Origin of the sequence: Exiguobacterium sp. s192 (genome assembly GCF_018618795.1) — a bacterium.
Taxonomy (GTDB): domain Bacteria; phylum Bacillota; class Bacilli; order Exiguobacteriales; family Exiguobacteriaceae; genus Exiguobacterium_A; species Exiguobacterium_A undae.
Genome location: NZ_JACSMS010000011.1, coordinates 1 through 57,671 on the forward strand (window position 1 = coordinate 1; position 57,671 = coordinate 57,671).

Annotated in this window: 59 protein-coding genes, 1 tRNA gene, 1 other RNA gene and 2 pseudogenes (1 of these 63 running past the window's edge); 6 read left to right on the forward strand and 57 right to left on the reverse strand. The window is 49.7% G+C overall.

Going from position 1 to position 57,671, the window contains the following annotated elements:
- Positions 1-302: 302 nt before the first annotated feature.
- From KNP87_RS14205 to KNP87_RS14260, 12 genes and pseudogenes are all read right to left on the reverse strand, one after another.
- Complete coding sequence (locus KNP87_RS14205) at positions 303-1,220, reverse strand: proline dehydrogenase family protein (protein WP_026832202.1); 918 nt, start codon at positions 1,218-1,220, stop codon at positions 303-305.
- Positions 1,221-1,304: 84 nt separating this feature from the next.
- Complete coding sequence (locus KNP87_RS14210; RefSeq protein WP_214722092.1) at positions 1,305-1,979, reverse strand: TVP38/TMEM64 family protein; 675 nt, start codon at positions 1,977-1,979, stop codon at positions 1,305-1,307.
- Positions 1,976-2,641 carry a PAQR family membrane homeostasis protein TrhA gene (gene trhA / locus KNP87_RS14215; RefSeq protein ID WP_214722128.1) on the reverse strand — a complete coding sequence of 222 codons (666 nt, stop codon included), beginning with the start codon at positions 2,639-2,641 and terminating at the stop codon, positions 1,976-1,978. Before trhA ends, KNP87_RS14210 begins: the two co-directional genes overlap by 4 nt.
- 223 nt (positions 2,642-2,864) lie before the next feature.
- Positions 2,865-3,480: pseudogene (hisIE, locus tag KNP87_RS17470) on the reverse strand (bifunctional phosphoribosyl-AMP cyclohydrolase/phosphoribosyl-ATP diphosphatase HisIE).
- Positions 3,477-4,226, reverse strand: a complete 750-nt coding sequence (hisF, locus tag KNP87_RS14225) for an imidazole glycerol phosphate synthase subunit HisF (RefSeq protein WP_026827613.1) — start codon at positions 4,224-4,226, stop codon at positions 3,477-3,479. Before hisF ends, hisIE begins: the two are co-directional and overlap by 4 nt.
- A complete protein-coding gene (gene hisA / locus KNP87_RS14230; protein ID WP_214722093.1) occupies positions 4,220-4,924 on the reverse strand; it encodes a 1-(5-phosphoribosyl)-5-[(5-phosphoribosylamino)methylideneamino]imidazole-4-carboxamide isomerase in 705 nt (234 codons plus the stop codon). The genes hisF and hisA overlap by 7 nt, the downstream gene beginning before the upstream one ends.
- On the reverse strand, positions 4,897-5,484 hold the full coding sequence (hisH, locus tag KNP87_RS14235; protein WP_028105794.1) for an imidazole glycerol phosphate synthase subunit HisH: 588 nt from the start codon (positions 5,482-5,484) through the stop codon (positions 4,897-4,899). Before hisH ends, hisA begins: the two co-directional genes overlap by 28 nt.
- On the reverse strand, positions 5,481-6,062 hold the full coding sequence (gene hisB, locus KNP87_RS14240; protein WP_012371230.1) for an imidazoleglycerol-phosphate dehydratase HisB: 582 nt from the start codon (positions 6,060-6,062) through the stop codon (positions 5,481-5,483). The genes hisH and hisB overlap by 4 nt, the downstream gene beginning before the upstream one ends.
- Positions 6,035-7,006, reverse strand: a complete 972-nt coding sequence (locus KNP87_RS14245; RefSeq protein ID WP_214722094.1) for a pyridoxal phosphate-dependent aminotransferase — start codon at positions 7,004-7,006, stop codon at positions 6,035-6,037. Before KNP87_RS14245 ends, hisB begins: the two co-directional genes overlap by 28 nt.
- Complete coding sequence (hisD, locus tag KNP87_RS14250) at positions 7,006-8,223, reverse strand: histidinol dehydrogenase (RefSeq protein WP_028105792.1); 1,218 nt, start codon at positions 8,221-8,223, stop codon at positions 7,006-7,008. Before hisD ends, KNP87_RS14245 begins: the two co-directional genes overlap by 1 nt.
- Positions 8,223-8,831: an ATP phosphoribosyltransferase gene (gene hisG / locus KNP87_RS14255; protein ID WP_012371233.1), complete on the reverse strand. Its 609-nt coding sequence runs from the start codon at positions 8,829-8,831 to the stop codon at positions 8,223-8,225. Before hisG ends, hisD begins: the two co-directional genes overlap by 1 nt.
- Positions 8,832-9,653, reverse strand: coding sequence for an ATP phosphoribosyltransferase regulatory subunit (locus tag KNP87_RS14260; protein WP_026827608.1), 822 nt, complete (start codon positions 9,651-9,653; stop codon positions 8,832-8,834).
- A 131-nt stretch (positions 9,654-9,784) separates the two neighbouring features.
- Here KNP87_RS14260 and hisJ point away from each other — a divergent pair, with 131 nt between their 5' ends.
- Positions 9,785-10,579 carry a histidinol-phosphatase HisJ gene (hisJ, locus tag KNP87_RS14265; RefSeq protein WP_147510505.1) on the forward strand — a complete coding sequence of 265 codons (795 nt, stop codon included), beginning with the start codon at positions 9,785-9,787 and terminating at the stop codon, positions 10,577-10,579.
- A 74-nt stretch (positions 10,580-10,653) separates the two neighbouring features.
- Here the strand turns inward: hisJ and KNP87_RS14270 are convergent, their stop codons facing one another.
- The 3 genes from KNP87_RS14270 to hxlA form a co-directional block, all read right to left on the reverse strand.
- On the reverse strand, positions 10,654-11,421 hold the full coding sequence (locus KNP87_RS14270; protein ID WP_214722095.1) for a hypothetical protein: 768 nt from the start codon (positions 11,419-11,421) through the stop codon (positions 10,654-10,656).
- 158 nt (positions 11,422-11,579) lie between these two features.
- Positions 11,580-12,128 carry a 6-phospho-3-hexuloisomerase gene (hxlB, locus tag KNP87_RS14275; RefSeq protein WP_188004651.1) on the reverse strand — a complete coding sequence of 183 codons (549 nt, stop codon included), beginning with the start codon at positions 12,126-12,128 and terminating at the stop codon, positions 11,580-11,582.
- Complete coding sequence (gene hxlA / locus KNP87_RS14280; protein WP_026827605.1) at positions 12,129-12,764, reverse strand: 3-hexulose-6-phosphate synthase; 636 nt, start codon at positions 12,762-12,764, stop codon at positions 12,129-12,131.
- A 205-nt stretch (positions 12,765-12,969) separates the two neighbouring features.
- On the opposite strand from hxlA, the gene KNP87_RS14285 reads away from it, so the two are divergent.
- Entirely contained in the window at positions 12,970-13,335 is a 366-nt protein-coding gene (locus KNP87_RS14285) for a winged helix-turn-helix transcriptional regulator (protein WP_012371239.1), read from the forward strand.
- Between the two features lie 55 nt (positions 13,336-13,390).
- On the opposite strand, the gene KNP87_RS14290 is transcribed toward KNP87_RS14285, so the two are convergent.
- The 15 genes from KNP87_RS14290 to KNP87_RS14360 form a co-directional block, all read right to left on the reverse strand.
- Positions 13,391-13,900, reverse strand: coding sequence for a GNAT family N-acetyltransferase (locus KNP87_RS14290; protein WP_119923372.1), 510 nt, complete (start codon positions 13,898-13,900; stop codon positions 13,391-13,393).
- 174 nt (positions 13,901-14,074) lie between these two features.
- A complete protein-coding gene (locus KNP87_RS14295; RefSeq protein WP_251135637.1) occupies positions 14,075-14,593 on the reverse strand; it encodes an AAA family ATPase in 519 nt (172 codons plus the stop codon).
- Positions 14,594-14,604: 11 nt separating this feature from the next.
- On the reverse strand, positions 14,605-14,961 hold the full coding sequence (locus KNP87_RS14300; RefSeq protein ID WP_251135635.1) for a short-chain dehydrogenase: 357 nt from the start codon (positions 14,959-14,961) through the stop codon (positions 14,605-14,607).
- Between the two features lie 157 nt (positions 14,962-15,118).
- Positions 15,119-15,477: a transfer-messenger RNA gene (gene ssrA / locus KNP87_RS14305) on the reverse strand.
- A 58-nt stretch (positions 15,478-15,535) separates the two neighbouring features.
- Positions 15,536-16,006, reverse strand: coding sequence for an SsrA-binding protein SmpB (gene smpB / locus KNP87_RS14310; protein WP_014971147.1), 471 nt, complete (start codon positions 16,004-16,006; stop codon positions 15,536-15,538).
- A gap of 32 nt (positions 16,007-16,038) precedes the next feature.
- Entirely contained in the window at positions 16,039-18,396 is a 2,358-nt protein-coding gene (gene rnr / locus KNP87_RS14315; protein ID WP_214722096.1) for a ribonuclease R, read from the reverse strand.
- Positions 18,397-18,410: 14 nt separating this feature from the next.
- Positions 18,411-19,151, reverse strand: coding sequence for an alpha/beta hydrolase (locus tag KNP87_RS14320; RefSeq protein ID WP_214722097.1), 741 nt, complete (start codon positions 19,149-19,151; stop codon positions 18,411-18,413).
- 101 nt (positions 19,152-19,252) lie between these two features.
- Positions 19,253-19,486: a preprotein translocase subunit SecG gene (gene secG / locus KNP87_RS14325; protein ID WP_012371248.1), complete on the reverse strand. Its 234-nt coding sequence runs from the start codon at positions 19,484-19,486 to the stop codon at positions 19,253-19,255.
- A 141-nt stretch (positions 19,487-19,627) separates the two neighbouring features.
- Positions 19,628-20,542 (reverse strand): ribose ABC transporter substrate-binding protein RbsB, encoded by a 915-nt coding sequence (rbsB, locus tag KNP87_RS14330; RefSeq protein WP_014971150.1) that lies wholly within the window; start codon positions 20,540-20,542, stop codon positions 19,628-19,630.
- A gap of 27 nt (positions 20,543-20,569) precedes the next feature.
- Positions 20,570-21,538: a ribose ABC transporter permease gene (gene rbsC, locus KNP87_RS14335; RefSeq protein ID WP_051523880.1), complete on the reverse strand. Its 969-nt coding sequence runs from the start codon at positions 21,536-21,538 to the stop codon at positions 20,570-20,572.
- A 1-nt stretch (position 21,539) separates the two neighbouring features.
- Entirely contained in the window at positions 21,540-23,018 is a 1,479-nt protein-coding gene (locus tag KNP87_RS14340) for a sugar ABC transporter ATP-binding protein (RefSeq protein ID WP_214722098.1), read from the reverse strand.
- A gap of 12 nt (positions 23,019-23,030) precedes the next feature.
- Complete coding sequence (gene rbsD, locus KNP87_RS14345) at positions 23,031-23,420, reverse strand: D-ribose pyranase (RefSeq protein WP_214722099.1); 390 nt, start codon at positions 23,418-23,420, stop codon at positions 23,031-23,033.
- Positions 23,417-24,295, reverse strand: coding sequence for a ribokinase (rbsK, locus tag KNP87_RS14350; protein WP_214722100.1), 879 nt, complete (start codon positions 24,293-24,295; stop codon positions 23,417-23,419). Before rbsK ends, rbsD begins: the two co-directional genes overlap by 4 nt.
- On the reverse strand, positions 24,292-25,272 hold the full coding sequence (locus tag KNP87_RS14355; RefSeq protein ID WP_026832180.1) for a LacI family DNA-binding transcriptional regulator: 981 nt from the start codon (positions 25,270-25,272) through the stop codon (positions 24,292-24,294). The genes rbsK and KNP87_RS14355 overlap by 4 nt, the downstream gene beginning before the upstream one ends.
- Positions 25,273-25,430: 158 nt before the next feature.
- On the reverse strand, positions 25,431-25,763 hold the full coding sequence (locus KNP87_RS14360; RefSeq protein WP_026832179.1) for a hypothetical protein: 333 nt from the start codon (positions 25,761-25,763) through the stop codon (positions 25,431-25,433).
- Positions 25,764-25,903: 140 nt separating this feature from the next.
- On the opposite strand from KNP87_RS14360, the gene KNP87_RS14365 reads away from it, so the two are divergent.
- Positions 25,904-26,224, forward strand: a complete 321-nt coding sequence (locus KNP87_RS14365; RefSeq protein WP_026832178.1) for a hypothetical protein — start codon at positions 25,904-25,906, stop codon at positions 26,222-26,224.
- Positions 26,225-26,694: 470 nt separating this feature from the next.
- Here KNP87_RS14365 and KNP87_RS14370 read toward each other — a convergent pair whose 3' ends face one another.
- The 10 genes from KNP87_RS14370 to KNP87_RS14415 all read right to left on the reverse strand — a co-directional run bounded on the left by KNP87_RS14370 (position 26,695) and on the right by KNP87_RS14415 (position 36,805).
- Positions 26,695-26,946, reverse strand: coding sequence for a hypothetical protein (locus KNP87_RS14370; protein ID WP_147510494.1), 252 nt, complete (start codon positions 26,944-26,946; stop codon positions 26,695-26,697).
- A gap of 18 nt (positions 26,947-26,964) precedes the next feature.
- Entirely contained in the window at positions 26,965-27,867 is a 903-nt protein-coding gene (locus tag KNP87_RS14375; RefSeq protein ID WP_026832176.1) for an acyl-ACP desaturase, read from the reverse strand.
- Positions 27,868-28,189: 322 nt separating this feature from the next.
- Complete coding sequence (gene eno / locus KNP87_RS14380; protein ID WP_214722101.1) at positions 28,190-29,482, reverse strand: phosphopyruvate hydratase; 1,293 nt, start codon at positions 29,480-29,482, stop codon at positions 28,190-28,192.
- 73 nt (positions 29,483-29,555) lie between these two features.
- Positions 29,556-31,103 carry a 2,3-bisphosphoglycerate-independent phosphoglycerate mutase gene (gpmI, locus tag KNP87_RS14385; RefSeq protein ID WP_214722102.1) on the reverse strand — a complete coding sequence of 516 codons (1,548 nt, stop codon included), beginning with the start codon at positions 31,101-31,103 and terminating at the stop codon, positions 29,556-29,558.
- Complete coding sequence (tpiA, locus tag KNP87_RS14390) at positions 31,104-31,856, reverse strand: triose-phosphate isomerase (protein ID WP_012371261.1); 753 nt, start codon at positions 31,854-31,856, stop codon at positions 31,104-31,106.
- A 27-nt stretch (positions 31,857-31,883) separates the two neighbouring features.
- Complete coding sequence (locus KNP87_RS14395) at positions 31,884-33,068, reverse strand: phosphoglycerate kinase (protein WP_214722103.1); 1,185 nt, start codon at positions 33,066-33,068, stop codon at positions 31,884-31,886.
- A 123-nt stretch (positions 33,069-33,191) separates the two neighbouring features.
- A complete protein-coding gene (gene gap, locus KNP87_RS14400) occupies positions 33,192-34,199 on the reverse strand; it encodes a type I glyceraldehyde-3-phosphate dehydrogenase (protein ID WP_214722104.1) in 1,008 nt (335 codons plus the stop codon).
- 53 nt (positions 34,200-34,252) lie between these two features.
- Positions 34,253-35,281: a sugar-binding transcriptional regulator gene (locus KNP87_RS14405; RefSeq protein WP_081775999.1), complete on the reverse strand. Its 1,029-nt coding sequence runs from the start codon at positions 35,279-35,281 to the stop codon at positions 34,253-34,255.
- 115 nt (positions 35,282-35,396) lie between these two features.
- Positions 35,397-35,657 (reverse strand): glutaredoxin family protein, encoded by a 261-nt coding sequence (locus KNP87_RS14410; protein ID WP_214722105.1) that lies wholly within the window; start codon positions 35,655-35,657, stop codon positions 35,397-35,399.
- Entirely contained in the window at positions 35,657-36,805 is a 1,149-nt protein-coding gene (locus KNP87_RS14415; RefSeq protein WP_214722106.1) for an RNA polymerase factor sigma-54, read from the reverse strand. Before KNP87_RS14415 ends, KNP87_RS14410 begins: the two co-directional genes overlap by 1 nt.
- Before the next feature lie 168 nt (positions 36,806-36,973).
- On the opposite strand from KNP87_RS14415, the gene KNP87_RS14420 reads away from it, so the two are divergent.
- Positions 36,974-37,049 (forward strand) — tRNA-Arg (locus KNP87_RS14420).
- 180 nt (positions 37,050-37,229) lie between these two features.
- A pseudogene (gene clpP / locus KNP87_RS14425) lies at positions 37,230-37,814 on the forward strand (ATP-dependent Clp endopeptidase proteolytic subunit ClpP); the annotation flags it as partial.
- Between the two features lie 130 nt (positions 37,815-37,944).
- Here clpP and KNP87_RS14430 read toward each other — a convergent pair.
- From KNP87_RS14430 to hprK, 11 genes are all read right to left on the reverse strand, one after another.
- Positions 37,945-38,181, reverse strand: a complete 237-nt coding sequence (locus tag KNP87_RS14430; RefSeq protein WP_026832169.1) for a hypothetical protein — start codon at positions 38,179-38,181, stop codon at positions 37,945-37,947.
- 81 nt (positions 38,182-38,262) lie between these two features.
- Positions 38,263-39,219: a DNA-binding protein WhiA gene (gene whiA / locus KNP87_RS14435; RefSeq protein WP_026832168.1), complete on the reverse strand. Its 957-nt coding sequence runs from the start codon at positions 39,217-39,219 to the stop codon at positions 38,263-38,265.
- Positions 39,216-40,214 carry a gluconeogenesis factor YvcK family protein gene (locus KNP87_RS14440; RefSeq protein ID WP_028105775.1) on the reverse strand — a complete coding sequence of 333 codons (999 nt, stop codon included), beginning with the start codon at positions 40,212-40,214 and terminating at the stop codon, positions 39,216-39,218. Before KNP87_RS14440 ends, whiA begins: the two co-directional genes overlap by 4 nt.
- Positions 40,214-41,083 (reverse strand): RNase adapter RapZ, encoded by an 870-nt coding sequence (gene rapZ, locus KNP87_RS14445; RefSeq protein WP_012371271.1) that lies wholly within the window; start codon positions 41,081-41,083, stop codon positions 40,214-40,216. The genes KNP87_RS14440 and rapZ overlap by 1 nt, the downstream gene beginning before the upstream one ends.
- A gap of 111 nt (positions 41,084-41,194) precedes the next feature.
- Entirely contained in the window at positions 41,195-42,157 is a 963-nt protein-coding gene (gene trxB / locus KNP87_RS14450) for a thioredoxin-disulfide reductase (protein ID WP_026832166.1), read from the reverse strand.
- Between the two features lie 60 nt (positions 42,158-42,217).
- Entirely contained in the window at positions 42,218-43,702 is a 1,485-nt protein-coding gene (locus KNP87_RS14455) for a tetratricopeptide repeat protein (RefSeq protein WP_028105774.1), read from the reverse strand.
- A gap of 96 nt (positions 43,703-43,798) precedes the next feature.
- Positions 43,799-44,179, reverse strand: coding sequence for a sporulation phosphorelay system protein KapB (gene kapB / locus KNP87_RS14460; RefSeq protein WP_214722107.1), 381 nt, complete (start codon positions 44,177-44,179; stop codon positions 43,799-43,801).
- Between the two features lie 28 nt (positions 44,180-44,207).
- A complete protein-coding gene (locus KNP87_RS14465) occupies positions 44,208-44,690 on the reverse strand; it encodes an acyltransferase (protein ID WP_026832163.1) in 483 nt (160 codons plus the stop codon).
- Positions 44,674-45,330 (reverse strand): pyrophosphatase PpaX, encoded by a 657-nt coding sequence (gene ppaX / locus KNP87_RS14470; protein WP_026832162.1) that lies wholly within the window; start codon positions 45,328-45,330, stop codon positions 44,674-44,676. The genes KNP87_RS14465 and ppaX overlap by 17 nt, the downstream gene beginning before the upstream one ends.
- A gap of 4 nt (positions 45,331-45,334) precedes the next feature.
- Positions 45,335-46,168: a prolipoprotein diacylglyceryl transferase gene (gene lgt / locus KNP87_RS14475; protein WP_214722108.1), complete on the reverse strand. Its 834-nt coding sequence runs from the start codon at positions 46,166-46,168 to the stop codon at positions 45,335-45,337.
- Positions 46,168-47,103 carry an HPr(Ser) kinase/phosphatase gene (gene hprK / locus KNP87_RS14480; RefSeq protein ID WP_026832160.1) on the reverse strand — a complete coding sequence of 312 codons (936 nt, stop codon included), beginning with the start codon at positions 47,101-47,103 and terminating at the stop codon, positions 46,168-46,170. Before hprK ends, lgt begins: the two co-directional genes overlap by 1 nt.
- Positions 47,104-47,222: 119 nt before the next feature.
- On the opposite strand from hprK, the gene KNP87_RS14485 reads away from it, so the two are divergent.
- Positions 47,223-47,615, forward strand: coding sequence for a hypothetical protein (locus KNP87_RS14485; protein ID WP_214722109.1), 393 nt, complete (start codon positions 47,223-47,225; stop codon positions 47,613-47,615).
- 102 nt (positions 47,616-47,717) lie between these two features.
- Here KNP87_RS14485 and KNP87_RS14490 read toward each other — a convergent pair whose 3' ends face one another.
- The 6 genes from KNP87_RS14490 to KNP87_RS14515 all read right to left on the reverse strand — a co-directional run.
- Positions 47,718-48,821, reverse strand: a complete 1,104-nt coding sequence (locus tag KNP87_RS14490) for a DUF4097 family beta strand repeat-containing protein (RefSeq protein ID WP_026832158.1) — start codon at positions 48,819-48,821, stop codon at positions 47,718-47,720.
- Between the two features lie 108 nt (positions 48,822-48,929).
- Positions 48,930-51,785: an excinuclease ABC subunit UvrA gene (uvrA, locus tag KNP87_RS14495; protein WP_214722110.1), complete on the reverse strand. Its 2,856-nt coding sequence runs from the start codon at positions 51,783-51,785 to the stop codon at positions 48,930-48,932.
- Position 51,786: 1 nt separating this feature from the next.
- The gene (gene uvrB, locus KNP87_RS14500; protein ID WP_369877603.1) at positions 51,787-53,754 is read right to left on the reverse strand and encodes an excinuclease ABC subunit UvrB; all 1,968 of its coding nucleotides are present in this window, start codon (positions 53,752-53,754) and stop codon (positions 51,787-51,789) included.
- 177 nt (positions 53,755-53,931) lie between these two features.
- Entirely contained in the window at positions 53,932-55,095 is a 1,164-nt protein-coding gene (locus KNP87_RS14505) for a PDZ domain-containing protein (protein ID WP_214722111.1), read from the reverse strand.
- A 19-nt stretch (positions 55,096-55,114) separates the two neighbouring features.
- Positions 55,115-56,533, reverse strand: coding sequence for a S41 family peptidase (locus tag KNP87_RS14510; RefSeq protein WP_028105768.1), 1,419 nt, complete (start codon positions 56,531-56,533; stop codon positions 55,115-55,117).
- A gap of 96 nt (positions 56,534-56,629) precedes the next feature.
- Positions 56,630-57,671 carry the 3' portion of a M23 family metallopeptidase gene (locus KNP87_RS14515; RefSeq protein WP_214722112.1) on the reverse strand. The gene runs 353 nt beyond the window's last position, so only the last 1,042 of its 1,395 coding nucleotides appear in the window; its start codon lies beyond the right edge, outside the window — the gene reads right to left on this strand; the stop codon is at positions 56,630-56,632.

Genomic DNA, 57,671 nt, shown 5'->3' on the forward strand with positions numbered 1-57,671 from the left:
TAGTTTTTCACTAGCGGAACGCTTGAATTTGGACATAGAAAAAAGCTCCTTTCAAAAATAAACAGTTTTTCTTATTTCAACTGTCTACTTTTTGGGGAGCATATCAGTCAGAGACAAACAAGACCCGACTTGCGATTAGCAAAGTCTGGCTTGTGTCTCGCCTGAGGAAAGTGCATGAATAACGAGTGATTCCTTTTAAGTCTCCCAACTTTCTTATTTACAAACAGTACGGGAAGAGAAAAATCTTTCAAACGATAAAACAAAAAGATGAAGCCATGACAGCTCCATCTCACATTTCCCTATTAACCTTTAACCATGCCTTTAAGGACAAATGCCACGTTCGCCGGACGTTCTGCCAAACGGCGCATGAAGTAACCGTACCAGTCACGACCGTACGGGACGTAGACGCGGACTTTATAGCCGAGCTTCACGAGTTCAAGCTGACGCTCGACACGGATGCCGTACAGCATTTGGAATTCGAACTTGTCGTTGCCGATGCCGTTGTCTTTCGCATAGCGGATGATTTGTTCGATCATCGCATCGTCATGCGTCGCGACTGCGGCATAATTACCGAGTGAGAGTTGCAGTTTGACGAGCTTGATGTAGTTATGGTCAACATCTTCTTTTTCCGGGAAGGCGACCGTTGCCGGCTCTTTATACGCGCCTTTGACAATCCGTAAGTTCGTCTCGAATCGTCCGACACGTTTGATGTCGTCTTCCGACCGGTACAAGTACGACTGAATGACCGTCCCGATGTTATCAAACGACTGACGTAATTCTTCAAACAGCTGAATCGTCTTTTCACAACGCGGCTCGTCTTCCATGTCGATTGTGACGAAAACGCCGACTTCCTTCGCCCGTGTCAAAATCCGTTCCATGTTCGAGCGAATCAATTCATCCGAGATATCGAGACCGAGCGACGTCAATTTCAGGGAAAGTTGCGAGTCTAATTTCTCTTCCGCAATCATTTCCACCGCACGAATACATTCCTGCGTCATCATTTCCGCTTCAGCGACCGTCGAGATGAACTCACCGAGGTGATCCATCGTGACGCACAATCCTTTTGAGTTCAAATCCTGGATCGCACGTTTTGAGGCTTCCAGTGAATCCCCCGCGACGAAGCGACCCGCACCGAATTTCAGACCATACCGTTTTGCCAGACCATTCAATGTCTTGTTTTGCGATAAAAAGATAAAACCATCCCGTAATACTCGTTCCATCACTCATTACTCCCCCTAAATAAATGCTAGGCTGTTTTACCATGTCGGTTCACATCTCTGCATTCATATTATGACATAAAGCGCTTACATGTGCTCATTGTTTTGTTTTTTCCGTAACATCCGTTGTGCAAAAAAACCGACGGTAAAAAATAAGAGATATAAGAAGATCGCAAAGAAAAACTGCCAGGAAAACGGATCCCGGAGACTCGCACCGATGTTGTTGTAGACAAACGCACCGGGAATGATGCCGAGATAACTGGCGAGTGCAAACTGCCGGAATTTAATTTTCGACAACCCCGACGCGTAACTGATCGCGTCAAACGGAAACAGCGGAATCAGCCGAACGATCAAGACGACGACAAATCCATTCGTCGCAATTCGTTCGTCGAGCGCTGTTAATTTGCCGGTGCCGATGATTTTTTCAATCCCGCGCCGACCAAGCAGGCGGGCAATCCAAAAGCTGAGCAGGCTGCCGGTTCCGGCACCGATGACATCAAGAATCGTCCCGACCCACGGACCATAGGTATAACCGCCAAAGACCGTCAGCAAGCTCGCCGGGAAAAAGACGAGCGGACGGATCGTATAAGCCAATATGTACAGCAACATGCCGAAAGCGCCCTGCTGGCGAATCCAGTCCGATAGTGCCTGGATATCAAACTGCTCCATCATTCCCGAAAAACGGAAATAGAGGAGCAGTCCAAGTCCAATCAGCATGTAGAGGGTAAACGGGAGCCAGTCCCGTAACTTTAAGTTTTTCAAGACAGCGGTGCCGATGCCGGTGCGACGTAATAGAAGATCGATAAGAAAATCAAGACGCTGCCGGCAAGGACGAACAGATGCCAAATCGCGTGATTGTAAGGCAAGCGTGCCCAGACATAAAAGATGACACCAAGGGAATAAGCGAGTCCGCCGCCCAGCAGGAGAAGGAACCCTTGTAAGCCAAGCGCTTCATAAATCGGTTTGATGGCAAACAGACAACACCAGCCGAGAATCAAATACGAGGCGTTCGAAATCCAGACATGTTTTCCGGTCGAATACAATTTCCAGATGATCCCGAGTATCCCGACACCCCAGACGATACCGAGCAATGTCCAACCGAGTGGTCCGCGCAACGTGATCAAGGCGAACGGTGTATAGCTCCCGGCAATCAATAAGTAGATTCCCGCATGATCAAGGATCTGTAAGACTTTATTGGCACGCGTATGCATGAGTGAGTGCATCAACGTCGAGAACAGGTAGAGTAAAATCATCGTCGCGCCAAAGATACTGACGGCGGTGATGTTCCAGGCACTGCCCGACTTCGAGGCTTGCAGGACTAGCAATACTAAAGCGACGATGCTGAAGATAACACCCAGTCCGTGCGTAATCGCACTGGCAATCTCTTCTTTTAACGAGTCGCCTTTCGCAAGCAACTCTTCGATCGTTTCTTTTGATTGTTCTTTGATCGTTTTCGTAATTTCTTTTTTCGTGATCAAGATGACACCTACTTTCTGGACAAACAGACTATGCTCTTGATTATACGCCCGCTTTCTACTAAATGCCTATCAAAATGTTCTGACGATTTGATGACACTTCTTTTGTTGTTTTCCCATTTTTTTCAGCAAAAAAACTCTGCATCCTGTTTGAGGAATGCAGAGTCATGGATTACCACTGTTCGATATCCGGTCGATCCTTGAACGTCGACTTCGTTCCGTGGCGTTCGTTCAAGACGGCTTCGACGTCCGTAAACGAAACACCCCGATCAGCAAGCAACACCGTCAGATGATACAGCAAATCCGCTGTCTCTTCTGCGAGGGTGTCGTCGCCCGCGAGGACGACTTCAAAGGCCTCTTCGCCAAACTTCTTGGCGATTTTTTCCCGCCCGGCTTTGACCAGGTAATTCGTATAAGACGCCTCATCTTGCGACGCGATTTTTTCTTTTACCGTGCGTTCGAGTTCATGTAGCATGCGGCACCTCCACTTCTGTATAGAAACATGTCCGATTGCCGGTATGGCACGTCGGTCCGTTGGCTTTGACAGTGATCAACAGACTGTCCTGATCGCAGTCGATCCACATACGGCGTAGTTCAAGCGTATGCCCGCTCGTCTCACCCTTCGTCCAAAGCCGATTTTTCGTCCGCGAGAAAAACGTGACGAGTCCGGTCGCAAGCGTTTTGTCGTAAGCCGCCTGATCCATGAAGCCGACCATCAGGACATCGTTTGTCGTCTCATCTAAAATTACGGCTGCGACGAGTCCCTTCGAAAAATTCAATTCGATCATCGGACGTCGACTCCTCTCGCCTTCAAGTAGTCTTTTGTCTCCGGCATCGTATAGGTCGCTTCGTGGAAAATCGATGCCGCCAGTGCCGCATCGGCTCCGGCTTCAAGACCTTCTGCCAAGTGTTCGAGTGTCCCGACCCCACCGGAGGCGATCAACGGCACATTGACGACTTCGCGTAAGCGTTGAATCAATTCCAAATCGTAACCGTCTTTTGTTCCGTCTGCATCCATCGACGTGACGAGCAATTCACCGGCTCCAAGCGAGACCGCTTCCTTCGCCCATTCGATCGCATCCCGTCCGACGGCTTGTGTGCCGCCGTGCGAGAAGACGCCCCACGAATCACCTGTCCGCTTGGCGTCGATCGCGACGACCGTCGCCTGAACACCAAACAAGCGGCTGATGTCTTGAATCAGTTGCGGGTTCTGTAACGCCGACGAGTTGAGGGAGACTTTATCGGCACCGGCACGGATCAATCGTTTCGCGTCTTCCAGCGTCTTGATGCCGCCGCCGACCGTAAACGGCATGTAGATGACTTCCGCCACCCGCTCGACGATGTCGAGCATCGTGTCGCGTCCTTCCTGCGTTGCCGAGATATCAAGTAACACCAGCTCATCGGCACCTTGTTCGTAATAGTATTTCGCGACGGCGACGGGATCTCCGAGGTCACGCAGATTTTGAAACTTCACGCCTTTGACGACGCGCCCCTCCTTGACATCAAGGCAAGGAATGATCCGTTTCATCAACATACGCGAAGCACCTCTTTCAACGACAACGAACCGTCGAGCAAGGCACGGCCGATGACGGCACCGTCCATCCCGATCTCTTTTAAGCGGGCGACGTCTTCGACCGTCGTCACGCCACCGGACGCAATCAGTTCAACGCCGTCCCGTTTTAAGCGGTCGAGTCCGTCAACATCCGGTCCCTGCATCATCCCATCGCGGGAGATATCTGTGTATAAAAAGGTCTTAATGCCTTTTTGAATCAAGTGTTCGATTGCCCGTTCGAGCGTCCAGTCACTCGCTTCGAGCCAGCCGCGTGTCTGGACGATGCCGTCTTTGGCATCAAGTGCCACAGCCAACTTATCGCCGGCCCGCTCAATCATCTGTTCGAGCAACGCTTCGTCTTCGAGCGCAACCGTGCCGATCAAAATCCGGTCAATCCCGGCGCCAACGTAGGCTTCGACCGTTTCAATGTTGCGGACGCCGCCGCCGGCTTCGACGAACAAACCGGTTTCTTTTTTGATGTCCGCAATCAGGCTCAAGTGAAGGGGTTCACCGGCTTTTGCGCCATCGAGATCAATCAGGTGAATCGCTGTCGCACCGTCTTCTTTAAAACGTCTCGCAATCGTCAACGCATCCCCGAAAAAGGTCTGCTGCTGAAAATCACCTTGTTTGAGCCGGACGGCCTGTCCGCTCATTAAATCGATTGCTGGGTAGAGTTGCATGTCGTCTCTCTCCATTCCTTAAGTAATTTCAATCCGACTTCGCCACTCTTCTCCGGGTGGAACTGCATTCCTGTCACCAAGTCCTTTTGGACGATGGCCGGGACGAGTCGTCCGTATTCGACCGAGTCGACGATCCAGTCCGGTTCACAGACGGCACCGTACGAGTGGACGAAATAAACGGCTTCGCCATGGTTCGTCAACTGGTGCCACCCCATATGCGGCAAGCGGACGTCACTCGGTAACTTTTCGACTGTTCCCGGTAAAATGCCGAGCCCTTGTGTCTGCCCGTCTTCATCACTTGATTCAAACAACAGTTGCATCCCGAGACAAATCCCGAGGAATGGTTTTTTCGTCGCTTGTTCCTGTAAGAACTCAATCAATCCCGTCTCTTCTAACCGGGCCATTGCCGGGGCATAGGCACCGACACCCGGTAAGACGAGCGCTTCCGCCTGTCCGAGCAATTCCAGATCACTCGTAACGATGACGGCTTCTCCGAGCTCTTTTAACGCCCGTTCGATGTTGGCGATGTTGCCGACACCATAATCTACGATCGCGATCATTGGTCAATCAGTCCTTTCGTCGACGGGACGCCGTCACCGGTTACGGCAACCGCTTGACGGACAGCCCGACCCAGTGCCTTGAACAGTCCTTCGATCATGTGGTGCGTATTCGAACCGTAGAGGACTTGGGCATGAATCGTCATACGGGCACTGCGGGACAAGCCTTGAAAAAACTCTTCCGCCAGTTCCGTATCAAAATCACCGAGCTTCGGATTTTTGAATTCGGCGAGGAAGACCGTATACGGACGACCGCTGAAATCGAGGACGACCGAGGCAAGCGTTTCGTCCATCGGCACACGTGATTCGCCGTACCGTTCGATGCCGGCTTTGTCGCCTAACGCTTCCGTCAAGGCAGCTCCGAGAACGATTGCCGTATCTTCAACCGTATGGTGGGCATCGATCCAGAGATCCCCCTTCGCTTCGATCACCAGACCAATCCGGGCCTGGAAGGCAAACAACGTCAACATGTGGTCAAAGAAGCCGACGCCTGTCTTGATTTCAACTGGTCCGCCACTCAGGTCGACCGCGACCTTGATTTCTGATTCTGAGCTTACTCGTTCACTTGTCCCACGACGCATTGCAGTTCCTCCTCTACACATTTCTCTAAGATTTCCATCGCTTCCGCCGAACCGCAACTGACACGGAAAGCTCCGTCAAACAAACGGATTCGCAGTCCGGCATTGGCACAACGTTCGGTGAAGCGTTCAGCTTCCTCGTATTCAACGTACACAAAATTCGCAGCACTCGGATACGTTCTGCCAAGCGGTTCGACCAGACGGGCAATCGTGTCCCGGCTCGCGAACGTCTCTTCTAAGACGAGATCCAGTTCCGGCTCGGCCATGATGGCGATTCCGACCGCAGCCGAGAGTCCGGAGACGTTATACGGCGACTTGATTGATTCGACTTCCGCAACGACCTGTTCACTGGCAATCAGGAAACCGAGTCGCAAGGACGCGAGACCAAACGCTTTCGACAACGTCCGGAGAATGATCGCGTTCGGATACTCGTCGAGCAGGCCGATCATTGATTGTTCGAGCGCAAAGTCGATGTAAGCTTCATCAATCACGACATATTTTCCGCTGTCGAGCAATCGACGGACATCCGCCTCTTTCCGCAAGATCCCCGACGGATTGTGCGGATGACTGAGGAAGATGATGTTGCCCGGTGCAGCGAGCAGTCCATCGACATCGAGTACCATCCCGTCGAGCAACGGGACTTTACTGAAGTCAGCGCGTGCGCGGTCGGCATAAAACTGATACATGACGAAATCCGGTTGCGAGGCGATGACCGGTGACTCTGGACCGGCGTAGCGGGCACAGAGATAACCAATCAGTTCGTCGGAGCCGTTCCCGGCCACGAGTTGCGTCGGACGGACACCGGCATAGGCGCTGTACGATGCTTTCGCTTGGTCGATGACTTCGACCGGATATTCATTGATCGGAAACGTCTCAACGAGTTGTTTGATTGTCTCAATGCCAATCGGGCTGTGTGCCGTAAATCGTTCGTTTTGGTGTAATCGCATCAGTTCTCCCTCACTTCTATCGCTTGTGCGTGTGCTTCGAGTCCTTCGACCCGGGCAACGGTTTTTGCGGCATTTGCCAGTCGGGCGACCCCTTCCCGTGTCGCTTCGAGCATCGTCTGGTGACGTAAAAACGTTCGTGCCGATAAGCCGGACGCAAAACGTGCCGTCCCGGATGTCGGTAAGACGTGGTTCGTCCCGGCGACATAATCCCCGAGTGTTTCCGGTGTTTCGTGTCCGAGGAAAATCATCCCCGCGTGACGGATCAACTTGACGACCTCTTGCGGGTTCGCGACAGCGAGCTCCAAGTGTTCGGCAGCCAAACGGTTTGCTTCTTCAATCGCTTCATCAAGTGAGGCAACGAAGACTCCGCCGTTTTCCATCGCCCGGCGTGCAATCTCCTGGCGCGGTAACTGTTGCAGCCGGCGTTCGATGTTCGCATCGACGTCCGCTTTCATTGCTTCTGTCGGGACAAAAGCAATCGCGACGGCGTCACGGTCGTGTTCTGCTTGGGCGAGTAAATCGGCAGCAATCCGGTCCGGATGCGCCGTCTCATCAGCGATGACAACGACTTCTGACGGTCCGGCGACCGAGTCAATGCCGACAATGCCATAGACTTGGCGTTTCGCTTCGGCAACAAACCGGTTACCCGGTCCGACGATCAAATCAACTGCTTGAATCGATTCCGTACCGAACGTCAAGGCAGCGACGGCTTGGGCGCCACCGATCGTATAGATTTCTGTCACACCGGCGATTTTCGCCGCGACCAACACTTCTGTGCTGAGTCCAGTGACCGGTGTTACCATGACGACCCGCTCGACGCCGGCGACTTTAGCCGGAATCGCATTCATCAGGACGGTCGACGGATAACTTGCTGCTCCGCCCGGGACATAAATCCCGACCGAGTCAACCGGAACAAACCGTTGGCGACGGGTGACGTCCGCTTCGACGAGCTCGATGTCGGACGGCAATTCTTGTTCGTGCCACTCGACGAGTCGAGTCGCCATCAGTTTTAACGAGTCGACCAGATTCGGATCGGCTTGATCAAAAGCTTCTTGGATCTTCGTTTCATCCAAACGGAAGTCTGTCAGATCCACACGGTCAAATTCACTTGTGTAGCGACGGACGGCTGCATCGCCGTCGTTTGCCACTTGTTCCAGAATCGACCGGACGGCTTGCTCCGTCTCACGGTCGACACTGAAGTTTTTTGTCGTTGCCATTACCGAGTCACTCCTTCTGTCAGCTGTTCGAGTAATTGAATCACTTCGACACGTTTGCGTTTCAACGTCCACTCGCTTGTAAAGAATCGGGCGTTGATATCGATGATTTTTTCATATTCATTAAGGCCGTTTGCCCGGAGTGTTTCACCCGTTTCGACGATATCGACGATCGCATCGGCAAGTCCGAGCAATGGTGCCAGTTCAACCGAACCGTTCAGCGGCACGATATCGACATCGACACCAAGTTCACTGAAGTAACGTTTCGCGATGACCGGATATTTGGTCGCAATCCGGACCCGGCGTCCGCCTTCGAACTGTAACGGTTCTTTCGCACAAACCGACATCCGGCAAATCCCGAATGGCAGTTCTGCCAGTTCCGACAATTCCTGATCCGATTCGAGCAGGATGTCGCTGCCGGTGATCGCGACGTCGAGGACACCTTGGGCGACATACGGAATCAAATCCGACCCTTTCATGAAGACGAATTCGTGTTCGCCGCGTTTGACGATCAATTCACGTTCGATCGCCCCCCACGTTTCGACGCCCGCTTCTTTTAAATACCGTTCCGTCGTTTTTGACAGCCGGCCTTTCGTAATCCCAATCCGCATTTAAAGCACCTCCGCGAGTCGTTCGACGGAAAATCCGATCCCGAACGCTTGTTGTTCCTGACCAAATTGTTCGTACAGCCGGTCGTATCGTCCTCCGACCAACACCGGCTCGGTCACACCTTCGATGAAACCGTGAATCGTCACGCCATCATAGTATGTCTGCAGCCCCATCTGTCCGAAGTCGAGATCGGCATTGACGGCGTCTGCTAAATCGATGACGGCATTTAAGCGGGTTTCGTCAACATACGGCAAGATCTGTTCCGCGCCTTCCCGACCAAACAAGAGCGGGAGTTTGGCGAGCAAGGCATCATCGAGTTCCCGGGCAATCCGTTTCAGTTCGATGACATTCCGTAACCGCAGCATCTGTGTCACTTGATCCCGCAGGTGGTGATCACCGACCCGTGTTTCAATCAAGTGTTCAATCAATCCGGCGTCGCCGATCGACAACGTCACTTCTTTACCGGTCAATTCCTCGATCAACCGGACACCGAGTTGGATCGCTTCGACCTCGGCAATGACGCCCCGCTCTTCAAAACCGACTTGGAACTTTTCTTCCGGCTGGAAGACCGAACCACTGTAAAAGACGCGTTTATATTGTTCGCGGCCCCGCTCACTGAGCGCCCGCGCGACACTTGTCGTAAAATCCATCCGAATTTGTTCCCGGCCACCGACTTCTTCAATTAAAGGGGTGATTAATCGGGTATAGTTAGATTGTTCGAGCCCATCTTCGAGTTGGCGGATGACACGTTGCAGGCGTTCAGCTGATTGCCCGACGTAGTCCGTCGCCCCGTCTTTGAGTCGAATCGTAGAAAATGATTGCATGTCGCCACTCCTTTATCTTGTTATCACTGTACCACGCTAAATTATTTAACGATAAGATACCTTTTTTGTGGTTCGATTGTCAATCCTTTTGCCTGTTTTCGTACTGAAAAAAACATATTGGAGGTTTTGTCATGCAATTGATCAAATGGGACGGTCACGTCCACAGCCCGTATTGTCCGCACGGAACAAAGGATCCACTCGAAGCGTATATCGAACGCGCCCTGGTACAAGGTCTCGAACGGATCAGCTTCACCGAGCACGCCCCGCTGCCGGAAGGACTCGTCGATCCGGCACCCGATAACGATTCCGGGATGTCGTTTGCGACAGCCGAACGCTACATTGAAGAACTGAAGACGTTACGCGACACATACAAAAACGATATCGACATCCGGATCGGGATGGAGTTTGATTACTGGGAGCATGACGTCGACGGCACGCGGGACATCATCGCCCGTTATGGTCCCGAGCTGACGGACGGCATCCTGTCGCTGCATTACCTCTGGATCGAGGACCGGTATTATATGGTCGACTTCAGCAAGGAAAGTTTTGGTGAGATCGTCACGGCGACAGGCAGTGTCACAGCCGCCCACGAGCGCTATTACGAAGGCATCCAGGCACTTGTCATGACGAACCTCGGTCCGCATCAGCCAAAACGCCTCGGTCACCTGACGTTGCCGACGAAGTTCATTCAAGCCTATCCGCTCGAACAGACGCCGGCGAACTTGGATGAGACGGTCCGTAAAATCCGTCAGGCGGACTTTACGCTTGATCTCAATACGGCAGGACTGCGGAAACCGTTATGCGGTCTTTCCTATCCTTACCCGGAACTCCTGCAACTCACGCAGTCTTTAGGGATTCCGCTCGTTTACGGATCAGATGCGCATTTGGCGAAAGACGTCGGGGCTGATTTTGACATGAAGTGGTAAGACATTAAATATGTAAAAAAAGAATCGCTCGTTTTCATCAACTCTGTCAGGAGTTGCGGGAAACGGCGATTTTTTTATTCTGCTTCAGGATACGGAAACAATCCTGAGTTCACGGAAGGCAATGATTCCGCAAGTATTTTAAGACTGGCAAGCGGGACGTTACCACCTAAGAGAACCGTCTGTTCGCCATCCTGATAAGACAAGCTGGCTTCCCGCCTCGTCTCGTGGGTGTATGCTGTGATGCCATTTGATAATGTCACACTTGCTGACCGCTTATCGTCCATCGTCTGCTGTGACAGCTTCGAGACTGTGATAATAGACTGTTTCCCGGTAAACGTCCACGTGGTCGAAGCGTCTTTTTCGTCATTCCAGACCATTTCATTTTTCTTAAACGTTTGAAACGGAAGCTTCAAGCCACGTGATTTCGAACGTTCGGACTTACTTGGACCTGCCACTGGAAGAATCCCGGTTAATGTCCAGCGATTAGACCGTTCGTAAAATAAGATGATGTAATTATTCTGTGCTTTCGGTGCATGCAGACTGACAACCGCTTTTTGACCGAGAATTGCTTCCGACAAGACATCGTCTTCGGTCGGGACAGCCGTTTGTCCATTTTTAAATGTCAGTTGAATCTGTTCGACGGCCGCTTTTCCCGGTGTATCCGCATCTTTCGATGGCTCTTTGATTAAAAATTCCTCCACCTCATTTTTTTCTTTAACTGGTTTTACTGATTTAACGTCAGCAGGCGGTTTCACGACAGGTTCTTCCGTCTCAGACATGCATCCCGACAGGAGACAACTGCTGATCAATACGATGATTGTCATCGGCTTTACAAAACGCATTCCCCGTCCTCCTTTTTACCCCTTCGTTTCTCTCATTATCACAAGTCGATTCTTTCTGTCATCCGAATAAACTCACACAAATGGGAATACCTTTTTGAAAATTATACCAAAAAGACCGGCAAACGTGTCACACACGTCTACCGGTCTTATGATTTCTTCTATTCCAAATTAGCATGTTTGCCGTACATCGTTTTTGAATCAAGTTGTTTCGCCGCCATGATGTGAAGAATCAATGCGTCGTAAAACAGCAACATCGTTTGTTCAAACAATGATCCCATCGGCTGAACCGTTTCATCCGCCGTGGCTGTCCGCTCTTTCGGCACTCCCGGCAGCTTGACGGTTAAGTCTGCTAACTTCGCCAGTGTCGACGTCGGCTCAATCGTGACGACCGCGACGGTTCCACCGATCTGTTTCGCTTTCTCGACGATTGGAACGAGTGTTTTCGTCTCACCGGATCCTGATCCGATGATCAACAAATCTCCTTCACGCAAGTTCGCTGTGACCGTCTCACCGACGACATACGCATCGAAGTTCATGTGCATCAGACGCATGACAAACGCTTTGCCCATCAAGCCGGAGCGACCGGCTCCAGCGAGAAAGATCCGGTCTGCCTTCAGAACGGCTTCCGCGAGTTTCGTCGTCTCGGCTTGATCAATCGCTTCGACCGTCGACGTCAGCTCTTGTAAAATCGTTTGAATATGTGTCATTTACGCCTCTTGCAGCATCCGACGCATCGTTGACGCTGTTCCTTGTTTGTCGTCTTGTCCGGTAATTCCGCCACCGACGATGATGAGGTCTGGACGTGCTGCGATGACTTCTGGTAATGTCTCCATCTTGATGCCACCCGCAACTGCTGTTTTGGCATTTTTAACAACTGACTTGATTGTCGCGAGATCTTCGAACGAGTTTTGACCGACGGCTTGAAGATCGTAACCTGTGTGGACACAGATGTAGTCAACACCAAGTTCATCAAGTTCTTTCGCACGTGTCGCGATATCTTTGACAGCAATCATATCCACCAAAATCTTCTTGCCTGATTTTTTCGCTTCTTCCACGGCACCTTGGATCGACATATCTTCGGCTGCTCCAAGAATCGTCACGATGTCGGCACCGTGTGCGACAGCTTGGCTGACTTCATAACCGGCAGCATCCATGATTTTTAAGTCGGCGAGAACTGTTAAGTTCGGGAATGCCGCTTTCATTTCTTTAACGGCACGAAGCCCTTCGTTGATGACGACCGGTGTCCCGATCTCAACGATATCCAAGTTTTCTTCACCAATTTCTTTGACTAAAGCGATGGCACCTGCTGTATCTACTAAATCGATTGCTAATTGTAATTTCATGATCGATCTCTCCCATTCTTCTCTCTATTTTGTGAATCCTGGCACTTCCTTCTGACGTTCGTGAAGGAACATGACTAAATATAATCCTCATAGACGAACTTGGGAAGTACGCACTTTTAATTTACATAGTGCGGTTTTTCATACATAGTGCGGAAAAGTATACTGTCGATGACAAGAGGGCTATACTAAAAAAGGAGGTGGGAGGATGCCACATTTTGAAGACCGGCAGTTCAACTGTGAAAAGGAATTGACCCTATCGATCATCGGGGGGAAATGGAAGATGCTGATTCTTTGGCACCTCGGTAAAGAGGGCACCAAACGTTTCGGAGAGCTGAAAAGTCTGATGCCCGGCATTACGCAACGGATGCTCGTCAATCAGTTGCGGGAGCTGGAAGATCACCATATCATTCACCGGGAAGTCTATCCGGTTGTTCCCCCGAAGGTCGAATATTCGTTGACACCACACGGCTACAGTCTGATGCCGATTTTAGACGCAATGTATGACTGGGGTAAGGATTATGCCAAAAATGTCCTCGAAGTCGAGTTCGAACAACAAAAATTATCCCAATAAAAAAGATGCTCGGTTGCCTTCTCTCAGATTGAGATGGGACAGACGAGCATCTTTTTTAGATTTCTTCTGTTGTAAAAATCTTCGACATCGCCAGTTCATCGACGTACTCGCCGTCAATAAACAGCGAGGCAATTCGTGTCCCTTCGATGTTGAAGCCGAACTTATGATAAAGCTCGATTGCCCGCAGGTTATCTTTCCGGACTGTCAGTTCCAGCCGGACGAGTCCCGCTTCAACGGCAAAGGCATCGACTGCTTCGAGTAATCCGGCACCAAGCCCGCGCCCCGTATAGGCATCGAGCAAGCCGATGACAAGGTTCGCCCGGTGACGGATTCGACTTGGTTTTCCACCGACGACCAGCACATAGCCGACAAGTTGTTCATCGACATCGACGACGAAGATATCTGAGTTTGCTGCCTGACCAAATCGTTCAATGAACGCTTCCGCCTGTTCCGTCGACATGCTGCGTTCTTCCGGTTCATACAACATATATTTCGTTTCCCGATCAATCCGTCGCATCAAGTCCGATAAGGCTTTTCCGTCCATCAAGGTGGCACGTCGTATCATAGATGTCAGCTCCATTTCCATAAAACATAATATGAAAAAATTAGTTCTTTTAGTGTACTTGATTAAAACGTAACACGTAACCCTTTTTGAAATCTTGGATTGCTCTGCGCTACATTTCTAATCAACAAAGATGTCGTTTAGGTAGTATACGCGTAATCCGGTACATTCCCCTCTTTATGAACAGGGTGATTCATTGATTTGATGAAGAATTAAGTCTATGATGTCTTGTTGACTCATATCGCTGGTGAGCATCATTTCTCCGTTTATTCCTAACTGATCATGCGGAATCCACCAGGTATTTAAACGTGCTTCCCCAAACTCTTTTGCAGAAGAACGTAATTTATGTCGCTCGATCGTTTCTGTAAAGGGTAAATCAAAGTAATAGGCATAGACGTGATAATCAAAGTAGTCAACGAGATCAAGTAGTAGTTCTTCATAAACTTGTTTTTTCAATATCCCCTCTAAAATAACCACTTTGCATGTACCTTTACCAAACTCTGTAATTCTTTTGATTAACTCGATTGACATATTCCCTTGCAAGTCTGGTACCATCAACATCTCGCGACGCACAATATCCTGTGAAACCAGCAGTGTTTCTTCCCCTAAACTTTTTTGAAGTAATTTTGCAATTGTTGTTTTCCCGCTTCCAGAATTACCACGTAAAATAATCAATTTCGTTTCGATTTTGATCAGACCTTTCAAAATTAAATTCCGAAATGAATCATATGCTTTTCTTCTTCTATCGCTCTTCTGATAAGCAAAACCAGTTCTTGAAGATCAGCAGATTTTTTTAAACAACTTGAAGAAATGACGATATCACAAAATAACGACAGTGACTCATGCGGAATAATTGTAGTGCCATGGTACGCCAAACCACAAGCTGGTCGATTAAATGTCTGGAAATATGTTTTCATGATTAACAGTTGCTCCATTAAATCGCTAACAACATTGTCACCAACACTAATGCAATTAAATTTCTTTGGTTCATAATCAATATATCTCGAAAGATTTTTGTGTTTATCAATAATCCCAAATTCGTGGGTAAGTGGTATAGTTTTCACCTTCTCATAATCAATGTATTGGACTTAACTCCATTATTCCAAGTATATCTTTTTAGTATTAATACAACTTTTTATTTTAAGGTTCAATAAAAACCTATAAAAAAAACCCTTGATTTACAAGGGTTTTGACAATCTTTGAAATCTTAACGATTTCAGGGTATGGAGACGGTGGGAGTCGAACCCACGTCCGAAGGCATCGTATACTTAAGCTTCTACGTGTGTAGTCAATTTATTGGGATCTCGTCGTCAGGCTGCCAATTGACAGGCGTCCGTCCGACCAGTCTGATTCCATCTCTTCTCTTTCCCTCCAGACGGAAGGGTCCAAGCGTAGCCTGTTTAAAGTGAGACCCTAGAAATCAGCCGACCAGGCGACGGCTGCTAGGATCCGTAGTAGCTATTAAGCTGCTGCGAGTTGTGTGTTAGTTTTGCCAGTTATGGCTGATGCGTTTTAACGAGGCCGACCCCTCGACACGCCACAGAAGACCGAACTACCCCCGTCGAATCCGTAACGTCCCCAAGATATAAAATTGGGGCTTTCCGAATACTATTATAATAGCAGAAAAGTGTTACGGGTTCAATACTTTTGCTTGTCGCGTAATGCGCGGTCAATATCGCGTTTCGCGTCCTTCTTCTTCAGATCATCACGCTTGTCGAATTTCTTCTTCCCGCGGCCAAGTCCGATCAGACATTTCGCGTAACCGTTCTTGATGTAGACCTTCAGCGGCACGATCGTGTAGCCGTCGCGCGAGACGAGTCCCATTAAGTTGGCGATCTGTTTTTTGTGCAGCAACAGTTTCCGCGGACGGAGCTGTTCGTGGTTGTACCGGTTCCCTTGTTCGAAGTGGGCGATGTTCGAGTTCCAGAGAATCGCTTCCCCGCCGTCGAACCGGACGAACGCGTCGCCGATACTGATTTTTCCTTTACGGACCGATTTGATTTCGGTTCCCGTCAAGACGAGACCCGCTTCGATCGTATCTTCAATCGCATAATCAAACGACGCCCGTTTGTTGTTGGCTAATACTTTTGAACTTGTACCTTTTGGCATCTCTCTTCCACCACATTTCTAAACAGAAGCGCTTATTTGCGCTTCCGTTTTTTATTCGAGACCGCTTTATGGAACGGCGGTTTATCCTTCTTGTCCTTCAGCGCGAAGCCTTTGCCTTTCGACTGGTCCTTCGGCTTACTCGGACGCTTCGACTTCCCGCGACGGTCATCTTTCTTGTCGTCGCGTTTTTGTCCCGGACGACCGCCGCTTGAACGGATCGTCTTCGACTCAAAGCGTTTTTTCGGTTGGCGTTCCGGCATCCCGACGACTGCGAAGTCGATCGTCTTCTCATCGATGTTGACACCGGTGACTTTGATCTCGACGACATCGCCGATCCGGAACTGTTGTTTCGTCCGTTCACCCATCAATTGATAGTTCGCTTCGTCGTAGCGGTAGAAGTCATCCGTCATTGCCTGGATGTGAACGAGTCCTTCGATCGTGTTCGGTAACTCAACGAACATACCGAAGTTCGTCACGCCACTGACGACCCCTTCAAACGTCTCGCCGATGTGTTGTTCCATATACTCGGCTTTCTTCAGTGCATTCGTTTCGCGTTCCGCATCGACGGCACGGCGTTCCCGTTTTGAAGCGTGATCGGCGATTTCCGGCAGGATGGCAGAGTAACGGTCCTGTGTCTTTTGCGATTTATCATTAAAGATGATGTACTCGCGCAGGAGACGGTGGACCATCAAGTCCGGATACCGGCGGATCGGTGACGTGAAGTGCGTATAGAAATCGGTCGACAGACCAAAGTGACCAATCGGTTCGACGTCATATTTCGCTTGTTGGAGCGACCGTAACATGACCGTACTGACGACGGCTTCTTCCGGTTCACCTTCCACGGCGTTCAGGATCGATTGCAACGTCTTCGGTGCGACCGACTCGCCTTTGCGTTCAACATTGATCCCGAAGTTGGCGATGAACTTGAAGAACGTATCGAGACGTTCTGCTTTCGGCTCATCGTGAATCCGGTACATGAACGGCAGTTTTTGGTGCTGGACGTGCTCCGCCACCGTTTCGTTCGCTGCAAGCATAAACTCTTCAATCAGTTTTTCAGCAACTGACCGTTCGCGCAGGATGATTTCGCTTGTCTTGCCTTCTTCGTTGACGAGGACTTTTGCTTCCGGGAAGTCGAAGTTAATCGCACCACGGCGCGAGCGGCGTTCGCGGAGGATCGCAGCCAGTTCCGCCATCTGATCGAAGTTAGCGACGAGATCGTGATATTTTGCGACCACTTCTTCGTCTTCACGTTCGATGATTTTCCGGACATCAGTATACGTCATCCGTTCCGTCGTCTTGATGACACTTTGTAAAATTTCTTGGTTAACGACAGCACCGTTTTGATCGATTTCCATGATGCAGCTCAGCGTCAACCGATCAACGTGCGGGTTGAGTGAACAGATCCCGTTTGACAGGCGGTGCGGAATCATCGGAATTACCCGGTCCACGAGATAGACACTTGTCCCGCGTTCGCGTGCTTCTTCGTCGAGCGGTGAATCTTCCTTGACGTAATACGAGACGTCGGCGATGTGAACACCGAGCTCGTAGTTACCGTTCGCAAGTTTCTTGACATGGACCGCGTCATCGAGGTCTTTCGCATCAGCGCCGTCAATCGTGACCGTCACTTCCTTGCGTAAGTCTACGCGACCGACGAGATCTTTCTCATCGATTTGATCCGGAATGTCATTCGCTTCCGCGATTGCTGCGTCTGAGAAGTCGACATTGATGCCGTGCTTGTGGACGATCGACAGGATATCGACACCCGGGTCATTTTTATGCCCGATGATTTGTAGGACTTTTGCGGTTCCGGCGTAACGGCCGTCCGGATACTTCGTGATTCGCGCGAGGACTTTATGTCCGTCGACGGCACCGAGCGTATCTTCGTTCGCGACGACCGGTAAGAACGTCAGCTTCGAATCATCCGGTTCGATGTAGGCGATCGATTCAATCCGTCCTTTTGGACTGACAAACGTCCCGACGAAATCAGCCGGTCCGCGTGAGAGAATCTTGAGCAACTTGCCTTCACGGCGATCCCCGCCGTTCGATTCCGCAAAGACTTTGACGAGGACACGGTCCCCGTTGTAGACGTTGCCGAGCTCCGGTGCCGGCAGGAAGATATCGCCTGCAGAACCGTCTTCCGGTGAAACAAATCCGAATCCACGTTGGTGGACGGAGATTTTTCCGGCAACTTGTCCGATTTGGGCGAGTGTCCCATATTTGTTCGAACGGGTCCGCGCAACAAGCGCTTCTTCTTCGAGTTCATTTAACGTCCGGATCAGTTCCTTGAACTGTGCCGTATCCGTTAATTCCAATTTTTTCGTTAATTGATCAATCGACAACGGACGTTCGTCCGCGGCGATGACCTCTAATATGCGTTCACGTAATTCCAACGTGACACCTCCAGTTAATGGCTCCAATTCAAGCCGTCCAAAAATTCATGGATGTCTTGGTGGAGCGTTTCTTTTTCTTTGTCGAGCGTAATGACATGACCTGAGTTCTCATACCAGATCAGATCTTTTTGTAAGGCACTGACACCATCATGGATGATGTTGGCTGAATCCGTGTTGATCATATGATCGTTGCGGGCTTGGATGACGAGTGTCGGTGCATAGACATCTTCGAGTGAATCGCGTGTATCTTTCAGCAAGGCTTGCAGATCCTTTAAGGTCGGCATCGGTTCGAACACAGCCATCTCCTGCTCGATTTCCTCGACCGATTTTCCTTCTCGCTTCTTAAATTCTCTGGCATACTCCGTGACTCCTGCATACATGACGTCTTCACTTTTGATGTAAGCCGGCGCACACATCGGAATGACGGCTTTGACCGGACGGTGCATCGAAAGTCGAAGCGACATGACACCGCCGAGCGACAGTCCGCAGACCGCAATCTCGTCGTATCCTTTCGCTTTTAACTCTTCGTAACCGTCGAGGACATCCTGCCACCAGTCGGCTGGCCCGGTCTTCGTCAGCTCTTCGGGTGGGGCAGCGTGTCCTTTATATTGTGGTGCCAGTGATGTATAACCATATTTTTGCAAGTAACGTCCGAGCATCCGGACATCGGCGCTTGAGCCGGTGAAGCCGTGTAACAACAGGACTGCCCGGTTGCCGCCTTCAAAAAAGAATGGTTTTGGTAATGTGATTTTCATAAAATGATTCCCCCTCTAACTCTATACCCCAAAATGAAAATTTAGAAATCGAGAAAATAAGAAAAAACGACAGCGCGATCGGACGGCTGTCGTTTCAGTACTCACTTATAAAAAGCGACGAGTAACGCCAAGATAAAGAATAATGCCCCTAAAATAGACGCCACACGATTTAGGACCGCATCCAAGCCACGGGCTTTTTGGCGACCAAATAATTGTTCTGCCCCACCAGTCAACGCTCCGAGTCCAGCCGTACGGCCTGACATCAAGAGAACGACGATGATGAGAAGAACGGAAACGACGATGAGGCCGACAAGAGCCACGTTATGAATGATCATCGATGATCCTCCTTCAGTAATATACGCTTCTTTCATTATAGAGAAAAACAACTACGGGAACAAGGTATAGATTCACGAAGTTCATCTTCCCTCCAAAAAACACCAGCCGGCTGACAAAATCAGCCCGGCTGGTGAGGAAAATTATTGTTTGATGAGATCGAGTTCGACTGGAATGTTCTTCTCGACTGTTTCGCCTTTGAGGTGTTTGATTGCTGTGTCGATTCCTGTTTTACCGATCTCTGCCGGTTTTTGAGCGACTGTTCCGGCCATCTTCCCGTCTTCGACGGCTTTGACGGCATCGTCTGTTGCGTCAAACCCGATGACTTTTACATCTTCCATGCCCGCTGCTTTCAACGCTTCGACGGCACCAAGGGCCATTTCATCGTTGTGTGCGAAGACGGCTTTGATGTCTTTGTTGTTTTGCAGGATGTTTTCCATGACCGACAGACCTTTTGCCCGGTCAAAGTTTGCGGATTGTTTCGCAACGACGTCAAGCTTGCTGTCGACTGCCGCGTGGAAGCCTTCGCCACGGTCGCGTGTTGCAGATGCGCCCGGGATTCCTTCGAGTTCAACGACTTTCGCTTTGTCGCCCACGAGTTCGATCATGTACTCACCCGCTTGTTTCCCACCTGCGACGTTATCCGACGCGATGTGCGCGATGACGTCACCGGCTTCTGCATTCCGGTCCACTGTGATCACCGGGATGTCCGCATCGTTTGCTGTTTGAACAGCTGCACCGACTGCTGCTGAATCCGTTGGGTTGATCAAGATGAGATCGACGTTCTTTTGAATCATGTCTTCGATATCACTTGCTTGTTTTGCGGCATCATCTTGTGCATCCGCGACTTGCAGTGTTGCGCCTTGTGCTTTTGCTTCTTTTTCTGCGCCTTCTTTCAGCGAAACGAAGAACGGGTTGTTGAGCGTCGAAATCGACAGACCGATCTTGAAGTCTTTTGTTTTCTTCTCTTTTTCCGTGTCACTGCCCGGTTGTTCCGTCGAACAAGCCGCTGCGAAGACCATTAACGCCATCATGACAAGTGCGAGTAGTTTTTTCATATCAATATCCTCCTTTTGGATGGTAAATCACGTAGTTTGTTTCCGGTCCGCGAGTACCGCGAACAGGATGACGAGCCCTTTGACGACAAGCTGGAAGAAGGACGAGACACCAAGTAAGTTCAGTCCGTTGTTGAGTGTTCCGATGATCAAGGCACCGATCAACGTCCCGACGATCCAACCGCGTCCACCGGCTAAGCTCGTCCCACCAAGGACAACCGCTGCGATCGCATCAAGCTCGTACGATGTTCCGGCTGTCGGTTGCGCCGAGTTCAGACGCGACGTCAAGATGATCCCGGCAAGTGCTGCCATCAAACCAGACAGCGAGTAGATCAAAATCTTCACTTTGTTGACTTGAATCCCCATCAGTTTGGCTGCTTCTTCGTTACCGCCGATTGCATACGTGTAACGACCGAACGTCGTTTTCTTCAAGATGAAGTACAGAACGCCAAAGGCAATCAACATCGTCACGACCGGTACCGGGAAGATCCAGAAGTAGCCGCGACCGAATAATTCGAACCAGCCGCCTTGGCTGAGTCCGGTAATCGGCTTCCCATCCGTATAGACGAGTGTCAGACCACGGAAGATCGTCATCGTCGCAAGTGTCGCGATGAACGGTGCGACTTTCCCGAGTGAGATGACCATTCCGTTTAACGCACCCATGATTGCGCCGACGATCAAGCCGGCAAGCACAGCAAGAATCGCTGACGTTCCGTCGGTCATCAGACCGGCGACGAACGCGGATGACAACGCAAGAATCGAACCGACCGATAAGTCGATCCCGCCTGTTAAGATGACGAACGTCATCCCGAAGGCAATCAAGGCATTGATCGAAACTTGGCGTAAGATGTTGAATAAGTTATTAAGTGTTAAAAAGTCCGGTTCCATGATCGAGACGACGAGAATGATGGCGAACAGTCCGGCGAGCGGACCGAGCTTTTGACCAATCCCGAGTCGTCTCGGTTTCTTTTCTGTCAGTTTCCCTTGCATCAATTCCATGTCATTGTCCTCCTGTCGCAAGCGTCATGATACTTTCTTGCGTGGCCTCTTGTTGATTGAGCATGCCGCTCATCTGTCCTTCCCGCATCACATAGACGCGGTCACTCATCCCGAGAATTTCCGGGAGGTCGGAACTGATCATGATGATCGCGACACCCGATGCGGCGAGTTCATTCATGATCGTATAAATTTCTTTTTTCGCCCCGACGTCGACACCGCGTGTCGGTTCGTCGAGAATCAAGACATCCGGTTTCGTTCCGAGCCATTTCGCGAGGACGACCTTTTGCTGGTTCCCGCCGGACAACGATTTCGCCGGTTGATCCATCGAACTGTGTCGAACGGACAACGACTTGAGATATCCTTCCGCGAACTGCCGCTCCGATTGATCGGAGATGACACCGGACTTCGATAACGACCGGATTGTCGGCAAGGAGATGTTTTCCCGGAGTGAAAAGTCGAGGAACAAGCCTTCACCTTTTCGGTCTTCCGTCAAGAAGCCAAGTCCCTGTTTGATCGCATCGTGTGGCGATTTGATTTTGATGACCTTACCGTTTAAGCTGATCGTCCCTGCTTTCAGCCGATCGACTCCGAACAAGCCGCGCATAACTTCTGTTCGTCCGGCTCCCATCAAGCCGGAAAAGCCGACGATTTCACCAGCCCGGACCGAGAACGACACGTCTTCAAACCGTTTGCCGGTTGCCCCGGTGACTTCAAGGACCGTCTGACCGAGTGTCACTTGACGCTCCGGATACCGTTCGCCCATCTCACGTCCGACCATTTCTCGGACGATCTGTTCAAATGAGGTCTCGGCAATTTGGTGGGTCGAGACTGAGACGCCGTCGCGTAAGACGGTGATCCGGTCGCACAGTTCAAAAATTTCTTCCATCCGGTGCGAGATGTAGACGATTGAGACACCCTGTGCCCGCAGTGCCGTCGCGACACTGAACAAGGCGCGGATTTCACGTTCCGTCAAAGCGGCCGTCGGTTCATCCATGATGATGACCTTCGCGTCCGTCATTAACGCTTTCGCAATCTCAATCATCTGCTGTTGTCCGACCGATAACGTCCGGGCGAGCTGATTGACGTCCATGAAGACGTTCAGTTCCGCCAGTTCACGTTCGGCGAGCCGTTTCATCTCCGCTTGCTTAAGGATGCCGAAGCGGGATTTCAGTTCCCGTCCGAGAAACAGATTTTCCGTGACTGTTAAATCCGGCAAGATGTTCAGTTCCTGGTGGATGAAGGCGATTCCCGCTTCTTCCGCCAGTTTCGGATTTTTATACTGTTGTTCCACGCCGTCAATTTGAATCGTTCCCTCATCGGCTTTATGGACACCGGTCAGAATCTTCATCAAGGTCGATTTCCCGGCTCCGTTTTCACCCATCAAGGCATGAATCTCACCGGTCGCCAGTGTAAAGTCGACACCCTTCAAGACGGGAACGGGACCAAACGCTTTTTTGATACCTGTCATCTCAATTTGCATCGTGCTTCCCCCTTAAAAAATGACGCCGGCGTGTAAGATAACGTTCGCATACGGTGTCGCTTCACCCGTCCGGATGATGACTTTCGCCTGCTTCGTCAGTTCCTTGAATGCTTCGTGCGAGACAAAGTCTTGCGGGACGTCGAGTTGGTTGATGACCTCAAGCGCGTTGACGTTCGTGTCGTTGATTTCTGTTGCGAGCGTCACCTGTTCAATCGCCATGTCGTCGGCGACGACACGGACAACATCTGCGAATGACGGTGTTCCGAGTTCAAGTGCCAAGTCAATCCGTTCTACGCCTGCCGGAATTGGCAGACCGCAGTCGGCGATGACGACCATGTCCGTATGACCAAGATCCGTTAAGACCTTACTGATGTGACTGTTTAAAATCCCGTGTCGTTTCATGCTTCAACCTCCATCTGTTCCCGTGTCGGCATTCCGCCTTGTGCTCCGAGGGCGCGGACGGACATACCGGCTGCCTTGTTGGCAAAGCGGATCGCTTCCGTCAATGACGTTCCTTCCGTCAAGCTGACAGCGAGTGCCCCGTTGAATGTATCGCCGGCACCTGTCGTATCGATGACGTCCGTCTTGATCGCCGGCACTGTCACAATCGCGTCACCGTCATAAAAACGGGCGCCGCGACTGCCTTCTGTCACAATCAATTTATTCGGGTACTGGCTTAACCAATGTTCGAGTGACTGCTGTTGTCCGAAAATCAAGCCGCATTCATGTTCGTTTGGTGTCAGATACGTCACGTCTTCCAGCAGTTCGTCGTCAAGGACGATGGCTGGCGCCGGATTCAAGACGACGGGAATACCATGTGTCTTGCCGTAACGCGCCACCTGTTTGACCGTTTCCAGTGGAATTTCGAGTTGTAACAAAATCATGTCCGTCTGACCGAGCAGGCTGTCGAGCTGTGCCTCGTCATAGACGACGGCTAAGTTCGCCGACTGGACGACGACGATTGAATTATCGCCTTCCGCCAGCGTAATGTGCGCCGTCCCCGTCCGTTCGTTCGCGATCGTCTGCAGATGCGTCGTTCCGACCTGTTCCGTTTCGAAATTCTGCCGGATCGCGACGCCGTTTGCATCGTCGCCGACACAGCCGACCATTTCGACGTTGCCGCCGAGCCGGGCAATCGCGACCGCTTGGTTGGCGCCTTTGCCTCCCGGTACCGTATGGAAGGCGGATCCGATGACCGTTTCCCCTGCTGACGGACGACGATCGCTTTCGACGACCAAGTCCATCGAGATACTTCCGACTACACTGATTTGTTTCATGACTGTTCACCCTTCCGCTTCGTCGTTTCTCGTTCGATGACTTCGACCATCAATTCATGATGGACGGCCGCAATCTCTTTTCCTTCAATTCGTTGAATCAATAACTTTGCCGCCAGTTCGCCCATCTGATAGATCGGCTGGGCAATCGTCGTGAGTGGTGGTGAAATCATCTGCCCGAGTTCAATTCCGTCATAACCGATGATCTGTAGCTGGTCCGGAATCGCGATTCCCCGTTCGGCCGCGACCTGAATCGTCGCTGCGGCGATGACATCGTTTGCCGCAAAAATCCCGTTACAGTCGTAATGGTCAAATAAGTAGTTCGCCGCCCCGAGTGCGCCTTGGAAATGAAACGGCGACTCAATGCTTGCGACGAGGTGTTTCCCGGCAACTTCCTCAAATCCATCCCGGCGTTTTTTGATCGTCGGCAATTTCGACGGACCGCTGATGACGACAAGTTCGGTTGCGCCGTGATCAAGTAAGAACTGTGCCGCTTTTTTACCGCCGTCGTAACCGTTCGACGTGACCGTTGGGATTGCGCCTTGCAAGACACGGTCGAGGGCAACGATCGGCACTTCGATTCCTTCATAGTTCGGGTTGTTCGAATAGTTTGTCGTGATGATCAGCCCGTCGATGTGCATCGCTTCGAGTGACTGAATATATTCTTGTTCTTTCTGAAACTGTTCATCCGTGTTACACAAAATCACCTGAAATCCGTGCTGATGTGCCATATCTTCCACAGCCCGTGCGAGTTGCGGGAAAAAAGGATTGGTAATGTCCGGGACAATCAAACCAATCAGACCAGATCGTTTTTGGAACAACGACCGGGCGACCCGGTTCGGTCGATAATCGAGCTGCTTAATCGCTTGCAGGACTGCTGTTCTTGCTTTTTCGCTGACATATCCCTTCTCATTCATGACACGTGAGACGGTCGCAACGGAGACATTTGCCACTTTCGCTACTTCCCGGATGGTCGACATGTTCGCCACCTCTTTCTTTTGATAACGCTTACAATATGTATCATATTGTGTAACCGGTTACACATCAATCCTTTTTGCTAAAATATATTTTATTTATTTTTTGAAACAGACGAAAAAGTCCGATCAAACGTGTGACGACAACGTTTGTCCGGACTTCTTCAATGATTGGGATGACGTTTTTGATACAACCGTCGAAACAAGGCGACGAGAAATGCTAAAATCGCAAGCGGCTCCAGTAAGTAAATCAACAGGAACGTAATGTCGATGACCGCATCTTCCGGGTTATACCGCAGAATATAGATGGCTCCCGGTAGGAGCGCAATCAGACCTGTGATGCCGAGGACCGTTCCGAGAATCATGCTTTGACGTGAAAAGCGACTCGTAATCTGATACAGACCGATAAAGAAAATCAATTCCGTAAAATAAATGATTCGTAGTTGAATCTCGTCGATCGCGGGGTCCATACCGAGAAATAGATAACGAAACAGCATGTTACTCCCCCCTTCTTTCATTCTCTACCCCGATCGCGCTACTCTTAATGCACGGATTCCAGTTTGTCTGCATATCCTATCTGACTTTAGGGAATAGCTTGATAGTAACAGCTACTTAAAGAAAGTTGGGGGTCCGACCGATGAAAGAAGAACATTCGATGAAGGTCGTCAGTTGCTTAAACGACTTTTTTCAACGCAACGAACAACCACTTCAGGTCGACTTACTACGCGGTCTTCCTCCAGTCGTTTTATTGTTAAAAGACGAAGCCAAACGTTCCTTCGCAGCGGAAGCGAATTTGCACGATGAATTACTCAGCGATATCAAACGTCTTGTCCAGGAGTGCCTCGATCCACAAACTTTACGTGAACTCGATATCGATGTCGACTTACCCGAGTTCTTCGTCACGCGTGCTCCACTCTATTCTGCCCATCATTACCTCGTTACGTTTATCGAGGATTGATTTTAAGGAGTACAATTCCATTTTGATACTACGGGATTCGACGTTTAGTCGGGTCTCGTTTTTTTATGTCTATAAAAAACATTCATTTGCTCGCTTTTCTAGGGCGGAAAGCGAGCCGCGGATTTCTTTCAGATCTCCGGGTCTCGCCTGTTCCTGACGGAAGCGTTGCTTCCTTGTCCCTTAGAAGTCGAGCGATGAATGTTTTTCTATGCACCTGTTATCACGCGTTTCACGCGACTCCTACAGGAAAAAGCGCAAGCCTGCTTGCGCTGTCAGAGACAAACAAGACCCGATTGCCTGCCTCAATGAGGCAGACAAACTGGCTTGTGTCTCGCCTGAGGAAAGCGCGTGAAAAAAAGCGTGATCCCTTTGCACCAAATGAGCGAACGGCTAGTTTTATGAAGCCGTACTTAACGTAAAAAAACAGCCTCCCGCCAAACGGGAGACTGTCGACTCAGTCCGTAGATTGCTTACTTAATTTCAACTTCAAGAATAGCTTCGATTTCTGCCTCGACTTCTTTATTCACCATCTGCGAACGTTTTTTTCTTAATTCAAGATCCATTTCCTGATCGATGAACTCGTTCGTATGCTTGTCAAAACAGCTGTAGCAGATCGGATAAAAGTCTTTTTCTTCTGTCTTCAACGAATTAAATTCCCACGTGTTCAGTTCCAAATAACTGACTTGGTTATTCGTTTCTTTTCCGCATATTTCACACGTCATTTTTTAGTGCTCCCTTCTTTATGCATCAATCTTCGTTTTTGCTGATTGACGGTCCTTGATGCGTTTCAAACGCCCGTGATATTTCATGATGTTCGCTTGTGATTGTTTGGCCTCTTCGCTCGTAGGTTGCAAGTTCTCAATATCCCAGTATTTCACGACGACATCTAATACTTGGTCAAAGTATTGGAGTGGTCCGTAATTCGTATCCACTGCGATGGTCTTCATACGCTCGGTAAAGTCCGGCATGATTGCACCGGGCATCGAGAAATTGATGATGACATCTTCAAAGAACACGATAAAGTTTGGATCAAGTTCAAGGTGCGCTTTCACCGTGTCGCGGTAGAACGCATAGTGAAGGGCTTCATCTTTTGCCAAACGGCGGAGCAGTGTCGCCAAGTCTTTATCATGCGCTCCTGCCACTCGCGCTACGTTGTTATAGAAAACGAGTGTCGCAAGCTCTTGCAGCGACGTATAGGCCATGGTTGCCAAAGGATTCGTGAAGTCCGGGAACCAGCCGCTTTCAACGACGCGTCTTCTTAATTGATGCAAGCGTGTCGGATTGACGTTTCGTGTGACGAGTAAATACGTTTCCAGTAAGCTCGAGTGCTGGTCTTCTTCCGCCGTCCATGTGCGGACAAAATCATTGATGACTTCCATCGAATTTTTGAATGTGTAATCCAAATGCGACGTATACCAAGGTAAGTTTACTTCTGTCAGTAATGCCGTTTCGACGGCAACGATGACACCTTCCGGAAGCGTGACTTGACTTTCCTCCCAAGGCACCCGTTTAAACGACATCGCCTTGTCCCATGGAATGAATTCGTGATAGCTCCAATCAATATTGGCTGAACGCTCCTTATGTAAGCGGTAAAGTTCCTTAATGCGTGGTTCTAAGCGTATATCTAAATCTGAATTTAACATGATCATGTCTCCTTTTAGATGTTTTTAAGCTTAATCCATTTACATTTATCTAATCACTATAATGATCGAACTTAAACTTATTTATAACTATAACATTTTAATGACCAGGTAGTAAAAAACAAGGTCTTATAAATTTGATTTTTTTAACGTTTTGAACTGAATCTCGTTGATGTAATCGATTAAAGCTGTCTATCTTAACTCTCTTTGACCAATCCATCAGGAACACAAAAAAACCTCCTATTCGTGTGCGGAGATCGCACATGAATAGGAGGTGTTGGCTGTACAGCGAGTGTACAACACACTTTAAATCATCAACCTGGAATTACTTCTTGAGGTTGTAGAATGATTTGATTCCGTCGTAGACAGCAACATCTGAAAGCATGTCTTCAATGCGGAGAAGTTGGTTGTATTTCGCGATACGGTCTGTACGTGAAAGTGAACCAGTTTTGATTTGACCAGCGTTTGTCGCAACAGCGATGTCAGCGATCGTTGAATCTTCTGTTTCACCAGAACGGTGAGAAACGACTGCTGTGTAACCAGCTTTTTTCGCCATTTCGATTGCGTCGAATGTTTCAGTCAACGTACCGATTTGGTTAACTTTGATGAGGATCGAGTTCGCGATGCCTTTTTCGATACCTTCAGCAAGTTTCTCTGTGTTTGTTACGAACAAGTCATCACCAACGAGTTGGACTTTGTGTCCGATACGATCTGTAAGGAGTTTGTGACCATCCCAGTCGTTTTCGTCACAGCCATCTTCGATTGAGATGATTGGGTATTTGTCAACGAGTTGTGCGTAGAATTCAACAAGCTCAGCTGTTGTGAGGACTTTGCCTTCGCCAGCGAGGTTGTATGTTCCAGCTGCTTTGTCGTAGAACTCAGAAGAAGCGACGTCCATTGCAAGGTAAACATCTTCGCCTGCTTTGTAGCCAGCTTTTTCGATTGCTTCAAGGATAACTGTGATTGCTTCTTCGTTTGATTTCAAGTTTGGAGCGAATCCACCCTCGTCACCAACTGCTGTGTTAAGACCCATTCCGCTAAGAACTGATTTCAATGCGTGGAAGATTTCAGCACCCATACGAAGTGCTTCTTTGAATGTTGGAGCTCCAACAGGCATGATCATGAACTCTTGGAAGTCAACGTTGTTGTCAGCGTGTGATCCACCGTTGATGATGTTCATCATTGGAGTTGGAAGTGTTTTCGCGTTGAATCCACCGAGGTACGTGTAAAGTGGAAGACCAAGCTCATCTGCAGCAGCACGTGCAGCAGCCATAGAAACACCAAGGATTGCGTTAGCGCCGAAGTTACCTTTGTTTTTTGTACCGTCGAGGTCGATCATCTTTTTGTCGATTCCTGCTTGGTCGAAGACATCGTAGCCGATGATTTCAGGTGCGATTTTTTCGTTGACGTTGTCAACAGCTTTTAAGACACCTTTACCAAGGTAACGTGCTTTGTCGCCATCGCGAAGCTCAACTGCTTCGTGCTCACCAGTTGATGCGCCTGATGGGACGAGTGCGCGACCGAAACCGCCGTCTTCTGTATAAACTTCTACTTCTACTGTTGGGTTACCGCGTGAATCAAGAATCTCGCGTGCATAAATCTCTGTAATCATTGACATTTAAATTCGCTCCTTTTTGTTTGAGAAAGATGAGTTTGTAGTGCGACAGTGACCAGTCCATCGATTGACGGGATTATTTCTTTAATACAATCGATTTCCCGGTCATTTCTGCCGGTTGATCTGCTCCGAGTAAATCGAGAACAGTTGGTGCTAAGTCTGCCAGTACGCCAGTCAATGGCTCAAGGAGTTCGACGTCCTCGACCGTGACGATACATGGAACAGGTTCTGTCGTGTGCGCCGTCATCTTGCTGCCATCGGCATTGAGGACTTTGTCCGCGTTTCCGTGGTCGGCTGTGATGATGGCTGCGCCACCTTTGCTGATGATCAAGTCAACGACTTGACCGAGACATTTATCCACCGCTTCGATCGCCTTCTTCGTCGGCTCGAGCATACCCGAGTGACCGACCATATCCGGATTGGCGAAGTTGAGGATGATGGCGTCGTGTTCGTCCGTGTTGATTGCGTCAACGAGTGCTTCTGTTACTTCATAAACACTCATTTCCGGTTTCAAATCGTATGTCGCGACTTTTGGAGATGGGATCAGAATCCGATCTTCTCCTTCGTACGGCTCTTCACGTTGACCGTTAAAGAAGAACGTGACGTGCGGGTACTTTTCAGTTTCCGCAATCCGTAATTGTTTAAGGCCTTGTTTTGATAACGTTTCACCGAGTGTATTTTTGATGTCTTCCGGTGGGAAGACGATGTCCGTATCAATCGCATCCGAGTACTTCGTCATCGAGACGAGCAGCAGGTTCTTCGGTGCGTTGTCCGGCAATTCAAAACCATTGAAGCCTGTTTTTTCTTTGTACGTCTTGGCGAGCTGAATCGCACGGTCCGGACGATAGTTGAAGAACATGATCGCATCGTTATCGTGGATCGGTGCTACTGGAGTACCGTCTTCCTGCACGACTACCGTTGGTTCAATGAACTCATCTGTGACGTCTGTTTTGTACGAAGCTTCGACCATCGCGATTGGGTCTTTTGTTGTCGGACCGTCTGCGAACGTGATGACGTCATAGACTTTCTTGACGCGTTCCCAGCGGTTGTCGCGGTCCATCGCATAATAACGACCAGAGACACTTGCGAATTGACCGACGTTTAACTCGTCCATCTTCGCTTGTGCATCACGGAGGAAACCGGCTCCTGATTGTGGATCACAATCGCGGCCATCCGTGAAGGCATGGAGATAGACTTTTTCGATTTCGTGAAGTTTCGCGAATTCAAGCACTGCATACAGGTGGTTGATGTGACTGTGGATTCCACCGTCAGAGACCAAACCGAAGATATGAAGGGCTGAACCGTATTTCTTCACGTGACCTGCCGCATCGTTCATCGCTTGACGCGAGAAGAACGAGCGATCCTTAATGGCATTGTTGATTCGGGATAGCGATTGATAGACGACGCGACCTGCTCCGATGTTCAAATGACCCACTTCTGAGTTCCCCATTTGTCCTTCAGGCAAACCAACGTATTCTCCTTGCGCATTCAACAAGGTATGCGGGTAATGTCCCCAGTAACGGTCGAAGTTCGGTTTGTTTGCTGCCGTGACAGCATTTCCGAACTCCTCGTCACGCATACCGAAACCATCAAGGATGATCAGTGCGACTGGACGTTTTTTCATTTAAATCGCCTCCAACAGTTTGAGGAACGATCCTGTCTCAAGACTTGCGCCACCAACTAAAGCACCGTCGATGTCAGGTTGAGCCATGTATTCTTTGATATTGTCCGGTTTGACACTGCCGCCGTACTGGATGCGGACTGCTTCTGCAGCTTCCGTACCGAATTCAGCTGCGATGACATCGCGAACGAATTTACAAGAATCTTGTGCATCTTGTTCTGTTGCTGATTTTCCTGTTCCGATTGCCCAGACAGGCTCATACGCGACAACAAGGTTTTTGACTTGATCAACTGTTAAGCCTTTCAAGCTGTTCGTTGTTTGTTCACGGATGACTGATTCGAATTTTCCGCCTTCGCGTTCTTCGAGTGTTTCACCGACACAAACGATTGGCACGAGACCATGCTCGAATGCTTTTTTCGTTTTGCTGTTGATGAACGCATCAGTTTCTCCGAAATACTCACGACGTTCTGAGTGACCGAGGACGACGTATGTTACGCCAAGTTCTTTGAGCATCACTGGGCTGATTTCACCTGTGAATGCGCCGCTCTCTTGGTCGTACATGTTTTGAGCGCCGATTTTCAGGTCCGTTCCAGCTGTCGCTTCTGTCAAGTGTGCAAGGAATACAGACGGTGCACAGACAGCCGCGTCGACTTTCGAAGAAGCGGGTACAGTTCCTTTGACTTCCTCAGCGAATGCCACAGCATCCTTGAGGGTAAGATTCATTTTCCAGTTACCTGCGATAATTGGTTTACGCATTGAAAACACTCCCTTGTGAACTTTAGATTACTTGTCGTTAAGCGCTTCGACACCTGGAAGAGCTTTTCCTTCCATGAACTCGAGGCTTGCGCCGCCACCAGTTGAAATGTGACTCATTTTATCTGCAAGACCAAACTTCTCAGCCGCTGCAGCAGAATCTCCACCACCGATGATCGAGTATGCATCACTGTCAGCTAATGCTTGAGCGACACCTTTTGTTCCGTTTGCATATTTATCAAGTTCGAACACACCCATTGGTCCGTTCCAGACAACAAGTTTCGAAGCCTTGATTGCTTCTGCATACAGTTCTACCGTTTTTGGACCGATATCGAGTGACATGTGATCCGCTGGGATACTGTCGATGTCGCGTGGTCCAACATATGTTTCTTCGCCGAATTCCTTCGTGATGACACAGTCAACCGGCATCAAGAATTTCACGCCTTTGTCTTCTGCTTTTTTCATGAATTCCTTCGCCTGTTCGATTTTGTCGACTTCAAGAAGTGACGTACCGACTTCATAACCTTGAGCTTTGAGGAATGTATAAGATAATCCTCCGCCGATGATCAACGTGTCGACGATATCAAGCAAGTGATCGATGACGCCGATTTTGTCAGCGACTTTCGAACCACCGATGATCGCTGTAAACGGACGATCCGGGTTTGAGAGAGCCTTACCGAGAACTTGAAGTTCTTTTTCGATCAACAATCCTGCTACAGCAGTCTCGACATGATGAGCGATTCCTTCTGTAGAAGCGTGCGCACGGTGAGCTGCACCAAATGCGTCGTTGACGAAAACGTCTGCAAGTTTCGCAAAACCTTCTGCGAGTTCAGGATCGTTTTTCGTTTCACCTGGGTAGAAACGAACATTTTCAAGAACGATGACATCGCCTTCTTCAAGCTTGCTGACCGCTTCTTCAGCGACCGGACCGTATGCTTCTTCAACGAGCTTGATGTCTTTACCAAGCAGTTCGCTGAGGCGTGCTACGACTGGTGCAAGTGAGAATTCAGGGTTCTTCTCGCCTTTTGGACGTCCCATGTGGCTTGCGAGAATGACTTTCGCTCCACCGTCAACCAAGTGTTTGATTGTCGGAAGGGCAGCACGGATGCGTGTATCATCTGTGATCTTGCCGTCTTCTAGCGGTACGTTGAAGTCCACACGTGTAAACACGCGTTTTCCTTTTACATCGATATCGCGAATTGATTTCTTATTCATACATTCGTCCTCCGTCTCATACGTATAGTGAGGGGCTAGTGCGCCCCTCCAGACTTTTTTCCGCAATAAGAGCGGAGACTGTATCGTTTCCGCTCTTATTCAATTGCTATTTAATTGCTCGAATTACTTAGCGATTTCTGCGAAGTGTTTGAGTGTGCGAATGAGCTGGCTAGTGTAAGACATTTCGTTGTCGTACCAAGCAACTGTTTTAACGAGTTGTTTGTCGCCGACTGTAACGACTTTCGTTTGTGTTGCATCAAAGAGTGATCCGTAAGAGATACCAACGATGTCAGAAGAAACGATTTCGTCTTCAGTGTAACCGTAAGATTCGTTAGCCGCTGCTTTCATTGCTGCGTTAATTTCTTCAACTGTTACTTTTTTCTCAAGAACTGTTGTGAGCTCAGTGAGTGAACCTGTAGCAACTGGTACACGTTGTGCAGATCCGTCAAGTTTACCTTGAAGTTCTGGAAGTACGAGACCGATTGCTTTAGCAGCACCAGTTGAGTTAGGAACGATGTTAGCTGCCGCTGCACGTGCACGACGGAAGTCACCTTTAGGGTGTGGAGCGTCGAGTGTGTTTTGGTCGCCAGTGTAAGCGTGGATCGTTGTCATGAGACCTTCAACGATTCCGTACTGATCTTGAAGAACTTTTGCCATTGGCGCGAGACAGTTCGTAGTACATGAAGCACCAGAGATAACTGTTTCAGTTCCGTCAAGAATTTCGTGGTTCGTGTTGAAGACAACTGTTTTCATGTCGCCAGTAGCAGGTGCTGAGATAACGACTTTTTTAGCTCCAGCTTTCAAGTGAAGCTCAGCTTTTTCTTTGTCTGTGAAGAAACCAGTACATTCGAGAACGATGTCAACACCGAGCTCGCCCCATGGGAGTTCTTCTGGGTTGCGGTTAGCAAGTGTCTTGATTTCTTTACCGTTGACGAGGAAGTAACCGTCGTGTACTTCAACTTCGCCGTCGAAACGACCTTGAGTCGTATCATATTTCAAGAGGTGTGCAAGCATTTTAGTGTCTGTAAGGTCATTGATTGCGACTACTTCGATTCCGTCAAACTGAAGAATTTGACGAAGTGCCAAACGTCCGATACGTCCAAATCCATTAATACCAACTTTTACTGCCATGATAATTTTCCTCCTTTTAATGTAAAGCGAGTTATCTATTATTCAAAAGGGGGCTACCCTTTCAAAATCGTTGTTGCGGCCCCTTCATCCGTAATCAGGATGATGTCCGGGGATTGTTTGACATACGCATTGATGGCTTCCGCTTTGGAATGTCCTCCGGCGACGACGATGACGTGTTCGACTTGTTTTAAGTCGTCCAGTTGAAGACCAACCGTCTTCACCCGGTGCACGATTTTCCCGTCTCGATCGAAGTAATACCCAAATGCTTCCGCGACTGCGTGCTCGGTTTCGAGCTGTTCCAGTAACTCCGTTGAAGCACGACGACGTTTTGCCATCGTTTTTGCCTCACCAATTCCATGTACCACGATTGACGCATCTCTAATCATTTGTAACACATTTTTTATGCTTGGCTCTTCCACCATCTTGACAAACGTTTCCTTACTGACCATGTCCGGGATGTGCAACAAGTGATAATCACTTTGTGCACGAGACGCCATCCGTGAGCAGACTGTGTTTGCTTGTAATTCCAGTGTTTCGCCTAAACCGCCACGTGCCGGTACAAAGGTCATCGGACGATTTTCCTTATCGGGCGACATCATCGCCGCGACGGAAGCCATCGTCGTTCCTCCTGTGACTGCAATCGTGTTGTGTACAGATGAAGAAAGTTCTCGTTTCAAACGTGCGACGGTCGCACGTCCCATATCGCGTTGTACCCAAAATGTCTGATCCGAGTCACCCGGTACGATGACGACATCCCGTACGCCAAGTTTTTCCTTTAAGGCTTTCGCCATGTCGGAAATACCGGCCAGTTCTGCCATCACGCTGTGCATACTCCGTAAAACGGTCCGTCCTTCGTCCGTTAAAGACATTCCCTGTGTCGCCACTTCGAGCAAGCCTTGCTCTTTTAGGAAGTCCACTTCCCGGCGCAACACCCGTTCCGTCAAGCCAAGGCTTGTCGCAAGTGTCCGTCGGCCGATCGGCTGCATGAGCCGGACATAATGAAGTATGTCGTAACGTGTCTGCATTTCTTCGATCAGATCAGGCACGATTCGTTTTTGGATCTGTACTAACTGCCGAATCATGTATTCCCGCTCCTCTCAAAATTGCTGGACACTTTACGTCCCGCGTGTCGTATCTTGTCCCACTTGGTACACCTTCACTATAACAGCCTCTGTTCGAGGTTTCAAGTCTCGCCCTTTAACTTTTTTCAAGTAAGCGGTTTCTTAGTGTGTCTGTCTCAAATTTGCCATAACTCCAAATTTCAGACTGATACATCACGACTGGAATTTCATATAAAAACCGTAAACTGAGTGCTGCATCTTCATCAATGTTGATTTCCTCGAACGTCCACTCCGGGAATTCGTCGAGTACGAAATCAAGTAAGACGGCGGCTTCCTCACATAGCGTACAACCCGGACGTGAATACAGTGTTAAGGTCTTGTGTTCTTTTGTTTGCATCAGTCATTCGCCTTTCGTTTCTTCATGATGTCGGACCGTGTCAAATCAAGGCTCGCCCGGTACTTCGCGACCGTCCGGCGTGCGACACGGATGCCGTCCGCCTCTAAACGGTCTGCGATGTGCTGATCCGACAACGGTGTCGTCGTTTCCCGAATCAATTGTGCAATCCGGACCTTGATCAAAAAGCTCGACGTCCCGTCCTTCGTCCGGGAAACAAAAAAGTTCTCGAGATCGTGTGTCCCGTGGACGGTCCGGATCGTTTTATGCGCAATCGCCCGACCAACCGTCGACGGATGATGTCCGGTTTGTTCCGCGACTTCCTTTTTCGTAAGTGGTTCCAGATGAAGTTCGCCTTGAAACCATCTCACCTGCCGTTTCATGATGACGTCCAAGATCGCGTGTAACGTGACGCGACGCCGTTCATAGGCACTTAAAAAAGGTTTTGCTTCTTCGAGATCCGTCCAAGACGTGTCGAGCGGCAAATCGTACCACTCCACGTGAAGTTGATCATCAACTATTCGAATTTCCGCTTCCGGCATCATAACGATATTCGTTTCCGGTAAAAGAGGAGTTTTCGGCAGTCGATTGATCTGCTTCTTCATTCGTCGCTGTTCCTCGTCGTCAAGTCCGGCTAATACGTCCTGTAGTGATTGCCCGTCATGGAGTTCTGCCACCCGATCAATAAGCGTGGCATCTTCCAGTTCCATGGCATGCAACAACCGACACTCCGTTTCCGAACGTGCCGCGATACCGGTCGGCTCGCATCGTTGAAGAAGTTCCCGAGCCTGCTTGATCAGCGTGGCTTCACTTTTAAAAATAGTGGCAAGTTGCGCATCCGTCGTTCTGAGTAATCCATCCGCATCTAAGTACATGATGAGTTGTTCCGCCATATATCTTATTTCCTGTCTGACCGATTCTAAACGTATTTGCTTCAGAAGATCCGCTTCAAACGACTCGATCCGATTCGCGACTTGCTCAAGATCCGGATGAATCGTTTTTCTTCCATTATGTTTATGAGACGTGGCGCGACGAATAATTCGATAGAGATGTTCCTCAAGCTCCGCCCATGATTCTTCCAAAATCGCCAACTGAAACAAATGCGACGCTGACATCACGAGACGTTGTGTCTGTTCCTGCCTCTGTTCCATCCCTTCACCTTCCGTTTCTCAGACTTGATCGGTACCTGTTTCTATTATAATCGACCGGTCGATTCTTGCCCGGATTCAAGCCATCTGTAAAAAAACAAGAAATTTCACAATCTAGTATTGCTTTCCTGAAAAAATGTCGGTATACTATTAATTGTTCAGTAAAAACATGCACCCGTAGCTCAGGGGATAGAGCACTGGTTTCCGGTACCAGGTGTCGGGAGTTCAAATCTCTCCGGGTGTACCATACTTGAATCTACAGGCAATGCCGTTATCGGTATTGCCTTTTTTCTATATTGATATGTTTAGTGACATCCGATTCAGGAAAAATACATAAAACCTACAGCGTATCTTTTGACCAATATTGACCAAAGGATTATGATAAGGACAAGTCGAATATGAGCTACATACCAACTATAAGGAGGCAAAGACTATGTTAATTCCAACAGTCATCGAACAAACCAACCGCGGGGAACGTGCTTACGATATCTACTCACGTTTGCTCAAGGACCGTATCATCCTTCTCGGGAGCGCGATTGACGACAACGTCGCCAACTCAGTCGTTGCCCAGTTGCTATTCCTAGCAGCCGAAGATCCAGATAAAGAAATCTCGCTTTACATCAACAGCCCAGGTGGTTCAATCACAGCGGGTATGGCGATTTACGATACGATGAACTTCATCAAACCACAAGTTTCAACAATCTGTATCGGAATGGCTGCCTCAATGGGTGCTTTCTTGCTTCAAGCCGGCGCTAAAGGAAAACGTTTTGCGCTTCCGAACGCTGAAATCATGATTCACCAACCACTTGGTGGAACACAAGGTCAAGCGTCAGATATCAAAATCCACGCAGAACGTATCATCAAAATGCGTGAACACTTAAACAAAATCATGGCTGAAAACACAGGACAACCACTTGAAGTCATCGAGCGTGATACAGAGCGCGATAACTTCATGTCTGCTCAAGCAGCAGCTGACTACGGTTTAATCGACCGCGTCATGGAACGTGCGTAAGCTGTTCAGCAAACCGTCTTCACTTCGTGTGAAGGCGGTTTTTTTGTCTGTTTCTCGAGTAGAACAAAAAAGACCGCTGTCTTGTACCTTTCCGTTAAGAAGGAAGTACGCAGACAACGGTCCTTGTTCATTAATCGATCATGTCCGTGATATCAGATACGATATCATGGTTTTCGCGGATCAGCGTGTAGATGCCGTTCGCATGTGGTGAAAGTTCTTCTTCTGCCTGTAATTGCTTCAGGAATAAAGAAGTCGCAAATGTCACGAGTGTACTTTTCGGAACCCCGATCGCTTTTGCTTTTTTCGTAAGCACTTCATCAAACTTCGCATCAACTGTCAGCGAAATACGTTTTTTCTCATTAGCCATTTCAAAAACTCCTTAATTCGAACATTTAGTTGCACCGACTATATATTATAGTAGACTATGGTTCATCTCGCAAGTTACTCCCTAAAGAGCCCCGGTCATCGATTCCCCGTTTCGGATTTTATCCGCGATTTGATCAATCTTGCGCAATCGATGATTGATACCTGATTTTGAGATGGAACCACTTTCGACCATCTCGCCTAACTCCTGTAATGTCACGTCTTGGTGTGTCACACGCAAGATCGCGATTTCTCTCAGTTTGTCCGGTAAGACATCGAGTCCGACCGTCCGTTCGAGAAATTTGATGTTCTCGACTTGCCGCAGCGCTGCTCCGACCGTCTTGTTGAGATTCGCCGTTTCACAGTTGACGAGTCGGTTGACCGAATTGCGCATGTCCTTGAGGATGCGGACATCTTCAAAACGCAACATCGAATACGTCGCTCCGACCAGCTTCAGGAAATCGGAAATCTTTTCACTTTCCTTGATGTAGAGGATATGCCCTTTTTTCCGTTCAATCGCTTTCGCGTTGAGGTCAAACTGGTTCGTCAGACTCCGGAGCGCCGCATTGTGCTCCTCGTATAAGCTGAAAATCTCAAGGTGATACGACGAGGTTGCCGGGTTGTTCAAGGATCCTCCGGCTAAAAACGCACCGCGCAGATACGCCCGGGCACGGCGTTCATCGTTCAGAATCGAATCGCTGATCGAGCGGATCATCGTGAATCCTTCACCTAGGATGCCGAGGTCCTGCAAGATTTTATCCGCCTGTTGTTTGACGCGGACGATGTAGACGTTATTTTTTTTGAGCCGCATTTTCTTTCGGACCAATAAGTCGAGGTGGACCGCGTAAGCCCGTTTGAGCAACGAGTAGATCCGGCGGGCGATCGACGCGTTTTCCGTTGAGATATCAAGCGTCAAGCCGCGTCCAAGACCAAACGAAATCGCTCCGTTCATCCGTGCAAGTGCGGCAAGCTCGGCCTTCATCTCGTGGTCGGTGATGGCGATTTGGGTTAATTCTTTTTTGACTTCTGAAGCAAAACTCACGTCAGTTCCTCCTTCCCTTCGAATTGACGGACACGTCGAATCGATAAGACCTTCCGCATGACGAGACTGGCGACGGCATCGGAGTCGTGGCGGATGAAATGGTGGTTGTAATCCACGATATCATCAGCGAGAACTTCAATTCCGGCCTCTTCAAAACTCGTCTCATCATACGTCACGATATCGGCGTGATCCTTCTGGTATTTTCGTAAATAACTGATATCAATCGATTCATTGTTGACGATAATCGTATCGATCACTCCTTTGCCAAGGAATCGTTCCAAGACATTCAGGTGATCGTTGGCCGTAAAGGCGGTCGTCTCACCCGGCTGCGTCATGACGTTACAGATATAGACGACCGGTGCCAACGATTGTTTGATCGCATCGCGGATTTCTTCAATCAGGACGTTCGGAATGACACTCGTGTACAGACTGCCTGGTCCGAGGACGATGACATCGGCGTCAAGAATCGCTTGGATTGCTTCCGGAACCGGACGGACGTTTTCTTCTTCGAGGAAAATCCGTTCGATCACTTTTCCGACCTTCGGAATCAACGACTCCCCTTTGACGATGGTCCCGTCTTCAAACTCGGCACATAAGGTGATCGTCCGCTCCGTCGCCGGATAGACTTTCCCTTCAGCATTCAACAGTTGACCCATGACACCGATTGCTTCGACAAACGAACCGTTACACAGCTGGGTCGCCGCCGTCAGCATCAAGTTCCCGAGCGAGTGACCATGCAACCCTTCTCCCGTTTCAAACCGGTACTGCATGATCCGGTCCATTAACGTCTCGGATTTCGAGAGCGAGACAATGACGTTTCGGATATCGCCCGGTGGCAACATATTAAATTCCGTCCGCAGGCGACCGGAACTGCCTCCGTCGTCGGCGACCGTCACGATGGCCGTGATATCAAGCGGATAATGTTTCAGTCCGCGCAAAAGAGTCGATAGGCCCGTTCCTCCGCCGATGGCGACGACTTTTCGTTCCCATTTCATCACTTCTCCTCCTTCGCATGCACATAATCCCGGTGGTTCGTCACGATATGGTATTGGTTCTTGAATTCTTTGCTGATTGCTTCCGCAAACGTAATCGAGCGGTGTTTACCGCCTGTACAACCAAGCGCGACGACGAGTTGTGATTTCCCTTCCCGCTCGTACTGGGGAATCAGGAATTCAAGCATGTCGACAAGCTTTTTATAAAAAAGTTTCGCTTCCGGCCACTGCATGACATACGACGAGACTTCGAGATCAAGTCCGGTCTTCGGCCGCAGTTCCGGAATGTAAAACGGGTTCGGTAAGAACCGTAAGTCAAACACGAGATCAGCATCGAGCGGCAGACCGTGCTTGAATCCAAACGACATCACGTTGACGGTGAACGGGATCCGTTCGCCTTCCGTGAACTCTTTTAAAATCCGTTCTTTGAGGGCAAGCGGCTTGATGTCACTTGTATCCATCAGCAGCTGCGCCTTGTCGCGGAATCCTTCGAGCAACGTCCGTTCCCGTTCAATGCCGATCAACGGGGACGCCGTCGGTGCAAGCGGATGGGAACGACGGGATTCCTTATACCGGCGGACGAGCACGTCATTGCGGGCGTCGAGATACAGCATCCGGATTTGCAGATTCGTTTTCTTTAAATCTTCATAAACGACAAAGAAACTATCGATGAAATCACGAGCCCGTGTATCGATGGCGACGGCGATTTTCGGACGCACCTGCCCAATCACTTCGATCAATTGTGGTAGTAACGTCGGTGGTAAATTGTCGACACAAAAGTAGCCCAAGTCTTCAAAGCTATTCATCGCGACCGTTTTTCCGGCGCCACTCATTCCTGTGATGATGACCAGTTGCGGTTGATTCTGTTCCATCTCTTCGCCCTCCAGACAACAGTTCCGTGTGTATTTTTTACTCTGATTTCAGTATAACACAAAAAAAGAGCCAGCTTGATGGAAGTGCCTCCAACCAAGCTGGTTCCTGAATTAGACTTGTGATGATTCTTTTAATTCTTCAAGCAACGCTTCGATATAGTGTTGCGCGTTTTGTGCCGCGATCGAACCGTCGTTTGTTGCTGTAACGACTTGACGAAGTGTTTTCTCACGGACATCACCGGCTGCGAAAATCCCTTTGATGTTCGTTTCCATGCCTTCATTCGTCACGACATACCCTTGATCGTTAAGGATGCCCAAGTCTTGCACATATCCTGTGATCGGGTTCATCCCGATGTAGATGAAGACACCATCAATCGGATACGTTGTCGTTGCCGCTGTTTTCGTATTGATCAATTCGATGCCGCCGACTTTACCGTTATCTTCATTGATCTGTTTAACCGTATGGTTCCAGATGAAGTCGATTTTCGGATTGTCGAATGCTCGTTTTTGGAGAATTTTTTGTGCGCGTAATTCTTCGCGACGGTGAACGATCGTGACCTTTTTCGCGAATCGTGTCAGGTAAACCCCTTCTTCGACCGCTGAGTCGCCGCCACCGATGACGAACAATTCTTTTTCTTTAAAGAAGGCGCCGTCACAGACCGCACAGTACGACACACCACGTCCGCCGAGTTCTTCTTCACCCGGGACGCCGATTTTCTTATACTGCGCACCAGAAGCGATAATGATCGCACGGGCGTAATAATCCTTGTTGTGTGCGTGAATCGTCTTGTAAGCAGGACCGTCTTCGATGCTACGGACGTCACCATAAGCATATTCCGCTCCAAATGCTTTTGAGTGATCAAACATCTTTTGTGAAAGGTCCGGTCCGAGAATGCTGTCATACCCCGGATAGTTTTCGATATCTTCCGTATTGGCCATCTGACCGCCCGGAATACCACGTTCGATCATTAATGTTGAAAGGTTTGCACGTGATGCATAAAGTGCTGCCGTCATACCGGCAGGACCGGCACCAATAATGATGACGTCATAAATTTTTTGCTCAGTTTCTGTCATGATTCCACCCCATCTGTATTTTCGTTGTAATTTGAGTATAGGTGAGAATCGTACAAACGTCTAACACTTTGCACGGGCCGGGTTCAAAAGCCGTTGATACGACCGAATCGTCGCCGCCACTTCATCAAACGAAACATGGACGAGCGTCGCGCAGTCTTCAATCAACATCCCTTCGCGGACATCGTGGAACAGATAAATCAAGGCAGCTGCAGACTGTTCGATCGATTCAAAGGTCTCCCCACTGAGGACGAGCCGGGCGAAGCGTTCGTAGAAGTCGCCTTCAAGACTCATCCGTTCCTCGTCCGAGACATACCGTTCCGCGAGGCGGATCGTCATCAGCGCACGATGAATGCGAGCATCGACGACCTCATGCTCTCCGTTCATTTCATGAAGGATCTGTTCTGTCAGCAATAAGACATCCGGATGATCCGTCACTTCCGGCATCATCGACAGGGCGAGTTTTGCTTCCCCGTCATTGAGCTTACCAAGCAGGAGTGCCGTAAAGATTCGCGAGACATCGTCTTCCGTCTTCAGTGCTTGAATCAAGGCTGAACGGAACTGCAAGTTATGCCGGATATCGTACGCTTCCTGTTCTTCCCGCATCCCTTTTGCTTCCTTGGACTGGAGAAAGGCAGCGGCTTCTTCGATATGACCGGTCTTGAACGCTGAAATCGACAACCAGTGTCCGAACAACGGATCCCCACGGTAACCGCGACGTTCGAGCAGCTTCAATTCTTCGTAAGCCAAATCATGGCGACCGATGATTGCAAGCGTCGACGCGACTTTATAACGGGTCTCGAGGTTGACGGCCCGAACATGCTCAAGCTTTTGCGACAAGCGATGGGCTTCTTCATCCTGTCCCATCTCATGCAACAACACAAGTGTATTGCAAAGCGCGTGCAGGTTTCCGGGATTGCCGTCGAGCACCTGTTCAAGTGACGCAAAGGCACGATCGTTTTCACCGAGATAAAACTCGACAATGGCGAGATTGTTATAAGCCGGCCAAAACGTCGGATACTGGGTAATCAAGGACTCCAGTGTCTCCTGCGCCGCAAATAACATCCCTTTGTCGATTTGACGTTGTGCTTGAGCATGTAAACGAATCAATTCATCCTCATCGTCATCTTCCATCTCTTGTTCGAGATCAATCAGTTCCACGAGCGCGGCCGATGCCTCTGCGTGTTTACCGTTTGGTGCACAAGATAAATATTCAAGCGCATACGTCTTCGCTTCTTCATATAAAGAGACATGCGCATAGTTATTCGCTAGATAAAACAATGATTCGGTATTTGACTTGTCGAGTGTCCGGACTTGTTTCAACACATCATTGGCATGGTTGATTTCACCTGTCTCGAACAGAACACGGGCGTACCGTAACAGATAACGGACATCTTCCGGTTGAAGCGTCGTGGCTTCATCGAGATGATAGACCGCCTCTTCAAGTCTCCCTTCCCGGTGCGCCTTCCGTCCGCGGAAATAAAAAAGTTCCGCTTGGCGCGTTGTAATCGCAAAGGGGTCTGCTTTGTATTCAGTTAATTCCATCATGATTCAAGCCCCCATAGATCTAAATCTGGTTTCGTAGTTGCAGAGACAAGAATAACCTATCTCGGAAGGCGTTGCAACAGAAAAAAACGCCGGGGTTTACCCCCAACGTTTCGCATAAATCGATTCCAGTTCCTTGTAATTCTCCAAGCATTTTTGTACGAAAGCATCCGCTTCTGGATTTTGTCCGTTCAGGCGTTCGACATCCTTTTCGTACGCGCTCCGTAAGCTGTCTGCGTACGGCGGAATCTCTCCGTCATACGCATAAACGACGCTTGGTGCGACCGTCACTTTTTCGTGCGGGTGTAAGGCGGGACGGACATGGAAGAGTGGAACGTCGACCTGATTCGGGTTGTGCAGGTCTCCTTGGATCGGGTGTTTTTCAACCGCCAGAACTTCGACGACCAAACCTTGCGGACGTTCGGCAAATAATCTTCCGAAATACTTTCCTGTTTTGTACGTAAAGCGGACGTTACTCATCTCGTTTCCTCCTGTTCTCACATTTTCGTCACATTTCATGCCGGCGTAGCGGCTGACTCGATACCCGTTCGTGCGGCTCGATGTCGCGATGGACGACCGAACCGGCGCCAATCACGGCACCGTCTCCGATCGTGACACCCGGTAAGATCGTGACATTGGCTCCGATCAACACATCGTTGCCGATTGTCACGTTACCGATCCGGTACTCCGTCGTCAAATATTCATGGCAGAGAATCGTCGTGTTGAATCCGATGATCGTGTTGGAACCAATCGTAATCCGTTCCGGAAACATCGTATCCGGCATGACCATCAAGGCCAGTGCCGTCCGGTCGCCGATCTTCATCCGTAAACACGTCCGGTAAAGACCGTTCTTAAAACGGAGCGACGGCGAGAAGCGGCCGATCGTGATGATGACAAAACACCACATCACTTTCAGGAACGACACCGTCCGGTACATATGCCAGAGCGGGTTCGTCGACCCGACGTGATAACGATCAGTCCGCCTTGGCATTTTCGGCCTCGATCCAGTCACCCAACTGTTCCATCGAATCAATGATCACATCCGGTTGCAACGCTTCGAGATACGGACGGCCTTTGATCGCCCACCCGACGGCAACGGTTTTCAGTCCCGCATTTTTCCCGCCATGGATGTCTGTATCGTTATCGCCGACCATGATGGTTTCTTCACGGGTCGCCCCGAGCAGTGCCATCGCTTTTTCAAACGGTTCGACGGCCGGTTTTTCTTCCGTCACGTCATCCGCGGCGATGACCGCGTCAAACAGATGCGTCAGACCAAACAGTTCAATGCCTTGCAACGCGACACGCCGACTTTTCGACGTCACGACCGCCATCTTGTAGCCTTGTTGCTTCAATTGACGTAATCCGTCAAGCACACCCGGATATTCGAGGACAAGCGCGTCATGCATCGCAATGTTGTAGCTGCGGTAAAATGCGACCATCTCTTTCCACTGGTCGGCGTTCATTTCCGAAAACGACTTCTCGAGGGTCGGACCGATGAACGGAAGCAGCTCGGCTTGCGTAAACGTCCGGTCCGGATAGTAATAACTCAGTGTATGTTCAAAACTTTTCAGGATGAGCGGGTTCGTATCGATCAACGTCCCGTCGAGATCAAATAAAATCGTTTGAATCATCGGCTCATTTCGCCTCCCGTTTTGTTCCGTCCAAGTAACGGACGGCATTTTTCCGAAGGACCATCATGACAATACCAAAAACGATTAAGGCAATCGACACGATTTGAGCGGTCCGTAACCCGTCGCCCATCATCAGGCTGTCCGTTCGTAAGCCTTCAATATAGAAACGACCAATCGAGTACCAGACGAGGTAACCGAGGAAAATATATCCGCGGCGCGGGTTAAACTTCATTCGCCAGACAATCAACAGGATGACCCCGATGATGTTCCAGATGCTCTCATACAGGAACGTCGGAACGTAATAGACACCATCGATATACATCTGATTAACAATCCAGTCCGGCAGGTGCAGCGTATCCTGCAGGAACGTCCACGTTGTTTCTCCGCCGTGGGCTTCCTGGTTAAAGAAGTTGCCCCAGCGTCCGACCGCTTGACCAAATAAAAGTGACGGGGCCAAGATATCGGCAATCTGCCAGAACGAGATGTTTTTCTTCCGGGTATAGATCAAGACCGTCAAGATCGCCCCGATGATCGCCCCATGAATCGCGATCCCGCCTTGGCGGATGTTGATGATCTGATCTAAATTCTGACCATAATAATCCCATTCGAACGCCACGTAGTAAATACGGGCACAGATGATACTGATCGGAATCGACCAGATGACGACATCCACTGCATACTCTTCATTAAATCCGATCCGTTTTGATTCAAAGATCGCAATCATCAGACCGACGACGGCGCCTAAGGCGATAACGATCCCGTACCAATAGATCGGAATCGGTCCCAGTTCGATCGCGACACGATCAAACGTCGGTTGTACACTCGCTAATGTTCCCATCAAAGACCACCGTTCCCATCTTCAATCGCTTGCGCGAGACGCCCCGCAAACTCTTCTGCTGTATTGATGCCCATATTTTTCAGGCGGTAGTTCATCGCAGCCACCTCGATGATGACGGCTAAGTTCCGCCCCGGACGGACCGGAATCGTCAAGAACGGAATTTCCGTATCGATGATTTGCAGCGTTTCTTGATCCAGACCAACACGATCGTACACTTTAGTCTGATCCCAAATTTCTAAATTACAGACAAGGCTGATTTTTTTGTGCGAACGAACGGCACCGGCACCAAACAATGTCATCACGTCGATGATTCCGATTCCGCGGATCTCGAGCAGATGCTGAATCAGTTTCGGTGCAGTCCCGACTAAAATCCCGTCGCCGGTTTGACGGATTTCGACCGAATCGTCGGCCACAAGGCGGTGTCCCCGTTTGACGAGTTCAAGTGCCGTTTCCGACTTCCCGACGCCGCTGGCTCCTTTGATGAAGACGCCGACGCCATAAATGTCAACGAGCACACCGTGCATCGCCGTCGTCGGTGCGAGTTCTGCTTCGAGGAAGTTCGTAATTTGAGATTCGACCGATGTCGTATGTCCTTTTGTCGTCAAGAGCGGAACGTTCGTTTCGTCTGCTGCTTTAACGATGGCTTCCGGTACTTCAAACCCACGAGTGATCAAAATGCCCGGTGTCTCGTCGGTACAGAGAACATTCGCCCGTTCGAGCTGTTCTTCGTACGTCAGATTATTAAAGAAGGTCAATTCGGTTTTTCCGAGAATCTGGAGTCGTTCCGCCGGATAATAGGCATAATACCCCGCCAGGACGAGACCTGGTCGACAAAGATCAGCCGTCAGAATCGGGCGGTGTAAGCCCTCTTCTCCGGTGACGATTTTTAAATTGAATTGCTTTACGATTTCAGCTGTTCGCACTTTTGGTTGCACGCTCAATCAGCCCCTTTCACTTGAAGTATTGTACCATATTTTTACGAAAATCGAGGAATTCGATTAGAAGTGGACAATCTTGGGAATGGATTACAGATAACATAAAAAGGAGGGATAGTATGATGGACGCTTCAGGCAGTGGTATTGGCCTTATCATCATCATGATTTTATTTGGGATTCTTGCCATCGTTGGGTTTGTGTACCTCATCATCGCACTAATTGACATGTGGAAAGCCTACTCACGCAATCAAGATCAAACGGCATTATTGTTCTTCATCATCTCGATCATCGGAATCTTCATCAGCGGTTCGTTCATCTCGTATATTCTGGCAATCATCTTCTATTGGAACCGTTCACGCCGTAAGAGCTGGCTCGGGATTGGATTGATCGTCCTATCAATCATCCTCTTAATCGTCGGCGTCATCACCTTACTCGCGTTCGGCTATGACATGAACAATTTCGAAAATATGGATTTTGATGATCCGATGATGGATCAGGACTACGATTATTAAGATGCATCACACATCATCCGGCTGCTCCTTTCGTGAGGAAGCAGTCGGATTTTTTTGAACAAAAAAATCCCTGCCTCCTTTGTTGAAGGGGCAGGGATTTGCTTACAGCGCTTGTGGGCTGAGATGGACACCGTGTGTGACAGAAATCGTGCCTGTCTTCGTATCGGCAGCAACCTCGATTTTCGGCGAGCGACCACGACCGGATAGGAAATGCAGTTTCCGATTGACGACTTCTTTTTGATCGCGAATCAGTTCCATTTCATCCAAGTTGCAGTTCAATCCACCAAAGTTCGTTTCCAGTTCACCGTAGATTTCAGCACCGTGCGGTAACATCAAGGCGATGCTTCCGGCAAGTGACGATGCTTGAATCTTTGCATCCTGAACCGTCTTCAGTTCACAGCGGACGTTTCCGTTCGCCGTTTTCAGCTCAGACCGTTCAAAGACGCCGGTCGCGATGACTTGACCATTAGCGGTTTTTGCCTTCAACGACTTGATTTCTGATTCTTCAATTTCAATCGAACCGTTTGCCGTCGATGTCTTCACTTCGTCGCTGAACAGGTCACGAACATGAATCCGTCCGTTTGCCGTCATCAGTTGCACCGTCGTCGCGTCAAGAGACGACAATGTGATTTCTCCGTTCAGTGTCTGTAAGATCAACGACTCGTAATGACGACGTGGAATCTTCAGATGAACGGTCGCCCGGACACGTTTGTCTTTCAGACGAATCGATAACGTGTTGGCAGAGACAGAGTGTTGCAGTGCGGCTTGCAGCTGTTCGAGTGCCTGCTCTTCAGTGACTTGACGGAGCGGCCGGCCGGTAACGGTCAGCTCACACTCGTCCAAATCACCCGGCTCGATGACGGCATTGGCATTAAAAAGATCCAAATGAATCGTCTCACCGCTGAACGGGAATTGTTTGACGTACGTGACGTTCGGTCCGGACGTTTGGTTCAGTGACAAATCACTTTCCTTGATCCGGTTGACGAGTCCGTCAAACGCTGACATGACCTTTGATGTAAGGGAGTCGACCGTATAATGGTCCACGCGGTCGTAATGTTCCGGTTCATCCACATACTTATGCTCACTTGCCGTCGACTGTTGCTGGTCGATTGCCTCAAGGCGTTCGAGTTTGTCGAGCGCTTCATCAATCGTCAGCTTTCCTTCTTTCACTTGTTCAAGTATCAGTTGGCGCATATCTTGCTTCATCAATAATTCCCTCCTCTGATCTGGCACACGTTAATGCATTCCACTTGCTTATTACTTTCGCTCTACTTCTCTTACTTCCCTTTTTACGATTCCTGAATCAAAAAAGTTTCATGATTCAATCCGCGCCGCATCCCGTTCGAGGACTGGCGCCAGATAATGACCCGTATAGGATTCTTTGACCGCCGCGATTTCTTCCGGTGTTCCGGTCGCCACAATCTTCCCGCCGCCGTCGCCGCCTTCCGGACCCAAATCAATCAGGTAGTCGGCTGTCTTGATGACATCGAGGTTGTGTTCGATGACGAGGACGGTATCCCCGTTGTCGACGAGACGTTGTAAGACTTTCAGCAAACGCGCAATATCGTGGACGTGTAAGCCGGTTGTCGGTTCATCGAGAATGTAAATCGTTTTTCCGGTCGAGCGTTTGTGGAGTTCAGACGCCAGCTTGACCCGCTGTGCTTCCCCGCCCGACAATTCGGTTGCCGGTTGTCCGAGACGCATGTACGTCAAGCCGACATCTGCAATCGTCTGTAACTTCCGACTGATCTTCGGAATCTTGTCGAAGAACGCTAACGCGTCTTCCACCGTCATCTCGAGTACGTCGGCAATCGTCTTGCCTTTATATTTCACTTCCAATGTTTCGCGGTTGTAGCGTTTTCCATGACAAACTTCACACGGAACATAGACATCCGGCAGGAAGTGCATCTCGATCTTGATGATTCCGTCTCCGCGACATGCTTCACACCGTCCGCCTTTGATGTTGAAACTGAAGCGACCTTTTTTGTAGCCGCGGAGCTTCGCTTCGTTCGTCGATGCGAAGACGTCCCGAATGTCATCAAAGACACCGGTATACGTGGCCGGGTTCGAACGTGGTGTCCGACCGATCGGCGACTGGTCGATATCGATGACTTTATCGATTTGATCGAGTCCGGAAATCCCTTTGTGCGCCCCCGGTTTTTCTTTCGCCCGGTTCATTTCGTGCGCAATCGTCTTGTAGAGGATCTCGTTGATCAACGTCGATTTCCCGGATCCGGATACACCGGTCACGGCAACGAACAGACCAAGCGGAATGTCGACATCCACGTTTTTCAGATTGTTTTCTGAGGCTTTATGAATTTGTAATGCCCGACCGTCCGGCTGTTTCCGTTCCGATGGGACCGGAATGAATTTTTTCCCGGACAAGTATTGCCCCGTCAACGAATTCGGATCCTGCATCAATTCTTCCGGACGTCCTGCCGCGGTCACGAAACCACCGTGGTCTCCTGCCCCGGGTCCGATATCAATCAGGTAATCCGCTGCCATCATCGTATCTTCATCGTGTTCGACGACGATCAGTGTATTTCCGAGGTCACGCATCGTCTTCAGCGTGTTGATCAACCGGTCATTATCCCGTTGGTGGAGTCCAATTGACGGCTCGTCAAGGACATAGAGGACACCCGTCAGACGGGAACCGATTTGGGTCGCAAGGCGAATCCGTTGTGCCTCGCCGCCGGACAATGTCCCGGCCGCTCGTGAAATCGTCAAATAATCGAGTCCAACATTTTCAAGAAACGACGACCGTTCGTGAATTTCGCGGACGATCATCCGGGAAATCGTCTGATCTTTCTCTGATAATTTGCTTGGCAACTCTTCAAACCAGACAACCGCCTGTTTGACAGACATCTTCGTCACGTCGCCGATGTGAATGCCGGAGACCTTAACGGCCAATGATTCCCGTTTCAAACGGTGCCCTTTACACGTCGGACACGCTTTTTTCGCCATATAGCCTTCCATCTGTTCGCGGATATAGTCGGATGACGTCTCTTTGAAGCGACGTTGGAGATTATTTAAAACGCCTTCAAAGAACAACGTCGTGTTGCGGACCATTCCGAAATCATTTTCATAGCGGAACTGAATTTCTTCTTTGCTACTCCCGTTTAAGATGATGTCACGGTGTTCTTCCGACAATTGGTCGAACGGTGTATCCATATCAATTTTAAAATGACTGCAGACGGCAGCAAGCAGTTGCGGATAATATTGTGAACTGGTCGGTTCCCAAGCAACAATCGCCCCTTCGTTCAGCGACTTATCCGGATGCGGGACGACGAGATCAACATCAACCTCAAGCTTCGTTCCGAGTCCGTCACAAGACGCACAGGCGCCAAACGGCGAATTGAACGAGAACATCCGTGGTTCGAGTTCGCCGATCGAGAAACCGCAAATCGGACAGGCATGATGTTCACTGAACAACATCTCGTTGCCGTCCATCGTATCGACGATGACCCGGCCGTCAGCCAGACGTAAAGCCGTTTCGAGCGAATCCGCGAGACGGGCTTCGACGTCCGGTCGCACGACCACCCGGTCCACGACGACTTCGATCGAATGTTTTTTGTTTTTCTCGAGTTCGATGTCATCCGTCAAATCAATCGTTTCTCCGTCGACTCGAACGCGAACAAACCCTTCTTTTTTCAAGTCTTCAAAGACTTTGACGTGTGCGCCTTTACGTCCGGAAATAATCGGCGCCAGAATCTGCAGACGGCTTCGCTCCGGCAGTTCCATGACTTGGTCAACCATTTGACTGATCGTCTGGCTCGAAATCTCGATCCCATGGTTCGGACAAATCGGTTTCCCGATGCGCGCATACAACAGACGGAGGTAATCATAAATTTCCGTGACCGTCCCGACCGTCGAGCGGGGATTTTTACTGGTCGTCTTCTGATCGATCGAAATGGCCGGACTTAAACCTTCAATCGCATCGACATCCGGTTTATCCATCTGACCGAGGAACTGGCGGGCATAGGCCGACAGACTTTCGACATACCGGCGTTGCCCTTCTGCATAAATCGTATCAAACGCGAGTGACGATTTTCCGGACCCGGATAAGCCGGTCAGGACGACCAGCTGATCACGCGGAATTTCGACATCGATGTTTTGTAAGTTATTGACGCGAGCGCCCTTGATGATGATCTTGTTCTTTTTTTCTGCCAACTTAGGCACCTGCTTTCAATTCTAAGATAAGGTCACGCAATTCCGCCGCCCGCTCAAACTGCATGTCTTTCGCGGCTTGGCGCATTTCTTGATCCAGCTGTTCGAGCAATGTTTCGCGCTCCGGTTTTTTGAGTTTGTTGAACTTCTCAAGTTTTTCAACCGTGTCATCACTTTCAATCGTCGTGCTGATGACACCCCGAACGTCTTTTTGAATCGTTTTCGGCGTAATGCCGTGTTCTTTATTAAAGGCGATCTGGATGTTCCGACGCCGTTCTGTCTCGTCCATCGCGCGTTGCATCGAATCCGTAATCTTGTCAGCAAACAGGATGACGTGCCCTTCTGAGTTCCGGGCAGCCCGTCCAATCGTTTGAATCAAGGAACGCTCCGAGCGTAAGAAGCCTTCTTTATCAGCATCAAGAATCGTCACGAGCGAGACTTCCGGAATATCCAGTCCCTCTCGCAAGAGGTTGATCCCGACGAGGACATCGTATTTACCGAGCCGCAGATCGCGAATGATTTCAATCCGTTCCAGTGTCTTGATCTCCGAGTGCATATAGTTGACCTTGACGCCGTGTTCCTTGAGATAATCCGTCAAATCCTCCGACATCTTCTTCGTCAGCGTCGTGACGAGGACCCGCTCATTTTTCGCGACCCGTTCCCGGATGTTGTCCATTAAATAATCGATTTGTCCAGTGATCGGATGAATCTCGATCGTTGGATCGACGAGTCCCGTCGGCCGGATGATTTGTTCGACCATCTCTTTGGAGTGCTCGAGTTCATACGGACCCGGTGTCGCTGAAATATAGATTGCTTGACTGACCTTCTCTTCGAACTCTTCAAACCGAAGCGGCCGGTTGTCTTTTGCCGACGGTAAACGGAACCCGTGATCGACGAGGACTTGTTTCCGGGCTTGGTCACCGTTGTACATCCCGCGGATTTGCGGTAACGTCACGTGCGACTCATCGGCGACGAGCAGGAAGTCTTTCGGGAAATAATCGATCAACGTATACGGAGTCGATCCCGGTGGCATCAAGTTCAAATGACGGGAATAGTTTTCGATTCCTGAGCAGTAGCCCATCTCCCGCATCATCTCGAGATCGTAGTTCGTCCGCTGTTCGAGCCGTTGGGCTTCAAGCAGCATACCGTCTTCCCGCATCTTCGCCAGTTGCGTCTCGAGTTCGGTCTCGATGTTCGCGATGGCTTTCTGGAGCCGGGTATCCCCGGTCACGAAGTGGGACGCCGGGAAAATCGAGATGTGTTCCCGATCGGCAATGATTTCACCGGTTAATGGATCCATGTCGCGGATTCGCTCAATTTCGTCTCCGAAAAATTCGACCCGGACACATTGTTCATCACGGGACGCCGGGAAAATCTCGACGACGTCTCCGCGGACACGGAACCGTCCGCGCTGAAAATCGATGTCATTTCGTTCATATTGAATATCAATCAGGCGGCGCAACATTTCATTACGGCCCATCTCGTTCCCGACACGCAGGGACAAGACGTGATTGTTGTATTCTTCCGGATTACCGAGACCATAAATGCAGGAAACGGATGCGACAATCAGGACGTCTTCCCGTTCGAACAAAGCAGATGTCGCCGAGTGTCGTAATTTATCGATCTCGTCATTAATCGAAGAATCCTTTTCGATGAACGTATCCGTCGACGGAACATACGCTTCCGGTTGATAATAATCATAAAAACTGACAAAATATTCGACTGCGTTATCCGGGAAGAACTCCTTGAACTCCGAATACAGTTGACCGGCCAGTGTCTTGTTGTGCGCGAGGACAAGTGTCGGTTTCTTGATCTCTTTGATGACGTTCGAGACGGTAAACGTTTTCCCTGTCCCGGTTGCTCCAAGCAACGTCTGATGCCGCTCGCCGTCCTTGACACCCGCCACCAGTTTCTCGATTGCCGCCGGCTGATCGCCACCCGGTTCAAATGGTGATACTAAATGAAAATCCATCGTATTCTTCCCCCTCATCCAGTAAAAAAATCTATCTTTATTGTACCACTTTACGAACAAACATTCGATTATGAAGTGCTCCTCTTAGCAAGTTACCCGTTTTTCGACAAAAGAAAAAGTCCAGCCGGATAGCTGAACTGATTTCTCTGCAGAAAAAGTAAGGCGTGAGACGTGATTTTATTGCAGTGTCCGGATTTTCGAGCGGGTATTACCCGGTTCGCTGACGAACAGGATGCCGAGATCATGGTGATCCTGTTCATAAAACGCACGTTGCGCAAAGCGGACGTCCCCGTTGTGATTCATCACTTCAAGCCGCAAATACGGTTTGTGTTTTTGAATCGCTTCATAAAACGTCTTCTCCGACTCGACGAACTCTCCGTTGACCTTATAGATCGCTTCCCCCGGGACGAGTCCCATCTCAGACGCCGGTTTTTCAGGCAGCGTTCCAAGGATGACGACACCACGCTTCCCATTCAAGAACAATGGGGTCTGTGAACGATTCCAGCGTTTTGTCCGCTGATGGAGAAGCAGATGGACGACAAGCAGCACAGGCAATCCGTACAACCATTCGTTTTGTCCGGTCAGGAAAGCCCCTGCCGTCAGCAGGACAGCCAGCAGGAACGTGATCAGACGCCCCTGAACGAGCGGTCGGATCAATTGCTCCGGTAATTGCCCGGTAAAGAGGAAACTGAAGCCGATCGGTAGGAATAAGACGATCGGAACAAACTCCGGAAACGACCATTGTGGAATCCACGCTTCCAGGCTACTGCCCGGGACAAGGACGACAAGCGGAATCAACCAGAGCTTGTTGGCAGACAATCCGCCGATGTAACGTCCGCGCTTCGACAAGACAAGCGACGGGGATAACTTCTTTTTCCCGCGCCACGCGAGCAGGATCAATTCCGCTGCCAAGGATAATGCCGCAAGCAACAGCAGATCCGTTGCCCCGACATCTTTCAGACCTTCGACCCGGTCATCCGTCACGAACCAACCGATTCCGGCCAGAATGACAAGCGGCCAAAGCGGTAAGTTGAATCGAATGACACCCGTCAGTAAAATCAAACCGGTCAGTCCCATCAGACCAAGCAGGAACTCGGTCGAGATCGTCAGTCTTAAGCTGAGGCTGACGATCGAAAGTACGAGTCCGACCACCAGTCCCGGGACCAGTGTTTCAAATACATCGGTTCGTTTGCTGCGCGTGCGGGAACGGAACAGATTCCGTTCGCGTTTGACCCGTCGCATGCTGAGTACAAAACTGACCAGGATTGCTAACCACAAGATCGGACTAGCGAAGAGACTAATCGCTGTCCAACCGATTCCATCGAGTAATTCCACGCCCATTCAGACCTCTTTCTGTGAGTTATTGTGCGGCAACTTCAAGTGCCTTGATACGTTGTACATCATTTTTAGGATCTTCTAATTTTTTCAACAAACGGGTTTCCATTTCCGATGCCGTCACTTGATCGATTTTGCCGGTCACCTCAAGTTTTGCATCCTTCTGCAAGCGTTCGACGGCCTGCTTCATCGTATCCCCGAAGTATCCTGTTTGCCCTTTTGGATCAAAGCCGATTGCTTCGAGAACGAGATGTGCATTTTCGACCGGCTTTCCATAGTCGCCCGTAGCGAGCGTCTTGTCGTCCGTCAGAATCTTCGTGACGTTGAAATAGTCGGGTTGCTTGACTTCGACGGTCGGCTTGACACCTTTTTTATGGATCCAGTTTCCGTCCGGCGTCAACCATTTGTTCGTCGTCAGCTTCAAGTCACTGCCGTCTTTTAAGTCATACGCACTCTGAACGATCCCTTTTCCGAACGACTTCGTCCCGACGACCTCTGCACCGGCTCCTTCTTTGAGCCCGGCTGCCAGAATCTCGGATGCTGACGCAGAACCACTGTCTTCGAGGACAACAATCTTATAGGGTTTCTTCTCGTCCGCTTTCCCGAATTCCTGCGTCCGTTCACCTTTGTTGTCTTCCACTTGGAAAATCGGTGTCTCTTTCGGAATGAACGGTGCAATCATTTCCGAGACTGCCGTCAGCAGACCACCCGGATTTCCGCGGACATCAATCACCAAGCCATCGATGTTTTTCTCTTCGAGTGCCGCCAGTTGTTCCTCGAACTCGCCGGCTGTCGGATCAGAGAATTGTGTTACCTGTAAGACGCCGATTGTTTTTCCGTCGATTTGTTCCGTTTCGGAATAGACGGTCTCGATCGGAATCGTATCGCGGACGATCGTGATTTTCATCGGATCTTGTCCTCCGCGCTGAATCGTCAGCACTACTTTCGTCCCTTTTTCACCACGAATCTTCTTGACCGCCTGATCCGTCTTTTGTCCTTTTGTTGATTTGCCGTCAATTTCCAAGATGACGTCCCCTGGTTTGATCCCTGCTTTTTCAGCCGGTGACCCTTTGATCGGCGAGACGATGACGATCGATTCCCCTTTTTGTTCAAGCGTCGCTCCGATTCCTTCAAACGAAGATGAGAGGTTCGTGTTAAACGACGCCGTTTCCGACTCGTCCATGTAGACCGAATACGGATCCTCGAGCACTTCCGTCATCCCCGTTAAGGCACCTTCGAGCAACTCCTGATCCGTTACGTCTTCCAAGTAATTTTGTGAAATCATCTGCCGGACTTGATCAATCTTTTTCCAATCCCCCGTTGCATTCGACGAGGTACTTGTTGCTGTATCCGTTCCACCTGTCGCTAACATCCCGACAGCACCGGCTCCTAGACCGAGACCAAATGTACTGACCGCTATGACGGCCGTTGTCGATTTTTTCACGCGTGATTCCTCGTTTCTGGTGTAAACCTGCTATTTTTTTCAGTATAGCAAAAAAAGATAGGTTACCCTATCTTTTCGTCAGCTATGCTGTTGAAGTTACAAGATGTATGGGGCAGGATCAACCGCATTCGGTTGTCCGACCGCCCATTCGCCTTGATGAAGTTCAAAATGAAGATGTGGTCCGGTCGACCATCCGGTTGAGCCCAGTGTCCCGACGGTTTCACCCGGCATCACCGTTTGACCGGCTGAGACAGCGATTGAATCCAAATGGGCATAAACCGTCGTCCAGACTTTCCCGTCGATCAAGTGTGTCATCATGACGACGTTCCCGTAACCGGTCGCACTACCGGCGCGAAGGACGATCCCTCCGGCCGCCGCTTTGATCGGTGTCCCTTTGGCGTTGACGAGATCGATGCCGGTATGAAGCTCCGGCTTCCCCGTCAATGGATTATTGCGGGGTCCGAACGGGGACGAGACATACCCGGTGACCGGCAATTGGAACGGTTTCGCGCCAACTTCACCGGCATCACTGGAAACAGGCGCTTCCCTCGTCGCTTCCGGTACCGGAAGTGGTTCTTCTGTCTGATTGGACTTAGCTGCCTCTGATTTCGCCGCAGCTGACTTCGCCGCTGCAGCTCGCGCTGCGTCACGCGCCATTTGTTCCTGGGCCGCTTTTTCGGCTGCCGCTGCAGCTGCCGCCCGCTCCTTGGCTTGTTGCTTGGCGCGTAATTCGGCGGCTCGCAAATCACTGAGTTGTTGACTGATCAATCGTTTTTGATCCGCGAGAATCTCTGCTTCTTCGGCTTTCGTAAACTGTTCCTGCTGCAATTGTTTGACTTGACGATTCAATTGAACGACGAGCGTCCGTTTGATGTCGGACTCGGCAATGATCCGGGTCTGTAAGATCAACAGCTTCCGCTGTTCCTTTTTCAATTGACCGAGTACCAGTTCCTGTTCGGCTTTTTGCTCCGACAATTGTTTGACGTTTTCTTGATAGGCATTCAAGACCCCGTCATCTTGCTTGATGATTTCCTGAACCGTGCTGAAGCGGGAGATCAAATCACCAAAATCCTTGGAATCGAGCAGGACTTCGATGTATTTGACATCGCCGTCCCGCTGAACCGACCGCAGACGATCA

Excerpts from the sequence above, each read along its gene's own strand:
- KNP87_RS14490 (WP_026832158.1), bottom strand. The coding sequence starts at position 48,821 with ATGAAGCAAGATATGCGCCAACTGATACTTGAACAAGTGAAAGAAGGA.
- gpmI (WP_214722102.1), bottom strand. The coding sequence starts at position 31,103 with ATGAAAAAACGTCCAGTCGCACTGATCATCCTTGATGGTTTCGGTATG.
- hisB (WP_012371230.1), bottom strand. The coding sequence starts at position 6,062 with ATGCGTCGTGGGACAAGTGAACGAGTAAGCTCAGAATCAGAAATCAAG.
- KNP87_RS14440 (WP_028105775.1), bottom strand. The coding sequence starts at position 40,214 with ATGAAATGGGAACGAAAAGTCGTCGCCATCGGCGGAGGAACGGGCCTA.
- KNP87_RS14285 (WP_012371239.1), top strand. The coding sequence starts at position 12,970 with ATGCCACATTTTGAAGACCGGCAGTTCAACTGTGAAAAGGAATTGACC.
- KNP87_RS14485 (WP_214722109.1), top strand. The coding sequence starts at position 47,223 with ATGATGGACGCTTCAGGCAGTGGTATTGGCCTTATCATCATCATGATT.
- KNP87_RS14375 (WP_026832176.1), bottom strand. The coding sequence starts at position 27,867 with ATGTTAAATTCAGATTTAGATATACGCTTAGAACCACGCATTAAGGAA.
- hisJ (WP_147510505.1), top strand. The coding sequence starts at position 9,785 with ATGCAATTGATCAAATGGGACGGTCACGTCCACAGCCCGTATTGTCCG.
- secG (WP_012371248.1), bottom strand. The coding sequence starts at position 19,486 with ATGATCATTCATAACGTGGCTCTTGTCGGCCTCATCGTCGTTTCCGTT.
- hisD (WP_028105792.1), bottom strand. The coding sequence starts at position 8,223 with ATGGCAACGACAAAAAACTTCAGTGTCGACCGTGAGACGGAGCAAGCC.
- KNP87_RS14415 (WP_214722106.1), bottom strand. The coding sequence starts at position 36,805 with ATGGAACAGAGGCAGGAACAGACACAACGTCTCGTGATGTCAGCGTCG.
- KNP87_RS14410 (WP_214722105.1), bottom strand. The coding sequence starts at position 35,657 with ATGCAAACAAAAGAACACAAGACCTTAACACTGTATTCACGTCCGGGT.
- rapZ (WP_012371271.1), bottom strand. The coding sequence starts at position 41,083 with ATGGAACAGAATCAACCGCAACTGGTCATCATCACAGGAATGAGTGGC.
- KNP87_RS14355 (WP_026832180.1), bottom strand. The coding sequence starts at position 25,272 with ATGTCGACCATCCGGGAAGTAGCGAAAGTGGCAAATGTCTCCGTTGCG.
- KNP87_RS14455 (WP_028105774.1), bottom strand. The coding sequence starts at position 43,702 with ATGATGGAATTAACTGAATACAAAGCAGACCCCTTTGCGATTACAACG.
- KNP87_RS14430 (WP_026832169.1), bottom strand. The coding sequence starts at position 38,181 with ATGGCTAATGAGAAAAAACGTATTTCGCTGACAGTTGATGCGAAGTTT.
- KNP87_RS14320 (WP_214722097.1), bottom strand. The coding sequence starts at position 19,151 with ATGAAAATCACATTACCAAAACCATTCTTTTTTGAAGGCGGCAACCGG.
- KNP87_RS14405 (WP_081775999.1), bottom strand. The coding sequence starts at position 35,281 with ATGATTCGGCAGTTAGTACAGATCCAAAAACGAATCGTGCCTGATCTG.
- KNP87_RS14245 (WP_214722094.1), bottom strand. The coding sequence starts at position 7,006 with ATGCGATTACACCAAAACGAACGATTTACGGCACACAGCCCGATTGGC.
- KNP87_RS14205 (WP_026832202.1), bottom strand. The coding sequence starts at position 1,220 with ATGGAACGAGTATTACGGGATGGTTTTATCTTTTTATCGCAAAACAAG.
- gap (WP_214722104.1), bottom strand. The coding sequence starts at position 34,199 with ATGGCAGTAAAAGTTGGTATTAATGGATTTGGACGTATCGGACGTTTG.
- KNP87_RS14360 (WP_026832179.1), bottom strand. The coding sequence starts at position 25,763 with ATGCTGTTTCGTTATCTATTTCTCGGTATGGACCCCGCGATCGACGAG.
- rbsD (WP_214722099.1), bottom strand. The coding sequence starts at position 23,420 with ATGAAACGACACGGGATTTTAAACAGTCACATCAGTAAGGTCTTAACG.
- rbsC (WP_051523880.1), bottom strand. The coding sequence starts at position 21,538 with ATGGAATTGATGCAAGGGAAACTGACAGAAAAGAAACCGAGACGACTC.
- lgt (WP_214722108.1), bottom strand. The coding sequence starts at position 46,168 with ATGGGAACATTAGCGAGTGTACAACCGACGTTTGATCGTGTCGCGATC.
- hisG (WP_012371233.1), bottom strand. The coding sequence starts at position 8,831 with ATGCGGATTGGGATTACGAAAGGCCGGCTGTCAAAAACGACGGAACGG.
- hxlB (WP_188004651.1), bottom strand. The coding sequence starts at position 12,128 with ATGACACATATTCAAACGATTTTACAAGAGCTGACGTCGACGGTCGAA.
- KNP87_RS14370 (WP_147510494.1), bottom strand. The coding sequence starts at position 26,946 with ATGACGTGTGAAATATGCGGAAAAGAAACGAATAACCAAGTCAGTTAT.
- eno (WP_214722101.1), bottom strand. The coding sequence starts at position 29,482 with ATGTCAATGATTACAGAGATTTATGCACGCGAGATTCTTGATTCACGC.
- KNP87_RS14340 (WP_214722098.1), bottom strand. The coding sequence starts at position 23,018 with ATGCAAATTGAGATGACAGGTATCAAAAAAGCGTTTGGTCCCGTTCCC.
- hisH (WP_028105794.1), bottom strand. The coding sequence starts at position 5,484 with ATGATCGCGATCGTAGATTATGGTGTCGGCAACATCGCCAACATCGAA.
- hisA (WP_214722093.1), bottom strand. The coding sequence starts at position 4,924 with ATGCAACTCTACCCAGCAATCGATTTAATGAGCGGACAGGCCGTCCGG.
- KNP87_RS14270 (WP_214722095.1), bottom strand. The coding sequence starts at position 11,421 with ATGCGTTTTGTAAAGCCGATGACAATCATCGTATTGATCAGCAGTTGT.
- KNP87_RS14290 (WP_119923372.1), bottom strand. The coding sequence starts at position 13,900 with ATGATACGACGTGCCACCTTGATGGACGGAAAAGCCTTATCGGACTTG.
- KNP87_RS14260 (WP_026827608.1), bottom strand. The coding sequence starts at position 9,653 with ATGCAATCATTTTCTACGATTCGACTCAAAGACGGGGCGACGGACTAC.
- smpB (WP_014971147.1), bottom strand. The coding sequence starts at position 16,006 with ATGCCAAAAGGTACAAGTTCAAAAGTATTAGCCAACAACAAACGGGCG.
- ppaX (WP_026832162.1), bottom strand. The coding sequence starts at position 45,330 with ATGATTCAAACGATTTTATTTGATCTCGACGGGACGTTGATCGATACG.
- trxB (WP_026832166.1), bottom strand. The coding sequence starts at position 42,157 with ATGACAGAAACTGAGCAAAAAATTTATGACGTCATCATTATTGGTGCC.
- KNP87_RS14465 (WP_026832163.1), bottom strand. The coding sequence starts at position 44,690 with ATGCCAAGGCGGACTGATCGTTATCACGTCGGGTCGACGAACCCGCTC.
- tpiA (WP_012371261.1), bottom strand. The coding sequence starts at position 31,856 with ATGCGTAAACCAATTATCGCAGGTAACTGGAAAATGAATCTTACCCTC.
- rbsK (WP_214722100.1), bottom strand. The coding sequence starts at position 24,295 with ATGAAACAAATCAGTGTAGTCGGAAGTATCTCGATGGACTTGGTCGTC.
- rbsB (WP_014971150.1), bottom strand. The coding sequence starts at position 20,542 with ATGAAAAAACTACTCGCACTTGTCATGATGGCGTTAATGGTCTTCGCA.
- KNP87_RS14395 (WP_214722103.1), bottom strand. The coding sequence starts at position 33,068 with ATGAATAAGAAATCAATTCGCGATATCGATGTAAAAGGAAAACGCGTG.
- kapB (WP_214722107.1), bottom strand. The coding sequence starts at position 44,179 with ATGAGTAACGTCCGCTTTACGTACAAAACAGGAAAGTATTTCGGAAGA.
- KNP87_RS14505 (WP_214722111.1), bottom strand. The coding sequence starts at position 55,095 with ATGGGCGTGGAATTACTCGATGGAATCGGTTGGACAGCGATTAGTCTC.
- hxlA (WP_026827605.1), bottom strand. The coding sequence starts at position 12,764 with ATGAAATTACAATTAGCAATCGATTTAGTAGATACAGCAGGTGCCATC.
- hisF (WP_026827613.1), bottom strand. The coding sequence starts at position 4,226 with ATGTTGATGAAACGGATCATTCCTTGCCTTGATGTCAAGGAGGGGCGC.
- KNP87_RS14365 (WP_026832178.1), top strand. The coding sequence starts at position 25,904 with ATGAAAGAAGAACATTCGATGAAGGTCGTCAGTTGCTTAAACGACTTT.
- uvrB (WP_369877603.1), bottom strand. The coding sequence starts at position 53,754 with ATGGATTTTCATTTAGTATCACCATTTGAACCGGGTGGCGATCAGCCG.